Source organism: Pseudoalteromonas luteoviolacea, from assembly GCF_000814765.1.
Lineage (GTDB): Bacteria > Pseudomonadota > Gammaproteobacteria > Enterobacterales > Alteromonadaceae > Pseudoalteromonas > Pseudoalteromonas luteoviolacea_H.
This window is the reverse complement of the sequence record NZ_JWIC01000004.1, coordinates 863,982-921,652: the sequence shown is the minus strand read 5'-3', so window position 1 is coordinate 921,652 and position 57,671 is coordinate 863,982. Positions and strand designations below refer to the sequence as shown.

Below are 57,671 nucleotides of genomic sequence, written 5' to 3'. Positions count from 1 at the left end.
GCCGGACTTGAACCGGCACGCTGTTACCAGCGAGGGATTTTAAATCCCTTGTGTCTACCAATTCCACCACCCGGGCATCGGATGTCTACGTGTGTAGAAACTGTGGAAGTAAATGGAGGCGGAACCCGGAGTCGAACCGAGGTAGACGGATTTGCAATCCGCTGCATGGCCACTCTGCCATTCCGCCAAACTCTATAAGAGTTGGAGCGAGTAACGAGGTTCGAACTCGTGACCTCGACCTTGGCAAGGTCGCGCTCTACCAGCTGAGCTATACTCGCATATTCACTTATAAATAAGTGGTGCCCGGGGCCGGACTTGAACCGGCACGCTGTTACCAGCGAGGGATTTTAAATCCCTTGTGTCTACCAATTCCACCACCCGGGCATCGGGTTTTGCAAAAGCCAACCTTTAAGTAAAGTTGGAGCGAGTAACGAGGTTCGAACTCGTGACCTCGACCTTGGCAAGGTCGCGCTCTACCAGCTGAGCTATACTCGCACAATAAATGGTGCCCGGGGCCGGACTTGAACCGGCACGCTGTTACCAGCGAGGGATTTTAAATCCCTTGTGTCTACCAATTCCACCACCCGGGCATCGGGTTGCTTTCGCATGTGGATTATATTGAGAAAATGGAGGCGGAACCCGGAGTCGAACCGAGGTAGACGGATTTGCAATCCGCTGCATGGCCACTCTGCCATTCCGCCGTCAATTCAGCATCAAAATTTGGAGCGAGTAACGAGGTTCGAACTCGTGACCTCGACCTTGGCAAGGTCGCGCTCTACCAGCTGAGCTATACTCGCAACATAAACTTGGGCAACTTGCATTGCTTTATTTACATTTCGTTTTGATGACTGTTGTCTCTCAACACGGACGCATTCTACAGAACTTCTTGATTGCGTCAATATAAAAAATGAATGTTTTTAACTGTTTGCTTATTTTTTATCTAAACCGTACTGTAATTGCTCAATATCAATCAAGATTTGAGCAATTCACCTTTTGCCGCAATCAAATACTGCAACATAGAAACGATCGTTAACACCGTCGCAGTCGCCAATAAGATATAACTCAACATCAACATCCAAGGGGAAAACTGCCAAATAAGACCAATGATCGCCAGCATCTGAGCCGCAGTTTTGAATTTACCCAAAGAGGAGACTGCTACACTGGCTCTTTTACCGATACCTGCCATCCACTCCCTGAGCGCCGAAATAACAATTTCACGACTAATAATTACAACCGCTGCAAATGTGATCCACACATTTTGATAATGAGCAGCAATCATAACCAATGCAACACTCACCATCACTTTATCAGCAACAGGATCGAGAAATGCGCCAAAAGGCGTAGATTGGTTTAATTTACGAGCCAGATAACCATCCAGAATATCGGTTACAGATGCTAACCAAAAAATAAATGCCGCAGCAAAAAACGCCCATGAATAAGGCAAATAAAATACCACCGCAAAGACAGGGATAAGGAACAACCTAAATGTTGTTAACGTGTTTGGAATATTCCACATAACTACTTAAAGAATTCTTTTTCTATATGTTCGCATGAAGTATCAAGCTTTGTCATGCAAATGGTTAAATATCTTTTCAGCCAACTGCGGACTGATCCCAGGCACTTGCCCCAATTGTTGTATATTTGCGGATTTAACGCCTTGTAACCCTCCTAAATACTTTAATAGAGCCTGGCGCCGCTTATTCCCTACACCGCCTATTTCCTCTAACACTGACTGAGTTCGCTGTTTCTGCCGCTTATTTCTGTGTCCAGCAATGGCAAAACGATGCGACTCATCTCGAATATGCTGTATCAAATGCAATGCCGGTGAATCACTTTCCAGATTAATGGTTTTGCGACCACCATCGAATAATAGCGTTTCCAGCCCTGGTTTGCGGCTGGTGCCCTTAGCAACACCAATGAGCATGGGCATCTTATCTAATTTCCAATTTTCAAAAAATGCTTCAGCTCGTGCTAACTGCCCTTTACCACCATCAATAAAAATAATATCCGGCACTTTGGACTCATCGGCCACCTTCGAATAGCGCTTATGAAGTGCAAAATCCATGGCCGCATAGTCGTCACCAGGTGTGATCCCAGTTACATTGTAGCGACGATATTCTTTAGTATTGGGGCCTTGGGCGTCAAAAACAACACATGATGCCACCGTATTTTCACCCATAGTATGACTGATATCGAAGCATTCCATGCGCTGTATATCAACGAGTCCAACCGCCTCTTTCAATAGCGCATATCGTTTACTGACTGCATCTTGTGCACTCTGTTTAACCATGATGCTGTTCAGTGCATTTTTCGTTGCCAGCGCTAAATAATTGGCTCGTTCCGCTCTTACATTTGAACGAACATAAACTTTGCGTTGTGCCAATTGAGTCAGTGCCTCTGTGAGCTCCTTTTGTTCAGCAAGTTCAAATGGTAAAACAATGTCATTCGCTATACGCGCATTTGAGCCATTAGACACATAGTATTGACCGACAAATGAGGTCAAAATCTCATCTTCGGTGGAATCTTTTGGCACTTTTGGAAAATACGTTTTACTTCCCAAAATTTTATGATCGCGGATCATCAGCATATGTATTGCACACAAGCCATTACGCTGAGCAAAGCCAATCACATCCATCTCGGCGAAGTTTCCCGCCACAGATTGTTGCTCCTGCATTTGCCTTAAAAGCGCTATTTGATCTCGGAATTTTGCAGCAGCCTCAAAGTTTAATGCCATACTGGCACTTTCCATTTTTGCCACCAGCGCTTCTATTACAAGGTGAGACTTACCACTTAAAAATTGCCTTACCAGTTCAACTTGCTCGGCATATTCACTCTGAGTAACCTTGTCAACACAGGGGGCTGAGCACCGCTTCAACTGATACTGTAAACATGGACGGCTACGAGCACGATAATATGCATCTTCACATTGACGAACTGGGAAGATTTTTTGCATTAAACGTAAGCTTTCTGAGACCGCAGCACTACTTGGGAAAGGCCCATAATACTCCCCTTTTTGCTTGCGGGCACCGCGATGGAAAGCAATTCTAGGGTGCTTGTGCGCTGTCAATAAAATATAGGGATAAGACTTGTCGTCACGAAGCAATATATTATAACGAGGCTGATACTTCTTGATTAGGTTATTTTCTAATAACAACGCTTCTGTTTCTGTATTAGTCAGTGTGACTTCAATATTAAAAATATTGCTTACCAGAACGCGTGTTTTACTATCAGGGATATTTGAACGGAAGTAACTACTTACTCTTTTTTTTAAGTTTTTAGCTTTACCGACATATATTACCTGGTGTTCTTTATCATACATACGATAAACACCAGGCTCTGTGGATAACGTTTTTAAAAACGATTTGTGGTCAAATTCAGCCATTAAATTGGATTTTGATTAACGAGAACTATCAATATCAATCATTTTATGACGAATCGCTAAGTGAGTCAGTTCAACATCACCGCTTACATCCAATTTTTCGAACATTCTGTATCTATAGCTATTCACCGTCTTAGAGCTTAAATTGAGTCTCTCGGCAATATCTTGTGCCTTTTCACCTTTGGTGATCATAAGCATGATTTGCAGTTCACGATCAGACAATGATTGAAAAGGGTTTTCATCAACTTTGCCACTGAACTGTGCCAAAGCGATTTGCTGCGCTATCTCTGGCGCGATATATCGCTGGCCCGAATTCACTGAACGGATGGCGTTGATCATCTCATCAGGTCCGGCACTTTTCGTTAAATAACCATGCGCCCCAATTTGCATCACTTTACTTGGAAACGGATCTTCACAGTGCACAGTCAATACAATAACTTTAACATCAGGGCAGTACCGACAGATCTTTTTAGTTGCTTCCAACCCACCGATCCCCGGCATATTCATGTCCATTAATACGATATCAGGTTCACTCTGACGGCAAAAAGTAACCGCCTCTTCCCCAGTTTTAGCCTCTCCGACCACCTTGAAACCTCGCACATCATCTAAAATGCGTTTGATCCCAGTCCTTACAAGTTCATGATCATCAACTAAAAGTACGTTAATCAATGGAACATCCTCACGCTAGCCCTTGGTAAAAAATCTATTCGATTTGCTTTGCGAGATTAACATATAATTTCACAAAGCATAATCAGTTACATCACACCAACCTAGCAATATACGACTATATTACTAGGTTTTATGACTTATTCTCCTTTTTCAGAGAATCGGTTTACCCACAATGCAATCACACCATCACCTGTGACATTACATGCTGTACCGAAACTATCTTGTGCAAGATACAGTGCAATCATCAGGGCAATTGCACTTTCATCGAAACCAAGCATCGACGTTAATAAGCCTAATGCAGACATAACCGCACCACCAGGTGCGCCTGGCGCGGCAATCATCACAATGCCTAACATAAAGATAAATGGTAACATTTCCAGCAAAGACGGTATCGCCATCGTTGGTGATAAGAACATAACCGCCATGGCACAGGTCACGATTGTTATCGTCGAACCGGATAAATGAATTGTAGCACATAAAGGAACAGAAAAGTTTGCAACTTCTTCTGAAACACCATTTGCTTTACTGGCTCTCAAAGAGACTGGAATAGTCGCAGCACTAGACATGGTACCAATTGCCGTAAAATAAGCAGGTAGCATATTTTTAACGAGTTCTAATGGGCTGCGTTTAAGCATAAGCCCTGTAACAATAAACAAGGTTGTTAACCATAACCAATGCATACCTACCGCTGCGATTAATACCACGCCAAATGTACTTAGCGTATCAACAACCGTGCCAGCAACAGCCATTTCAGCAAAAACACCCGCAATATAAAATGGCAGCGCAGGAATAATGACTTTTGCAAGCAGCGCATCGATCACGTCTCTACCCTGATCGACTACATCTTTAAGTTGAAGTAGATTAAGCTGGCTAATACCAATACCAAAAATAAATGCAGCGGCCAAAGCCGTCATCACACTCATGATTGGTGGGATCTCAAGTTGGATATACCCTTTTAACTCTGCGCCTTTTGCCGCTTCATAAGCGATACTGCCTTCAAAAAAGCCTGTCGCAAATAAAACCAATAACACAGCAAGCGTGCCAGCAATCACCGTTGAACTGTACGCAAAGCCAACCGTCTTACCTAAAAGGTGACCTGATGTTTTAGGCAAACCGGCAATACCCGATGCAATAAAGAATAAGATAATCAGAGGAATAGTAAAGCTGATCAGTTGGCCTATGATTACTTTCGCTGTGTAAAGCAGCTCAGTCAGACCTAAAGGCAAGTACAAACCTGCCAAGATACCGCCAAGGATACCGGCGACGAGTTTTATTATTAGAGACATAGTTTGCTCGATTTACATTTAAACTAACGCCCTTTTTATCATGTTTTTACCTCTTAGGTATACAAATTCGATACTTTACCTTCAGCCTATTCACCTAATTTCACCTGATATTAACGCAGTTCAACGAGAATGAATTGTTGCTTCTATACTATTATTATTAAATTAACACCCTAAAGTTCCTGCGAAAAACGACTTATCATGTTTAGAAGTACCAGTCTTATTTGTGCACTGCTTTTGTCATTAAAGGCAACAGCATCCACCCAAATAATTGAAATCCCATTCATCGCGCAAGAAGCGTCTATTGATGGCCAGCTCAATGAGTCTGTATGGCAATCAGCAAAAGAAATCACGATAGACAACGTATCATGGCCCTACGACAACACCCTAAGCCCAGTCAAGACCAAGGCATTGGTATACGAAAATGGCGATGCCTTATTTATTGCGTTTATCGCTTTAGATACCAACCCTAGTGACATTCGAGCACATTACAGAGATAGAGATAAAATCTGGAATGATGATCTCGTAGGCATAAAAATTGACTCACTCAATACCAGCCAAAACGCCTACCAATTTTTTATTAATCCGCTCGGTGTGCAAATGGACTCAATTGAGAATGAGTTAACAAAAAACGAAAACACATCTTGGAATGGAATATGGTCAAGCAAAGGAAATATCACCGATGATGGCTACCGAGTAGAAGTAAAAATTCCCTTACGCGTTCTGAACTTCAGTGATTCGACAGGTCGCAAAGAAATGGCGATGGAATTTTTACGCTTTTTACCGAGAAGTGAGCGACTGCGTATTTCGAATATGCAATTAGACCACAGCAATAGTTGTTGGATATGCCAAATGCCAGCAGTCAGTGGGTTTGAAAGTGCCAAACAAAATAGTAACCTCACTATCACGCCAGCTCTCGCCATTGCACAGACACAAACGCGTGACATTGATGGGGCTGACATACCGGATTTCGACACTGATACCAATTATGAACCTGGCTTAGATGTTAAATGGGCAATCACTCCAGATACCACATTCAACCTCACACTCAACCCAGATTTCTCTCAGGTTGAAGCGGACACAGGCCAGTTAAGCGTCAATAATAGTTTTAGTTTATTCTTCCCAGAAAAACGTGCCTTCTTTTTGGAAAACAGTGACTATTTTTCTTCTCACTTAAATCTTGTACACACCCGAAATGTTGCCGCACCAGACTATGGTGTCAAAGCCACCAGCAGCCAGGGTGGTCATACGTTTGCAGGCTTCATCGCCAATGATGATGCAACACATGTCCTCATACCTGGTAACTTGGGGTCTAGCATCGTATCGTTAGAACAAAAGAGTGAAAATGCCGCCTTTAGGTACCGCTATGACGCTGGCGATAAGTTATCAGCGGGCGTGACAAGCACATTGAGACAAAGCGAGGATTATCAAAATAAGGTAGTCAGTATCGACACCAAATATCGTCCTACCAAACATGACACCATTAAACTACAGGCTATTGCGACTAATACCGAATATGACCAACACTTTGTAGATGAATTGTGTGACGACGACCCTATTGAGACATGTGACATCGACGAAAGTGTTTTGCGTATCCAAAATCAAGATGAACAAACCGGGGTTGGTTATTACGCCAGCTACGAACACAACCGAAAACACTGGCGTGCGTTTGGTTCATATCGCAACTATGACGCAGCAATGCGTGCAGACTTGGGGTTTGTATCTCAAGTAGATTTCAATAAGTTTGTTACTGGCTTTGAATATCGTTGGTATGGGGATGAAAACAATTGGTGGAATCGAGCTAATTGGTACAGTGACTGGGACATTACCCACAATGAAAACGGTGAATTGCTAGAAAAAGAAGTGCAGTCAAATTTCAGAGTAGAAGGTCCACTGCAAAGCACCATACAATTTGGATTTGATCATAGAAAGCGGACTGGACAACGCCATGACGAGTCACGCCTTAATATAGATGGCAATACCGATATGTTCACTGAAAACTTCCAGTGGATGTATTTAGAAATGAAACCAAAAGCAGGTGTTTTCGCAGGCCTGACACTCAATACCGGTAATAAATTAGACATTGCCAATAATCGTTTAGGCCAAAGGTACATCATCAAGCCCACGCTCGATTTCAATTTAGGCCGCCACTTTGAAGTCAAGTTACGTCACACCTATGAGCGATTGGAGCATGAAGGCGATAATGTCTACACGGCCAATTTATCTGATGCCAGATTCACCTATCAGTTTGGCATTAACAGCTACATACGCTTAGCGGTGATCAACCTTGATATCGAACGTAATCAACAAAAGTATATAGACGAGATCGACAGCCAGTACAAAAAGCTCAGTACACAACTTTTATATGCCTATAAGCTCAATCCAGAAACCGTCCTATTTGTCGGCTATTCAGACAGTGGCTATCAAGATGATGACCTCAGCGACATCACCAAAGACAATAAAACCTTTTTTGCCAAATTTAGCTATGCTTGGCTACATTGATGACACAAGCTGTTAATTACTTTGAGTAATTAACAGCTTGTTTTTTATTCATTCTAGCTATAAGCTTTTTTAATATATCTTATAGCCATTCTTTACTTCTTGTTTTGTTATATGACCAGTAAAGTGTGGCTATATTAAACATTACGAAATAGTCCTAAGCTCAATTCAAGGGAACATTATGTCTAAAGTATTTTCAGATAACAGCCTAGCAATAGGCCAAACGCCAATCGTTAAACTAAACCGTGTTACCGGTGGCAACGTTTACGCCAAAGTTGAATCACGCAACCCAAGTTTTAGCGTAAAATGCCGTATCGGCGCTTCTATGATTTGGGAAGCTGAAAAGCAAGGTTTACTTGGTGAAGGTAAAGAACTAATCGAGCCAACTTCAGGTAACACAGGTATTGCATTAGCATTTGTTGCTGCATCTCGTGGTTATAAGCTGACACTGACTATGCCAAATACAATGAGCCTTGAGCGCCGTAAGCTGTTAAAAGCATTAGGCGCAAACTTAGTACTGACAGAAGGTGCTAAGGGCATGAAAGGCGCAATTGAAAAAGCGAACGAAATCTTAGCAAGCGATCCTGAGAAGTACGTACTTTTACAGCAGTTTGAAAACCCAGCTAACCCGAAAATCCACTTCGAAACAACAGGTCCTGAGATTTTCGATGCGCTAGAAGGCAATATCGACTACTTCGTAGCAGGTGTTGGTACTGGCGGTACTATTTCAGGTGTTAGCCGTTTCTTAAAAACAGAAAAGGGCTTAGATGTTAAGTCTATTGCTGTAGAGCCTAGCGATTCTCCTGTTATTTCACAGACACTTGCTGGTGAAGAAGTTAAGCCTGGTCCACACAAGATCCAAGGTATCGGTGCAGGTTTCATCCCTGGTAACTTAGATTTAGAACTGATTGATGGTGCGGAGCAAGTCTCTAACGAAGATGCGATTGCTATGGCACACCAATTAATGAAAGACGAAGGTATCCTTGTCGGTATTTCTTCTGGTGCGGCAGTTGTTGCTGCAAAACGTATTGCTGAAAGACCAGAAAATGCGGACAAAAACATCGTAGTAATTTTACCAAGTGCGACTGAACGTTACCTTTCAAGCCCCATGTTTGCTGATGAGTTCAGCGAGCAAGAGCTAGTTCAGTAAACAAAATATAAATCAAAAAAGCCTGCGATTCGCTGGCTTTTTTATCTGCCACTTTCTCTTTCACCTTTCTCAATATTCTGACTAGACTAAGTAAATAAAACAAGCAGTCACTCGGCTCATGTATCTTTTGTAGGTCAAGAGGTGATATCAGCGTGTCGAAAAGATCGTATTATCGATGTATAACAAGGCAATTTAATTCAAGCATGCCTCGATTTACTTATTTTCTGATCGCGTACCCGAGCTGAAGTAACGCAGTATGTATGGATAGGATTTAGTCACATGAAATTCGTAATAAGCCTTCTCATTGGCTACTTCATTCTGTTTTCCACACTTGCTAATGCAAGCTTACAAGTTGGCTTTTTTAAGTCTGGCCAATATCAAATGATCGTCGGCGAGCCACATAAAAATGGCTACTTATTTAGTAAAAACCCCACCAAAGACCAATTACACTTGGTCACCCTAGATTGGCCACCTTATATCGGCGACCAGTTATGTAATAAAGGGTGGGTATTTCAATTCACTATCTCACTGCTGGTCGATCAAGGTTACCCCGTTTATGTCGAGTTTTTGCCTTGGGCACGTGCTGTTAAAGCCGCCGAATCAGGCCAGGCTGATATATTGTTCCCCGAATATTTTATTGAAGATGCGTCGCCCTCTGATAACTTCCCAGGCAAAACGAGAAGGGAGTTACTGGCATTGTCAAATGCCTACCCTGGTGGTGAGATTGGTTTTCTTAAACGTCGAGGCGAGCGGGATAAATTTACAGGTAATTTAAACGACCTCAAAGGCACCACGATTGGCGTTGTAAGAGGATATCAAAATACACCAGAGTTTGATGCCATGATGGACAATGAAGAATTTGTGATTGTGAAAGCAGTCGATGACTTACAGTTAGTTAAACTTTTAGTCGGCAAACGCGTAGATTTGATCATTGGCGACCCTAAAGTGCTACGTTTTACCGTCAGTTATTCAAACCTGTCTAAGTCTGAAAAAGTGACATTACTGCGTGCACTTGAAGACGTTGAGCCTGCACTTCGATACAACAATCTGTTTTTTGCGTTGAGTAAAAAGAAAAAAACTTGGCGCAGTGTTCTTAACGATATCAACAAAGGGCTTTATATCTTCAATAACAGCGGTGAAACCGAGCGTATTATTGAAATGGGCAGCTCTGAGTGCTATTAACAAAAAAGCGGCGTGCTGCCGCTTTCATTCCATGTTCTAGCCAATTATATCCCCACTCAAAAGCCGAGACACACAAAGCCAAGCCTCTGACCTTAGCACTAATTAATACCGATATACTTGTGCACTTGAATTGATAAGCGCCAGTTTTTCTTAACGCATGTGTCTATGGCTAATTTGGTTGCCTTCGCTTTTTGACTTATCGGCTGCAAGTAAATCAATTTAGGCCTTACACCTGTTTGCTCAAACAAGGCTTCAAGTTCGTCAATGTGCTTTTGCATCGCGACAGGATGTTTAATTTCATCGGCTCTTTGCATAGCTGATGTCAATACATCATACCCGCCACGCATATTTATTTTAGGAGACACGGTTACCCACGTTTCCTTTGGTACAAGCACCTCAAATGTACCACTGGTTTCAACTTGTGTAGTATATCCAGCTTGGTGCAAGGTGTTACACAGATCATTTAGGTCATACATGCAAGGCTCGCCACCAGTGATAACGATATGTTTCGCAGTATAGTTACGCGCTTCAAAAATAGCGATTATTTCTTGTGGCGTTGCATTGGCCCACCACTCTGAGTCAGCTTTTTTCTCAACTGTTTTATCCAAGCTTACCAAATATGTGGGGTTCACATCCCATGTCTGCTTTGTATCACACCAAGCGCAGCCCACCGGGCAACCTTGTAAGCGAACAAAAATAGAGGGGGTACCCGTAAAGCTTGCTTCACCTTGGATGGTTTCAAAAACTTCATTAATCTTGTACAAAACAGCTCCAAACTACTCAATATATTTTGCGAAAATAACCTGCTAAAATTGTCATTTTTTCAGCGGCCGTGTAGTATATCGCGCCCTGAAGCAAACCTCTATTAAAATCGAGGCAAAACCTGAGGCATTTATCCGAGGTATCTCTAATGAGCGAAAAAGTCGTTGTTATCTATTCTGGTGGCATGGATTCTTACACCGTGCTAAACAAAGCCCTACAAGAGGGTCATGAAGTCTATGCGCTGTCTTTTAACTATGGACAACGACATGTTAAAGAGTTAGAAGTCGCTAAAAATGTCTGTGACAGTTTAAACGTAGCACATAAAATTGTTGATATATCTGCAATCAACCAGCTTCTTGCAGGCTCATCGCTAACCGATGACATCGAAGTGCCTGAAGGCCACTACGAAGAAGAAAGCATGAAAAGCACCATAGTGCCTAATCGCAACATGATTTTGCTTTCACTGGCAGTTGGCTATGCGGTCTCTTTAAAAGCCAACAAAGTGTTTTATGGTGCGCATTCAGGCGACCACGCTATCTACCCTGATTGCAGACCTGAGTTTGTGAAAAAAATGGACGACGTATGCCGCATTGCTAATTATGATGAAGTTGCAATTGTATGCCCTTATTTAAATAACACTAAGATAGATATATTAACTGACGGTCTAAAAATGGGCTTAGACTATAGCCATACATGGACCTGCTATAATGGCCGTGAAAAAGCGTGTGGTAAATGTGGTGCATGCCAAGAGCGCTTAGAAGCATTTGAGCTTAATAATGCAACAGACCCACTAGTTTACGAGTAACCCCCTCTAAAATTGCTATACCCTAGTTCACCATGGGTATAGCAAAGCACGCTCTGTCGTTTTCTCTTGTTCATTTTCTCTTACATTTAATCTGACACTTGTCACTATACTCAACACAAATATCAACTATGATTAAAGCAAATCAAGTTAAGGAGATTGGTCTTATGTCGGGTACTACTATGGTGTTTTTAATCGTACTAGTGAGCGTTGGGTTTGGTGTAATAAGCGATTTATACAGTAAGTATTTGCATGCCAAGAAACAAAGCGGCATCAACAAACAGGAAAGTGACCAACTAAAAACTGAAATTGCCCATTTAAAAGACCGTGTTGCCGTGCTTGAAAAGATCGTAACGGACGAAGGCTATCAGGTCGATAAAAAAATCAAAAGTCTGTGAATGTGATGTACGCCAGCCATGTCGCTGGCGCCATGTAAACCTATTTAAATAGACAAGGTAATCCAAAAAGTATTTTAACTGGACCAGAGCGCTTTATAATCTCATACCCCATATAGCACCCCATCACAGTCAATAACACAATCAATATTCCCTCGTAAAGGATCGGTATGCCATAGGGCTTTAGCCAAACAGCAGCAATCATAATGAGCGTTTGGTGTAATATATACCAAGGTAAAATAGCCCCAGTTGCGTACGCAAGCCTATCACTAGATTTATCCCAATGCTTTGCACCATAACCGAGCAACATCAGTATCCATGCCCAATGATTGATGCTGAGTATCACGCCATAGAAGGTTTTAACCCATATGCTCGTATCGAAATACTGCGTGAGCCAGTACAAATAACCGTGCTTATCCAAAATGATAAAGCCATACCCTATCAAGGCGAGTATCAATAACATATGGCGCTTCGCAATCACACTGGCTTTAAGCTGAGGCGATAGCGCATAGCAATACCCAGCAAAAAAAACGAAAAAGTACTTCCCATGATTATACCAATCATCAGTCAATGCATGTGTTGAAGGATAGTGGGCTCGCAGACTGATCCACACACCAAAAATAACACTGACCACAAGCACAAATGCAAACGCTGGCGATAATCGCGTTAGGCATGACTGAAAGAAATGGTGAACGGGAAGCAGTTTAAAGATAAGCAATAAGCACACGCAATACGTCCACAAATATGCTAAAAACCAAAGGTGATTCCATGTTAATAACCCAATGATAGATTGATATTCAGGTAATAGCATCGTGTTGGGGTTGATATAAACAAACCAAAACTCAATGAATGTCATATCTATCAACCCCTTGTTAGACACCTCTAGATACAATTGCGGCGCTACCACGATATACATGGAAAATACCAACGGTATAAACAAACGGATAAACTTCGCCTTCAACAGACCCCACGTCGACATCTTTCGTTCGCAGTAAGCAAAGACAATGCCCGAAATAAAAAACAATAAAGACATTCGCCAAGGGTTAGTTAACAACATCAAATCTTGTAATAACACAGAAGTACTCGCGCTTTTAATATGAAACGCCCACCCTTCTACATAGTACATCCCGACATGGTATAAAATGAGTACTGCAAACGCCCACACTCTTACCCAGTCTAAATACCACTGCCGAGAGAAGTTCAACTCAGTCACACATCCTCCGATTACATTAAAGTGTTTATATGTTTAAATAATGCTCCAAGTAAATCACCCAGCTTATTGAAATGCATGGATATAGTGATAAGCGGTGGGAATTAGGGATAAGTTGAGATGTGGATAACAAAAATCATAAAGCAACATACAACGTACTGTGGCTACGCAGCCATTGTGCTCTACGTTTTGATTAACAATACCATCAATGCACTTTCACATTGGACAGATCACAATAGAAATGGCACACCAACAATCCAACTTTGGGAGCCCTTCGTTTGGCAATACTCAAGTGCCCTATCATTATGCTTATTGCTGCCAGTACTATTTATTGTTTTCAAGCGATTTCCGCCTCGTGCGAGTGGACTTTTGAAGCAGCTCACTATTCACATCTGTATCTCTTTTTTATTTTCTATGAGTCATGTGCTGCTTATGGTCTTATGCCGACACAGCGTATACACCTTACTTGGAGGAGACTATGACTTTGGAAATTACTTCACTGAATTTATTTATGAATACCGTAAGGATGTGCTCACTTACTTTAGTATTCTAGTCTGCTACCATAGCGCTAAGTGGATAATGAACACACAGCTCAATACGCCTGAACAGCAAGAAACCACTGGGCCAGTCACGCAATTTGTCGTTAAAAAACAAGGCAACGAATACCAAGTCAAAATAGCAGATATCGAGTGGTATGAAGCATGTGGCAATTACGTAAATTTACATAGCCAAGGCCGAGTTTACCCTATTAGAAAAACACTAAACCGTCTATGCTCTGAATTACAGAATAGTCATGTAACACGCGTTCATCGTAGTTTCGCCATCAATAACCAAGCCGTAGAGTCTGTACGCTATGTATCTAGTGGCGATGGCGTGATCACCTTAAGTTCAGGAGATGAAATTAACTTATCAAGGCGATATAAAGAAAGCTTTAAGAAAATATACAAAGCATCGTTGTAGTTAAAAAATAATAATCTATTCCAAATATATTAAGATTATAAATGTTAAAATTAACTACAAAACACACCAAACCATTTAATTTCATTAATTATTTGAAACCAAGTGGTAGCATTATTTTTCTAATTAAATAGCTAAAAGTTAGAAGTTATAAACTATAACAAAAATGAATTTAACGACGCATAAATTACTCTTTAGTATCCCCTCCTCTATAAAAAATTAGCCTCATTCATTGAGCTTCTAAGAATACCGAAATCAACTCGCTAGGATATACAATGTTAAAACCAAGCTTCTTGGCAGCGTCAGTCAGCCTGATATTAGCTTCTGCACCTGCTTTCACAATCAAAGCACAGGCATCTTCAAGTCAGTCTCCTGAATTAAAGCCAGAAGTTATCGAAGTCACAGGCACTAGACGAAGCTTACGCAGTATTGCTGAAAGTACTGTGCCTGTAGACATTATCAGCTTAGAAGAGATCAATAGCTCTGGTCAGCTTGAATTAAGCCAAGTGCTTACGACGCTCATTCCAAGCTTTAACTTTCCTAATTCGCAACTTGCAGATGGTACAGATCACGCTCGCCCAGCCGTATTAAGGGGCCTGGCACCTGATCACACGCTTGTATTGATCAATGGCAAACGACGCCACTCAAGCGCGCTGTTAAACCTCAATGGCACTGTAGGCCGAGGTTCGTCCGCTGTTGACTTAAATATGATCCCCACTGCTGCCATTAAAAGAATTGAAGTACTGAGAGATGGTGCAGCGGCGCAGTACGGTTCAGATGCCATTGCAGGCGTGATCAATATCGTACTAAAAGATGCCGATGAAGGTGGCTCACTCAGCTTGACCTATGGTAAATACGACACACAAATGGCTGGGGCAAAACAATTAGAACGTGTATATCAAGACGATAATGGCGAGCTTGCCTTTGAACTGGGTGAAGATCGCCGTATGAGCGATGGTAATACAAGCACGTTAAGTGGCAATATTGGCCTGCCAATTGGCGACAACGGGTTTGTAAATTTAAGTGCTGAAATGCGTAACAAAGCGCCGTCTAACCGATCTGGATTTGACCCAAGAGCACAGTATGCCAAAGACGATACAGGTAACTTTGACCCAAGAGAGTTTGATGCCGAGCGGTATAACCACAGGTTTGGTAAAGCGGATATCGAAGATATCGCTTTCTTTTACAACGCAGGATATGACCTCAGCGATACAGTATCGCTCTACTCTTTTGGTAGCTACTCAGAACGTGAAGGTAACTCAGGTGGCTTTTTCCGTCGCCCACAAGATGGCAGAAACGTCGTTGAGATCTACGCAAACGGATTTCTACCTCAAATCACCACACAAGTAGACGACTTTGCCATCGCAATGGGGGTGACCTCACAACTTGCTGATTGGGATGTAGACAGCAGCGTTAATTATGGCCGAAACCAATTCAACTTTGGTGTCACCAATAGCTTAAATACTTCTATGGGCGCAAACAGCCCTACTGAGTTCGACAATGGTGCCTTAGTTTACGATCAACTGGTATTAAACTTGGACGCTAAAAGCAGCTTCGACTTTGGTTTGTACGAAGACGTATTCATCACCTTCGGGGCTGAATATCGCAATGAATCTTACCAAATTAAAGCTGGCGAAGAAGCCTCTTACCTGACAGTCCTAGACGCCCAAGGCATTCCTGTTGCAGCCGGTGGCGCACAAGTCATGGCCGGTTTTTCACCAGCGAGTGCCGTTGATGCATCTCGCCACAATATTGCACTATTTACAGAGCTTGATACCTATTTGACAGAAAAGTGGAACCTTGTCGTCGCAGCTCGATTCGAGGACTACAGTGACTTCGGTTCCACATTAACAGGCAAAATTGCCTCACGTTATGAGTTCAATGAAGCATTATCGTTTAGAGGTGCACTGAGTACTGGATTTAGGGCCCCTTCATTGGCGCAATCTACGTATAAATCTGTAAGTACAGTATTTGAAAATGGCGTGCCGAACGAAGTAGGACTGTTCCCAGTTGATACTCCGGCTGCGCAAGCGCTTGGTGCAAAAGCGCTAGATGCAGAAGAGTCAATCAATATGACAGCGGGTTTTATTTATACATATGACGCGTTCAGCTTTACTGTAGACGCTTATCGTATCGATATTAATGACCGTATTGTGCTATCAGAGAACCTCAGTGGCGATGCTGTTGAAGATATTTTGAAAGGTGCTGGAGAACACAACGTACAACGTGTTAGATACTTTACCAATGCAATTGACTCTCGTACACAAGGTGTAGATATTGTAGCAACCTACAATTTCGACTTAGCGGGCTTTGGTACACTGAATGTCAGTGCTGCACTTAACTTAAATGATACTGAAGTCACGCACGTTAAAGATAATCCAGCTGAACTTGAAGCTTTGGGCGACCAATACCAATACTTCGCACGCAGAGAAATCGCTCGATTTGAAGATGGTACACCTAAAGACAAATTCAATCTTGTAGCAACTTGGCAATACCAAGATTGGACCGCAATGTTGAAAGCAACGCGTTATGGCGAAACAACAGACTCATCAAGTACAATCGAGAAAGACGAAGTACTGGATGCAAAATGGATTACAGACGTAGAAGTGGCATATCAGATGACTGAGCAGTGGCGTGTTGCTGTTGGTGCAAACAATTTGTTTGACCAATACCCACAAGATACCGTCGGTAATATTGGGTTTAGTAACTTTAACCAGATATTCCCATATTCTGCGTTCTCTGCTTATAACACTGACGGTCGATTTGTATACGCAAAAGCATCATTTAATTTTTAATATACTTTTTGTCGCCAGTACTACCTGCTGGCGACAGCACCCACCACTGAGCACCAGAACCTATGTAGTGCTCCAAATTCTCACATGCACATATTGTCTAAAAATCATACTTGATTTCTTTGTAATAAATATGTTATCAACATATTTGGGTAATAATTTACCAATGGAAGTTTGCTTTATACCCTGCACTAATCCCTGAAATAATGTAAATTAATAGAAGGAAGCTAGTATGAACTTAAAATTAAATAAAAAAAGTATTAAAAAACTCACTCCAAATATCAATACATTGCCAAAAGCAGCAACACCTCAAATAGGCGGAGGCACTATCCAACCGACTGACATATGTAATTCTAACGATGTTTGCTGGACGCAAAGAGGTCCTGGCAGACCATGTGAAATCTTTCCTGAATAAAAGCGTACTTTTAGCTGCCTACTTAATCAGTAGGCAGCTAAAAGTTATAAAAAAACCGCGATTATCGCGGTTTTTTAAATTACCAATAATGGATCATTTGATGTCTATAGTTCATAAATTTATTTCGATATTTACATGAACCAATGGCTTTATATTCAACACCATAAAATCCCGGAGCGCTGTGCGTTCTAGTTACTTGCCAGCTACAGTTATCATTAAAACTTGGGTCATTTGAAGTCCAAGCCAGCGCTTGGCCTGAAGCGACCAATAAAGCCGCTAATGCGGTGCTTTTTAAAACCTTATACATATTTTCCTCCTTAAGATGAATGATGGCCATAAGTCCTATATTTATACCTATGGTTTATAAATTTACTTGAATACAGATACCAGCTCATAACCTCTTATTTTTCTTATGCTATTATCATTAATTAGAACCAGATAAATTAAACCCCTTCATAGTTCTTGCTATATAAACAGTAAAATGATCTGAATTTGGGTCTCGTTCAATCATCACAGGCAACGCGCCGTGTCCTTGAGACTGCATATCCAATACTGAATTTAAATCTTCAGATAATGCATGTACCTCATCATCGCTTTGCAAAAACACTTTAGTTGCACATTGGTTACTGCGACATTGGGTATTCTCAAATGGATAAAGACTTAACGCATCTTCATTAAACAACTCTCCATATTTTTGCTCTTGTAATTGAGCCCACTGATGATCTATCGGTTCATCAGAGAAGCGCTCAGCTGCACTGACTCGCTTGCCATCTTGGTTTTGTATGGCTTGTATATATAGCTCAAAATCTTTTATCGCAAGCTCAGCCTCCAACTGCATAATTGTGAGCTGCTCTGGAGCATCCGCGCTTGGGACCAAATCTTGATAAGGATGTTGATTTACTGCATCTACTAAATTAGTTGGCGTGAAAATGTCTGTAATTTCCGCAATGGTTTTGAACTCTGTCACGACTTCTGTACCAGTCTCTGAAGCATGCTTATCTAGAGGATTATTAACGACATGTTCTTGAGAAACTTTCTTCTGAGGTGGGTTACTAACGCTGTCGCTTTTAATCGAAAAGTCTGCAAGGTATAAACCTAATAATAGAGCTAACACATATTTGATAGAGATTTTTGCCTCTAATAAAGCTGCGACTGTCTTCATTGTTTTGGAATTAAATGTATTATCTAGTTCACTTTTACCGTCTACAAGTTCAAAAAACAACCAATCAGTTTGTGTTTGTTAGAATAATATTGAAATTAGCTTGATATCGCATTGTTCAACTATGCTGGAGCTGTCTTTTTCAGCTTAATTATTGCATTTCGCTTTAATTTTAATCACACAAGTATTTAAATTGAACTCAATGAAATAGCTTTCTAGACCGAGGAATTATTTGAAGCGTGTTTTACCTCAGTAAGCTCAGAAGTAAAAGGCCTGATTTCTGAAGTTAAACTTGATATAGATAGGCTAATCTAGACCCTATAAACTTAACCATTTTGTATTTAAAATGAAGCTATAAGATTAGGATTCCAACTCTTTAATAAAAGTGCTCGGTTCACTAGGAGACATGATATAGGCTTGGCGTTTTGCACGGGTTAATGCCACATAAAACAAGCGACGCTCTTCAGCATCTGGATAGGTCTCTAGCGGAGGAAGAAATGCCTCAATAATTCGGTCATTTTGGCGAGTTGCTGGTACAGAGTTTTTATCTAACCCTGTTAGAATTGTAAAATCAGCTTCTTTACCCTTTGCCGCATGAAATGTCATGGCAGTAATATTCAGTTGTGTATATTGATCATTTAATAGCATTAACTCCTCTTTAGAAGGAAGCTGCTTATGGTAACGTGCAAGGATCATTACTGATGTATATCCTGAATGACGCATGGCTATTTGCTTGATCACTAAGGTGTATGCATTCGTCGACATTTCTGGCGTGATCATAATAGAAGGAGCATCAGGTACGCTCTGCGCACGAACTTGTTTGACAATTTGCTGTGGGTTTTGGCATACAAAATGACTGGCCAAATCGAGTAAGTCTTGGCCATATCGAAACGTTTTATCCAGTTGCATGACTGTAGAGACGCCAAAATGATGCGTAAACTTTGTCGTAAGCCCAAGATCGGCACCATTGAAACGATAAATCGACTGCCAATCGTCTCCAACGGCAAATAAGTGACTTCGTGTATACTGTGCTAATAGCGCCTTGACCAACTCAGCCCTAACTAAAGATATATCCTGAAATTCATCGACCAAAATATGCACCCAAGGACTCTTAAAGCGTCCCTCTTTAACATATTTAGTTGCAAGACTAATCATGTCATCATAATCAATCGCCTGTTCATTATTAAGATACAGTTGATATTCCGTAATGACAGGACGAAATACACTGAGCAAATCTTCAAATTCTATTTCTAAGTTTTGTAAGCTGCCAAGGCTAGAAGCCTGTTTATACAAACTTATAAGATCACTAAACTGCTTAACCAATCGCGCTACAGAGCTTGCAGAAAAATCCACCTCCTTTTCATCTGGCTTATATCCAAAATGCACCATCAATAACTGCTGTAATCGTTGCTCATAAGCGCGGTCTTGGCAAAGAGACACCAATGCATCGTGGATAAATTGCTGCTTCTTTTTTTCGTTATGACATAACTGAGAAAGAGTCGGCGGCTTTCCTTCCACTTGACCTAAAATATACGTCCCTAGACTATGAAAAGTACGGCAAGTGGCTTCAAAATTTGCGTTTTTAAGCCTTTGTTGCATTTCATCTGCAGCATCTTTGCCATAAGCAAGCATTAAAATTTGCTCGCTGTTTGCCAGTTTAGCGTTCAGTAAATAACCCACTTTTGCGATCATCACACTGGTTTTTCCCGTACCAGCACCCGCGAGCAACAATTGTCTTTCATCAACAACCACACACGCTCTGCGCTGAGCGATGGTCAATGGCTTGGACGCAACTGAATCAAAGTAGGCTTCATAATCATGCAGCTGCTTTTTAATATAGGCTTCTCTAAACTCATCAATATCTTGCTGCTGCCATGTGTGTACTTCTTCTAAAGTGAAGCGAGTTTGAGCGAGATGCCTTTCAAAACGTTTGTCTAGCGACCAATTTAACCAATAGCCCGCCAACTCTGAGGTCATTTTTTGCGCTGTAAGCAATAAACTGTGAGACAGATACCTTTTTTCCAATAACGACTCAAGTTTAGCGATACTTTGCGTCAACTTATTAACATGAGAGCTTAACCAAAGCTTTTGCAATTCAAATTGTGCTGCCTCTAAATCACATCCTTGGATCCGTACTTTAAAACTAGACTCTGGCGTAAAAATTTGAATTTTAGGGGTAATTTTACCGTTTAAAATAACTGGAGGCTGAGATTGAATTTGCCAAGTGTACAGTTTTTTTACCGATTTAGTCTCAATCACGATGCCTTTAGTCGAAATTGACATGGCACTGATCCCATCCATGAGCCGCGATAATGTATGAACTGTAAACTGCATTAAATCGTCTAGATAAACTGAATATAAAGGAGAGTTTAGGGTAATCGAGCAAGCCTGTCATTGATTATTCAGTGCCTACGGAAAAATAGTGAACGTAGCCTTGCGGCAAAAAAAAGAAAAAGCAGGCCAACATAAGTTGGCCTGCCTTATTTACTTAATCTAACCAAAAGTCCTTTCTAAACTTTAAGCCAAATTCACTGCGGTCATTGCTGCGCATGATGCCAACAAAACCAGCTTGTTGTAAACGACCGACATCATATACTTCGTTGAAAACATTCTCGCCGTATAAGGTAACTTCTGTATCACCTTCACTGTTTGTATAAGAAATATTAAAACCAAACAACTCGCGAGACTCAATAAATTCATTCGGGTTATTCACTGATTGACCTTGCATATCTGAACGGTAAGAGTAACTAGCGTTCACAGCAACGGTCGCTCCTGAGTCTAGGTCCATAAAGTATGAAGGGGCAACCATCACGGTCCAGCGGGGTGTCAATGCAGGTGCATTACCTACCGTGATACCTTGAACGCCATCGTCAACGTGCGTGATTTCTGAATCCAGATAACCCACTGAACTGCGGATACTAAAATCATCTGTCACGGCAACTGTCGTTTCTAGCTCAATACCTTGCGCACGTGACTCACCAGCATTCTCAATATATGTATTGAATCCATTTGATGGATCGTTGAATGGTAATGCCAAATCTGTGTAATCAGTCACAAACACAGCAACCATCATAGACACACGGTCATGCACCTGACCTTTGAAACCAACTTCGTAGTTAAGTGCTTTAGTCTCATCGAACGAAACAAATGCATCAGCACCACCAAATGGACGTGGTGGGAAGCCGCCGCTTTGGTAACCTTTTTGTATTTGTGCATACACGTTCATATCAGAATTTAATTGATATGCCGCATTCACGTCCCAAGTCACTTCATCAAATTCAGCGTTTGCATTTTTTGCAAAGTATGTAAAGTCAGCTTTTGCCTCTTTCGAGTCTTCTGAATACCTTAAGCCACCACCTAAGCTTAATTGCTCGGTAATATCGAAGCTCGCATTAAAGTAAGCAGCGTAAGAATCAGTTTCTTGCTCAATGCGGAATGAACCTGGTGCTGCTGGAGTATTAAATGGGCTATATACATAAGGTGCCGATGCTGTGAAGCCATCTTCATTAAAATAATAAAGACCTGAAACAAAGTCCCAAGAATCGAATGTACCATTTAACTGAAACTCAACTGAGAACTGGTCCGCACCACCTTCTTCAGGGAATTCAGACAAGTGAAGCGGTGTACCGTCGTCATCAAGGCCACCTGTATAATCTGAGCTGCGCTTACTGGTAATAAACTTCACTGCATATTCATCATTGACTTGCCAATCAGCAATCACAGATGCTCCCCAACCAGAGTAATCTGTACTTTCTATGCCCGCAACTGTTGAACCTAAATCGTCTGGGTTGTCAGGTAACATGCTTTCCTTCAGCAAAGGAAAATCGCCGTTATTAGGGTCATTTGGATCGAGACCGCCGGTGACTTCAATCGTGTAAGGTGATTGACCTGATTCATTGTCTACTGCGTCAATGGCAACATTCAAGCTGAAGTCACTGCTTGGCTGCCATTTCACAGCTACGCGGCCGCTCATTTCTTGCTCTTCGCCAATTTCTTTTTCAGGATTTGTTAGATTCACAGCATGGCCAACGCCTTCACGTTCTTTGTAAGACGCGTTGGCTGCAAAGCTCCATTGATCATTGATGGTTTGATTGGTGTATATATCACCACCCAACCTACCACGAGAGCCCACTTTTGACTCAACGCGCACAATGTCTTCACTACCAGGCTTTTTGGTAATGATATTAACCGCGCCACCCAAAGTATTACGACCATACAACGTACCTTGCGGTCCACGTAGTACCTCAACGCGCTCAATATTTGGTAAAGATAAGTTAGATCCCATCTGGCGACCTAAGTACACACCATCGACATATACACCAACACCTGGATCTGTGGTAATAACATGATCTTGTAATCCGATACCTCGAATGAATACTGATGCATGTGCGGCATTTCCCACGCCATAGCGAGTGATATTTAGGTTTGGAACAAATTTACCAATATCATCTAAATTGCTCATATTGCCTTTTTCAATAGCATCCGAGCCAATCGATGTAATCGCTGTTGGTGTTTCAAATAGACTTTCTGTACGTTTACGAGCCGTTACCTCAATTTTTTCAAAGGTATTATTCTTAGCCTGTATATCTTCAGCTGCAAAGGTAGGTAAACTGACTGCGGATAATATCGCAGCGCTTAGCGCAGATAGACCAACGCGTGGTAAAACTGTTGTCATAAAATCTCCAAAGGAATCGCCGTGTGTGATCAGCCTGAGGCAGGCTGGGAGCTCATATCTGCATAAAAAGCAGACATAAAAAAAGATGCGTAATACGCACCTCTTTCCTCTGGAAGGTTATTATACCCATTTACTGTAAAAAACGAAATAAAAACTTCATAAATATATTAATTTGTAAAATTTTTACTCAATTAAAACGATAGCATTACACATGATACAAAATAAAAAATCAGGTTTACAGTTTTAGCAAGAATGAAAAACCCAATGGATAGACGAATTCAGGGATCAGTGTCGTTTTAAAAAAAGGTAGGAAATAAAAAACCCGTAGCCATAAGCTACGGGTTTATGATTTGGTGCGAATGGGGGGACTTGAACCCCCACGAGCATAGCTCACCACCCCCTCAAGATGGCGTGTCTACCAATTCCACCACATTCGCAAATCTTTCTTAGTTTGGTACGTCCGACTCTTCGTTAGAAGCTGGTACGTCCGTCGCTGCTGGAGCAGTTACTGCTGCAGGCGCTTCTAGGTTTTCCCACTGGTCAGTTTGTTTAATCTGGCCTGCAGTAAGGTTACCTAATGCAATACTTAACACGAAAAACACGGTTGCAAGTACTGTCGTTGTTTTGGTCATAAAGTTGCCTGCACCTGACGAACCGAATACGGTTGCTGATGCACCTGCTCCAAATGAAGAGCCCATGTCGGCACCTTTACCTTGTTGAATCAAAATCATTCCAACCAACGCTAAAGCAACGACTAAGTAGACAACCAAAAGAATTTCGTACATTTACTTATCCCTTTGCACTCTCACAGATAGAGGTAAATGAATCTGGTTTAAGGCTTGCGCCACCAATTAAACCACCATCGATATCTGCTTGTGCGAACAATAATTCACTATTACTTTCGTTAACGCTACCACCATACAGTATTTGTAGCGTTTCAGAAACTTCAGTGTCATATTTAGACACTAAATCTCTTATAAACTTGTGTACCGCTTGAGCTTGCTCTGGGGTAGCCGTTTTACCAGTCCCGATAGCCCAAACAGGCTCGTATGCTATCACAGAGTTAGCCAGTGATGCTATACCTAATTTGTCAATTACAGCGTTTATTTGCCCTGCAACGACTTCTTCAGTCTGCCCTTGCTCTCTTTGACCTTCAGTTTCACCAACACATAAAATTGGTGTCAACTCATTAGCCTGAGCTTGAGCAAACTTATTGGCTACATCTTCATTAGATTCACCAAAAATACTGCGTCTTTCAGAGTGACCAACAAGCGTAAATTTCGCACCAAGGGACTTTACTAAAGAAGCTTGGGCTTCACCAGTATAAGCACCTTTTTCGTACTCTGAAATTGTCTGCACTCCAGCGACTACGCCTGACGCAACCACGTTACTTAACAGTGCAGCTGGTGGGATCACAACAATCTCAACATCTTGGTTATTGACGTTTTTAACTGCGCTTGTAATTGTCTGAACTAATTCTACAGAACCGTTCATTTTCCAATTACCTGCCACCATAGGCTTTCTTTTCAACATTCGATACTCCGCGTCAGAAAGCGGGTGAGATACTAACGCTACTCACCCTAAGTTACAAGAAAAATTTTAGCTTTATGGTTTAATTGCTCACAGATTCAACAACTTCTGCAATTTGCTGAGAGAAATCGATAACTTGCTTCTCTTGTTCAGCTTCAACCATGACACGTACTACTGGCTCTGTGCCTGACTTACGAAGTAGTACTCTTCCTTTACCATCGAGTTTTGTTTCAACGTCTTTCACAGCAGCCTGTACGGCTTCATTGCTAACAGGGTCAGTGCCCTTTGCATAGCGAACGTTGATCATATTCATTGGATATTTGGTAAAGCCAGTACCAAGATCTTTAAGTGTTTTATTTTGTGCTACCATGGCAGCCAATACTTGAAGGCTAGAAATGATACCATCACCCGTTGCAATGAGGTCAAGATTCAGAACATGGCCCGAACTTTCGCCACCAATGTTCCACCCCTCTTGAGTCAGCAACTCCAATACATAGCGGTCACCCACTTTACTGCGTAAAAACGGGATATCTTGCGCTTTTAACGCATTTTCTAAACCCATATTAGACATCACAGTGCCGACGACGCCGCCTTTGAGCGTGCCATTAAACTTAGCCTGCAATGCTGCTATGTAAACAATGTCATCACCGTCAAAAACGCGACCATTGTGATCGACCATCATAACGCGGTCGCCATCACCATCATATGCAATGCCAACATCGGCTTTATGCTCTAATACCTGACGCTTAAGCGCATCCACGTGTGTTGCACCACACTGCGCATTAATATTCATTCCATCAGGTTCACATGCTGTCGCTATCACTTCAGCACCGAGTTCTTGCATGACAGATGGTGCAATATGGTAAGTCGCACCGTTTGCACAATCTAGTACGATTTTCAATCCTTCTAGAGAATATTCTTTAGGGAACTGGCTCTTACAAAACTCAATATAGCGACCACTTGCACTGTCTAAGCGTCGTGCCTTACCTAACTGCTCAGACGGCACACACGTCATTGGTTCATCAAGCATCGCTTCTATTTCCAGCTCTACAGAATCGTCTAACTTCTTACCATTACCACCAAAGAACTTGATCCCATTATCATGGTAAGGATTATGAGAAGCACTGATAACAATCCCCGCTTCAGCTCTGAATGTTTGCGTCAAATACGCGACAGCTGGTGTTGGCATTGGGCCAAGCAATACCACATCAATACCAGCAGCAATCAAGCCTGCTTCAAGTGAAGTTTCAAGTAAATAGCCAGAAATTCTGGTGTCTTTACCTATGATCACTTTCTTAGTACCTGATTTAGATAAGACTTTACCCGCTGCCCAGCCTAACTTTAAGGCAAATTCAGGGGTAATTGGGAACTCACCTACAAGCCCTCGAACACCATCTGTGCCAAAATACTTTCTTGTTGTCATTTAGTTACTCCATGGTTTGCTGCAGACCATACCCGCAGCACATCATTGGTCTCTTTTACATCGTGAACGCGTATGATACTTGCACCATGCTGTGCACATAGTAACGCACCAGCTAAGCTTGCAGGTAAACGTTCACTCGTATCCCTATTTAATAAATTTCCAAACATTGACTTACGTGACAAGCCTGCCAAGACTGGTAAATTAAAATCAGCAAACTGCTGAAACTTACCAAGTAACTCAAAGTTATGTTCAAGTGATTTACCAAAGCCAAAGCCTGGGTCTAATATTAATCTTGAACGTGCAATCCCTTCTTTTTCACACGCAGCAATACGCGCTTCAAAAAAGCTCTTTATGTCATTGATTAAATGCGTATATTGAGGGGCCTGCTGCATTGTTCTTGGTTGGCCTTGCATGTGCATGAGGCAAATCGGTGCATCTGGGAATTGTGCTGCGACAGATATACAACCCGGCTCTCGCAATGCCCTTACATCATTAATTATGTCTGCCCCCGCGAGCAGTGCTTGGCGCATGACTTCTGCTTTACTCGTATCTATTGATATCACACAATCTGACTTCGCTCTGATCCCTTCAATAACTGGGATGACGCGTTCAAGTTCTTCATCTAGCGCAACATCTGCAGCACCAGGCCTTGTTGACTCACCTCCGATATCTAGAATCGTTGCCCCCTCATCGAGTAGCAAAAGTGAGTTTATGACAGCGCTATCATTTTTATAGTTCTTGCCGCCATCAGAAAATGAATCTGGAGTAGTGTTAACGATACCCATTATTTGTGGGCTAGAAAGGTCTAAAGTGCGACCTCGGGGTAATGAAAGTTGAAACATGTGTTACCTTCCTGCTGATTGTATCTAAGCATACTTTACCTGCCCCTTCCAGATTATTGATTAGATTCACTAAAAATAAAGTCAGCCAGAGAAAAAACAGGTGTAAAGATTGTTTTTAGATACAAAAAGGCCTCGAGAAAGCTCGAGGCCTGAATTCCTACAGTCTTATTTTACCTTTTATTAAGGCTTGTCATCAAGTTCTGTATTTGATTGAGGCGGAATTTCTGGACTTGTCTCTTCAGCTTTAGGTGCTGGAGTGTCGTCGTTTACCCCATTATCTTTATCAGATTTACGATCATGTGCATCTCTTGGTGGACGAACTTCTTTACGCTCCATCAAATCGTCGATCTGTCCTGCATCAATGGTTTCATACTTCATTAGCGCATCTTTCATCGCATGAAGAATATCCATATTATCCTTTAAGATCTGCTCTGCTCTGTCGTAGTTGTTTGTCACGAATTTTTTGATTTCAGCATCAATCAACTTAGCAGTTTCATCTGAAACTCCAGCCATTCTTGAACTGCTGCCACCCATGTACATTTCGCCTTGTTCTTCCATGTACATTTGTGGACCTAACACAGGGCTTAAACCCCATTGCGTTACCATCTTTCGCGCTATATCTGTGGCACGCTCAATGTCGTTACTTGCGCCAGTCGTTACTTTGTCATCGCCATAAATGATGGCTTCTGCAATACGACCGCCGTACAAACTAGATAACATTGACTCTAGATGCTCTTTCGAATGACTTACACGATCTTGTTCAGGTAGATACATGGTCACACCCAAAGCTCTACCACGTGGAATGATAGACACTTTATAAACCGGATCATGTTCAGGTACCAATCGGCCCACAATCGCGTGACCAGCTTCATGGTATGCGGTCATCTCTTTTTCTTTCTCAGACATTACCATTGACTTGCGCTCAGCACCCATCATGATCTTGTCTTTCGCAGCATCAAACTCAGCCATACTCACTTTTCGCTTGTTGCCACGCGCAGCGAATAACGCAGCTTCATTAACCAAGTTAGCTAAATCTGCACCTGAGAAACCAGGAGTACCTCGAGCAATCAATGATGCTTCAACATTTGAATCAAGCGGCACTTTACGCATGTGGACATTTAGGATCTGCTCACGGCCACGTACATCAGGAAGACCTACAACAACTTGGCGGTCGAAGCGGCCAGGTCTTAATAATGCAGGGTCTAGAACGTCAGGTCTGTTTGTCGCGGCAATCACGATAATGCCTTCGTTACCTTCAAAACCGTCCATTTCTACAAGCATTTGGTTTAGGGTTTGTTCACGTTCATCATGACCGCCTCCCATACCTGCACCACGCTTACGACCTACAGCATCAATCTCATCAATAAAGATGATACAAGGCGCAGCTTTTTTCGCTTGTTCAAACATGTCTCTTACGCGAGACGCACCAACACCAACAAACATCTCTACAAAGTCTGAACCAGAAATTGTGAAGAAAGGTACTTTTGCCTCTCCCGCAACCGCCTTAGCAAGTAATGTTTTACCTGTACCCGGAGGGCCTACCATTAATACCCCTTTAGGGATATTACCGCCAAGCTTTTGGAATTTTGATGGGTCACGTAAGAAGTCAACAAGCTCTGTTACATCTTCCTTCGCTTCATCACAACCGGCTACGTCCGCAAATGTCGTTTTGACTTGGTCTTCACTCATCAAGCGAGCTTTACTCTTACCAAAGGACATAGCGCCTTTACCGCCACCGCCTTGCATTTGACGCATGAAGAATATCCACACACCAATTAACAGCAACATTGGGAACCAAGAAATGAAAACGTTCGCCAAGAAAGACTGCTCTTCTGGTGCAACGCCTTTGACGTTTACATCATTTTTTAACAGATCATTAATTAGGTCTTCATCATATAATGGCATGATTGTTTGAAAACGTTCACCATTACTTTTTATCCCTGAAATAGTACCTGCCGTACGATCAATATTTGCTTCTCTGATCGCTCCGCTACGTACTTCTTTTACAAACTGAGTGTAACTTGTTTGACGATCAATTTGCTCGCCACCATTGAAGCTCTGAAACACTGTCATAAGCACAACTGCAATGACAAGCCAGAGAATTAAGTTCTTCGCCATATCGCTCAAGGGGTTAACCTCTTGTATCCAATTTATTTAAAATCATCTTTAATGCACCTCAACTGTACTACAGTTTGTATCCTGTCGCCACTATATATACTTCACGTGACCTAGGTCGAGACGCTTTTGGTTTACGGATCTTTACAACTTTAAATGCATTACGCACTTCCTGTACAAATTGATCAAATCCTTCACCTTGGAAAACTTTGACCGCAAAAGCACCATTTGATTTCAGTACCTGATGGCACATATCCAACGCAAGTTCTACCAAATACATGCTACCAGCTTGGTCTATTACGTTATTTCCACTCATATTTGGTGCCATATCAGAGAATACAACATCAATATTTTTTCCACCTATTCGGTCTAATAACGCATTTAGAACGCTCTCTTCACGAAAGTCACCTTGCAAAAAAGCAACACCCGGTAATGAATCCATAGGAAGGATATCACACGCAATGACTTCGCCTTTATCACCCACTTGCTCCGCTAGGTATTGTGACCAGCTTCCCGGAGCAGCACCCAAATCAACAACATGCATACCTGGGCGTATTAATTTATCTCGTTGTTGTATCTCTTCAAGCTTAAATACAGCCCGTGAGCGATAACCTCGTTTTTGTGCTTCATGAACAAAAGGATCGTCTACATGCTCTTTTAACCAGCGTTTTGAACTCGCTGAGTGTTTTTTATTTGCCATATTCACTGCAACTCATTAGTAATCTTCTTTAGATGGCGTTAGAATAACGAGAATTCAAGCCTTAATTTAGTAAATTGTACCAATATGACTTTATCAAATAAACAAAAGCAGCACCTTAAAGGGCTAGCTCACGCTCTAAAACCTGTCGTTTTACTTGGCGGTAACGGCCTAACAGAGGGCGTATTGTTAGAAATTGAACAGTGTTTAGAAATTCACGAATTGATCAAAGTTAAAGTCCCAACCAATGACCGAGAAACCAAACAGCTTATATTTGATGCAATTGTCCGCGAGACTGGTGCTCATAAAGTTCAATCAATCGGACATATCTTAGTACTTTATCGTCAAAGCGAAGAGAAAAAAATAATTCTTCCTCGCAACTAGTGAAAAAGAGCCGCTATTGCGGCTCTATCTTTCGCGCCACTTTAATCGCATCACGAATGAAATTGGTGGTAAGCTGATTAATTACACCACTCTCTGCATTGAGCAACAAACTAAAGCCGATCCCTAAGTAAGGCAGCACAACCACATCCGTTCTGTAACCTTGTACCCAGCCACTATGATAGTAAAGGGTTTCCCCTTCGAAGTCGTAAATCCTCCAACCCAACCCATAATGAGCATGATCTACATATTTACGCCATACCCTGCGCTTAAGTTCTCGTTTAGTGCGCGTGAATGGACGAGATTGGATCGTTAACGCATCGAGTGATAATACACTTGGATAGACACCTAACTGTGCTTTCAACCAAGCGACCATGTCTTCTGCACTGGCATTTACCCCCGCAGCTGGCGCCACTTTATAATAATGCTTCTTTAATCTCGCTGTGTGCCAATATTTACGGCCTTTCACATGAGGTAACGCGTAATTCTCATTATGTGTCATGTGCGCATAGCCAACGCCGGCATCTTTCATCCCTAACGGTTTGAACATGAATTCATTAAGCCAAGTCTCGTAACTAAGTCCTGTTGCCTGTTCGATGACATTTCCCACCAAGCTAAACATCACGTTTTGATACCCATAACAAATGCCAGGCCGACATAGCCGATCTACTTTTAATAGTCGAGGATAGATGTCTTCATACGACATCCTAGACTCAATTAAATTGTCATACGCATTGGGTACCAAACCACTCGAATGAGTCAATAAATGATATACACGCAATGTGGAATATTGGCTGTCTAGAAATATTGGTAGATAATCTGCAACGTATTTATCTAAATCAATCCGCTCTTCAGCAGCTAACTTCGCAGCCAAAGACCCAGCGAACGTTTTCGATACAGACGCCAATCGAAAACGCGTTTTACCATCGACTTTACGCCCTTTTTTAACTTTAGTCCGTCCATAGCCCTTAGCTAAATCGCCAAATTCTAAATGGGTAATACTCAAAGCTGCACCAGGCACCGATTTTTCTTTTAGTTTTTGTCTGACTTGCTTAGAATAGCCGTTTACAAAATGCTCCCACGCTTTTGCTCTGTCAATCTCATTACTTTTAACAGGCTGAGATAACACCATCAAAATTAAGCATTTTGAAAATATAAATAGTGACTTCATAATGACTCAGTTCATTAACACGCGATGTTATGGTATCACGTAAGTTGCTGTCTCACGACATACAATAATTTAAAACCGCTAATCTTTTTTGTAGAAAAAAGTTACAGAATATAACTAGTTACAATCTTGAACATTTTTAGACTGTAAGTGACTAATGAATACAAGGTAGAATTTAGCACATTGGCTGTAGATGATAATGAAGAAAAGTAATTTGAGGTGTTTAATAATGCGAGTAATTATAGGCAGTATTGCATTAACAGGGCTAGCTGGTTGTATGCTAACACAGCCCCTTGCACCAAAGCTAAGCCTTCCACCTAAGCCCCTGCTACAAAAATCAATCTTTCAGATAAGCTACAGTAGTGAGCTCGACTCCGCACGCATCAAGTCTGTTCAATTACCTGCACATGCTGTCAAAAAACGTGATTCCGTTTTTATTGACACCAGTAAAGTGACGATCACCGATCAATTACACAACAAATTGATAAATATACTGAGCAAGAAAGGGTTAATCGTTGATAATAGCGAAAATACAGATTATCGCTTGGTCATTCAGCAGGCTGACTTAACGTATGGAAAAGATAAAGTTTATGTATTAAACAAGCCTAGTAGTGAACACGCCTATATCGCCAAAATATCTCAAACTATGCCCACTAAACAATGCAGTAACATTACCGCATCTTTGAGCATGCGTTTAACACACAACCAATCCAGCGATGTAGTCTGGTTTGCAAAGTCTTCTGTTGATAGCGCAGGTTTTCAGGGCATACCCATGCAATACACTTTCACAGAAACGCAACGAATTACTAATGAGCAAGCGGTGCTGAACTTCATCACAGAGCAGAATACAGATGAAGCAAGACAAGCGCGCTATCATACATCTGTGGACATGCCAGCTTATAGCATAAAATCAGTACAAACCCCGCTAGTAAAAGTTGCTGGCGCATGCACACAAGAAGAAGTCAGCGCACTCACACCCAAAATGATGTTTAAGTTAACTGAGGGCTTAATTGACAAACTTAATGTTCAATAGCCAACAAAATCATACATTTCATTACAATTTTTACCTGCACAATAATTATAATTGGCGCGATTAAAATAAAGCGTTAGTATGGTTTTACTACAGAATAAGTGTCACCTTTTGTGCGCACTTGTCAGATTAAAGGAGCTTGTTCATGGAGCAATACGGGACCATCTTACTGGTCGAAGACGATGAATCACTCGCACAGTGGGTTGCTGATTATTTAAACAACCAAGGCTACACCACACATTGTTGTCACCGTGGCGATGAAGTCATTTCAATGGTAAAGCAAATCAACCCAGACCTAGTACTACTAGATATCATGCTGCCAGGCCAAGACGGGATCAGCGTTTGTAGAGAGCTTAGACAGTTTTACAACAAACCTATCATCATGTTAACTGCAAAAGATGAAGAAATGGATGAAGTCATCGGCCTTGAAGTCGGTGCCAGCGACTATGTCATTAAGCCGGTAAGGCCAAGAGCTTTGCTTGCAAGAATCAAAGCGAACGCGCGAGCGGCCCAAGACTCGGGCAGCAATGAGCAATCCAACAGCGCGATATTAGCTGTGGGCAACTTAAAAATAGATACACAGTCTCGTAAAGTCCTCGTTTCAGAGCAAGAAGTGGTTATTTCCAGTGCTGAATATTTACTGCTGCACTTTTTAGCTTCAAACGCCGGTGAGGTCGTATCAAGAGATGCCGTATTTAAAGCCACAAAAGGTCGTGAATATGATGGTCTTGATCGCAGCGTAGATGTGCTCATTTCAGCGCTTCGTAAAAAGTTTGATGATGACCCCCAAAATCCAGAAAAAATTAAAACAATTTGGGGTAAAGGTTATTTACTCGTGCCATCTGCATGGTAACGTGGCTGTAGCTTCAAACTTACTGAGGCTACAGTACAAATTATACCTCCGTTCTTTATGGCTCTGCGTTACTCTCATTGGAGCTAAATAATGAGAAAACTGTATTTATCTTTGTTAACTGGTGTGATCATCTCAATTGTCTTATTGGGATGGCTGATTGATACCTTTAGCGAACAAACCGCACCAGATGAAGACAATTTTTTTTGGCAGGCGAAGTTGCTCGTCGGTCTAGCGAACCAAGCTGGTGACAAAGCACTAGACAAACGCACTGCATTTATAGAGCAAGCAGGCAAAGATTTTGACTTAAAAATCGCCTACCATTTGGGCACCTCTCTGGCCCTTCCGGCTGAATTAACTGAACAGATGCATCGCCCACAAGGCCTGCTTATCGACTCTGATGAAGGTTACTTTTATTTATTAAAATCAACCCCAGCCATCAAACCGGACTACATAGAACTACAATTAGAAAAGCCCCCAGAGAGAAACAGTTACGATGTATTCCTTACCCTAGCCTTTTACTCAGGTGTCTGCGCATTCATGTGGTTTGTATTAGCGCCTTTAGCAAAAAGGCTATCAGTGCTGACGCACGCAGCGAAGCAATTTGCAAGCGGCAACCTCGACACCCGCATTGAAGTTAACCACTTTACTTATATCAAAGATGTAGAACTCACATTCAACCGAATGGCAAACCAAATAGAAAAGTTACTCGCTGAGAATAAACTCATGGCATCCAGTTTATCTCACGACATAAGAACACCCGTCGCTTGTCTGCGGTTTGGTTTTGATGCAGCCTTAGAAGAAAACGACATTGACGAAATACATCACCTGCTTGAGCGCATGGAAAAGGACCTCGACCAGATGGAAGACATGCTGTCAAGTTACCTCTCCTTTGCCACGCTAGAGCAAAAATCGCATCTATTAAAATTTGAGCCAATTAAACTCAAAGGGTATATATCTGACGTTGTGGCGCAAATGCACCCTAAAATGTCGAAAAACGGTCTAACAGCTAACCTTTCGATAAAACCTGATCTCATGATGGAAGCCGATTTACACTGGTTAGCACGTGCCATATCTAACCTACTCAGTAACGCCTGTGACTTTGCTCAAATGCAGCTATTTATCAGTGCCAAATTACATGATCACGAAATTGAAATCACCGTGGAAGATGACGGCCCCGGTATTGAACCAGAAAACTGGAACAAGGTATTTAATCCCTTTTTCCAAGAGCAAGGTCATAGGAATCGAGCAGGTAAAAGCTATGGTTTGGGCTTGGCGATTGTGTCGAAAGTGGTCGACTGGCATCACGGAAAAGCCTCTGTAGGTCGTTCTGAGTTATTAGGCGGCGCTAAATTTACGTTAATTCTGCCCTGTAAAGCGGTCTCACAGGCTGTACAGAGTGACTGACACCCCGGCTAGCTATCCACATAAAGTTAATTAAAAACAGGACCTTAACTTTAAACTTAAGAAAAAATTATGGATACTCAAATCCACGCTGTTTTTTCCATCAAAAACTTGTGCTAGATCAGTGCAGATAAACCTTTTTATTTCGCTTCAATTACAGTAGATTGTTGCGGCCGTCTTCAAAAAAAGAGAAATATAAAAACATGAGCAGTATTCGAGGAGAGTTTAGTTCTCGGTTTGGGTTTATTATGGCCGCTGCAGGCTCTGCAGTGGGTCTAGGCAATATTTGGGGATTTCCCACACAAACGGCAAGCAATGGTGGCGCTGCGTTTGTACTTGTATATTTGGTATTGGCCTTTTGCCTTGCATACCCAGCATTAATGGCTGAATTAATAATAGGACGTCATGGTCAAGCAAATGCGGTGGCCTCATTGCAAAAGCTCGCAAATAACGCAACTCAAAAGCGCTTTGCTTTTATCGTCGGCTTTGGCGGTATTATTTGTTCAGGCTTAATTTTAAGTTTTTATGCAATCGTCGCTGGTTGGATGTTCAGTGCAACCTTGGAACCAATTGCTGTAATAAGTGGTAGCGAGCAAGCTACTAGCTGGCTAAGTGAGCAGTCACTATCTAGAAACCTGATACTTACTGCTGCGTTTATTCTTCTGACCGTTGCAATTATCAGTAAAGGGGTTGAAAACGGGATTGAAAAATGGTCTAAACGTTTGATGCCAGCGCTACTGTTTATTTTGTTTGCCCTAATAGGCTATGTACTCACGCAAGAAGGCGCAATGACTGGATTAAAAGCATATTTGGTCCCTGATTTTGGCTCTATATTAGACCCTAACTTGCTAGTGAGTGCACTTGGGCAAGCATTTTTCTCGCTCTCTTTAGGAACCAGCGTGATGATCATTTACGGCTCATACATCAGTAAGCAAGAAAACCTTGTGTCGCTGGGCGCTTATGTCACGCTAATTGATGTATTCATTGCGTTTGTCGCAGGTATGCTCATCATTCCAGCAATGTATGTTGCTCAAGCCCAAGGCGTAGAAATTTTCTCTCAAACAGGGGAGTTATTATCTGAAGACACTCTGGTCTTCCAAGTGCTACCCGCTTTGTTTGATAGCATGGGCAGTGTTGGCATTTTCATCGGTTTTGCCTTCTTTGCCCTCATGAGCATCGCAGCTTTAACGAGTTCGATTTCAATGTTAGAAGCGCCTGTTTCCTATGTGGTAGAAAAATTTGCATTAGCACGTGTACACGCAACGAGATTGATTGGTGTCATTGTCAGCATTGTAAGTGTAACTATCATACTTAACTTCAACAGCTTATTCGGGTTCGTCGTCCAGCTCACTACTCAGTTTGCACAGCCTTTAATTGGTATGCTTTGCTGCATCTTTGCCGGTTGGATCTGGCATAGAGGCAAGTTATTAGATGCGATTAAAGAAGGGAATGATGACGTAGAACATAGCTTCTTTTGGAAGATTTGGCCTTGGTATATTAAATTTGTTTGCCCTTTGGCCATTGCCCTGGTTTTCATCAACTCTTTATAAAAAAGGCGCATAAGCGCCTTTTTTACTCTTGATATTAAGTCAATTTAAGCAGCCTTTTAACGGCTGTATTTCATGTCAATATGTTCAATACCATCTTCTAAATAAGCCTCACCTACGCTGTTAAACCCCACCTTTTGATAGAAAGGTTGCAAGTACGTCTGTGCAGCAATTTCAATAAACATGTTAGGATAATGGTCTTTACAACACTGAATCGCTGCCGCCATCAGTTCATAAGCAATACCACTTCCCCTCGCATCTGACGCGATTAACACACGGCCAATAGCGGCAGTTGCTTTACCCTTTTGATAACAGCGCGCATACGCTTTTACCTGCTTGCCGTCACTAAATAGAATATGGCGAGTTGATGAGATACGATCTATCTCATCTATTTCTGGGTAAGGACATTGTTGTTCAACAACGAAGATATCAACACGTAATTTAAAGACTTCAAAGAGCTCATCGTTACTGAGCTCATAAAATGACTTTACTTTAAACTCAGTCATTGTGTTTAGTAGGCCTTATTTGTCCGTTATGCAAATAGTCGCTCAAGCTGGTCGCAGATGCGTGACAGATTCACCTGATCATGTTCAATGGTTAAATCTACGTATCCATCGCTACGAAACGCACGATCGAGTTCAATTAAGACATGCGTTTTATGTGCTTCAGGCACAAAAGACAGCTCTACCTCTTGTAATCCAAACACCGAACGACTGCTTGGGCGGTATTCGATTTCTTGGTAGCAACCTGAAATTGACTGAAAACTAGAAGCACGCAAATACCCCTTTTCTACATCCGCTTTCACTAATTGGAAGCCAAGTTTATCCATCGCGCTGAGCACTGCCTTCACCGCCTCATTTGGATAAATATGCAATGCATCCTTATCTGATGGGTCAAGCGCTAGATCGATGTCTAAGCCCGTTTCAAGCCATACATGGCAATGATTGTATGGTGCATTAATTTGCGTGATCGGCGTTTCAGAGTGCAAACGCGCCTCAAATGGGATGACCCTTTGTTCGCCTGGTGCAATGGTGAACTCTTCTGGAATACGCCACTTCTCAATCACATGATTAGTAAAATACTCACTCTCATCAGACTCAACTTTTACCTTAGTCATTAAGGCCAGTTCTAACCCTGAAATTTCTTGTTCTACATCACCACCCATCACAATGATCTGCGCTTGGAATTTCTGGCCTGGGTGTAAATGTTCCGTTTCTAGTATTGTGTCTACTTTTGCTGCACCTACTCCGACAGATGCTAAGAGTTTTTTAAACATCATTACTCCTCTCGAGGATGTTCCGTTAAGGCATCTTAAACACATTTATTACAGCTTGTCAGTGAAAATCTGCCTATTTTTGATAAATATAGGCTTGGTTGAATAGAACTAATACGAACAGTGCCATACTTTCGTCCAGAATAGATTTATAAACTAGCTTGATTTGATAGAATCAATTTACCTAACACTACCAGCGTTACTTATGGAACTACTTTATTTTGCAATTGCCTTCGCGTGTGGTTTTTCAATTTATCAATTAAAGCTACCACCTCTGATTGGATTCTTGATGGCAGGGTTTATTCTCAACCTGATGGGACAACAAACCACCCCTTTACTCTCTCAATTAGCTGATTTAGGGGTCACCATCCTGCTATTCAGCATCGGCTTAAAATTGCGAGTAAAGAACTTGGTGAAGCCCCAAGTTTGGGCCCCAGCGACCTTGCATATTATATTAAGTAGTGCCTTTTTCGCGTCTCTACTATTACTGTTGTGTGTATTTAATTTACCCCTCTTCAATGAGCTAGACCTACAAAGCGCTTTACTCGTCGGCTTTGCGTTTAGCTTCTCCAGCACTGTATTTGCCGTCAAAGTACTTGAAGAACGCGGAGAGATGGCTAGCCTGCACGGTAAAATAGCCATCGGTATCTTGGTTATGCAAGACATCTTTGCCGTGGTTTTTCTTGCCATCAGTACAGGTAAAATGCCAAATGTATGGGCGCTGGGTTTGATCGTCGGTTTATTTGTATTTAGAAAATTAATGTTTTGGGTACTTAGTCGCTCAAAACATGGGGAGCTATTGCCCCTATTTGGTTTCTTTTTTGCACTGGTTGTTGGCTATCATGCGTTTGAGTTTGCTGGCTTAAAAGGAGACTTAGGTGCGCTGATCATCGGTATGATTTTCGCGCCACATAAGAAAGCAAGCGAGCTTGCAAAGTCCTTACTTAATCTCAAAAATGTGTTGCTGGTCGGGTTCTTCTTAAATATCGGTTTAAACGCCAGTATTTCTTTGAATGCTTTCCTTATCGGCTTACTTTTGGTGTTAGTCTTACCTGTGAAAGTTACGTTGTATTACGTCTTAACCAACATGTTTAGACTGCGCGCACGTACCTCCTTACTCAGCGCTTTTACGCTTTCAAACTACAGTGAGTTTGGTCTTATTGTTTGTGCCGTTGCGGCAAGTTCGGGCCTAATTGCCCCAGACTGGTTAGCGGTCGTGGCCATTGCTGTGTCCATTACTTTTATTCTGGCATCGCCTTTAAACAAACGTTCTAACGAAATCTATGTCAAATTTGAACACATTCTTCAAAAATTTGAGAACCCAAAACGTCTTGAGGAAGAGCTACCAGTCAACCTCACTGACACCCGAATCGTTATTTTTGGTATGGGTCGGATCGGAACCGGTGCCTACGAGACAATCCATTGCACCCACCCAGGCTCTGTAGCCGGTATCGACATCAAACCTGAAGTGGTGGATAAGCACATCGCGAGAGGGCGGCGCGTACTGCTGGCCGATGCAACTGACCCTGACTTCTGGCAGCGCGTAAACCACTCTGACGTTGAAATGGTCATGTTAGCAATGCCCAAGCACATGCAAAATATATATGCACTGGAACAACTGCAAGCCTCCGGCTATACAGGTCAGGTTACGGCTATTGCAAATTATCCGGACCAGCAAAAAGAACTAGAAGATATGGGAGTTCACTCAACTTATAACTTCTATTTAGAAGCTGGTAGTGGTTTCGCAGAGCACGTAAAAGAAAAATTATTCTAAATTAGACAAATAGTTCTCAGACCCCCTAAAAGGTACTGAGAACTATTTTTATTTTCCTGTCATATAGTTACATCTAGACGTCTAAAAAAGCCCCCTCTTATTAGCACTTTTTTGTATTAGTGCGATTTACAAAACTTTACAACGAAGTTAGTAATTCGACACCGAAACAGAGTACACTGGCTGTGTCAGTTAGAGAGAGACTCTCTAATTTTTTGTACTTAAATCTTATACTTAGTATCCTTTTTTGGGGACACCAAAGAATACTAACAAGATATTTTATGAGGGTTTGCATGAGCAAAAATAAGTTAAATTCGTACTTTCCAGCAGCTGTTGACGATGTCAATGCAGGCCCGTTTGCCGACATCCAAAAACGTCTAGATGATATTCAAGACTCTGGTATGACAGCGTTGGCAATTCGTAATATTTTATTTCATAAAATGCTGGATTTACACGCTGTTCCTGAGGACCATTTTCTGCGTAATGAATCAACGCCAGAAAGACTCGATGATCCGAGCCTCATTGCTAAACTCAATGACTTAGGTTTTTATCGTGCTTCTTCACGAGTAATGCACTAAGCAATCGATTTTCTGAGGGCCTACTCCCTCTAAAATAGGCTGGCCATGCCCGTCGCCAGCCTACCTTCTTCTCTCAACTATCTTGTTTTTTCTTTATCACAGCCTTGGGTAACACAGTTTTAACTGCCTCTATGACTGGTTTATAGTAAATAGCCCACAATGAATCATGACCTGCATCATACTTACCTACCCCAATCGAAATATTTTGAGCCTCTGACGCCCGAATCAAGCTGCCAGCTAGACGGTCCCAGATAGCTAAAGCAGAACCTATATTGGTGTCAAAGTGTTTAGGATTATCACTATGATGAATTTGATGCTGAGCTGGGCTGATGAACCACCCTTCAAGCTTATCCCCCCAACTAAACCAAATATGAGAATGACGTAGGTTTGAGCCACATATATTAAAAATAAATACAAATACATTGGCACCCAGAATATCAAACATACTGAGTGCTGAGCCAAAAAAGAAGTAACCCAATCCAACCACTATCCCCTGTGTCAACGCCATGCGACACGCGTAAAAATAACTTTCAATGGGGTGAGAGCGATAGATAGTGAATGGCGTAAGGACCTTAGCTGAGTGATGTACTTTGTGAATTTCCCACAAACAAGGCACCTTATGTAACGCTAAGTGGAGTAAGTAACGTGTCAAATCATCCACTAAAAATAACATGAGGGTAAACAGAGCAACCACGACATATGACGGCCACTGCAAGTGAAGAGAGGGACCAAATACTGTTTCCAGTAAGTCAGAAATCCCTATGGCAACAGGTACCATGGTCAGGACGATAGGCGTAAAAGTCAGCGCTTTGATGATACGATTAATAATAAATAACCCATAATCTTGTTTGGCACTTTCGTGCAACCAAACTCTTTTGGGAAATAAAAAATGCCAGAACCCCCTTACAGATCGTGACTGACTGGTGGCGCAGTAGACAAAAAATGCCATTGCAACTGCCGAAGCCAAATACAACCAAAAGATACGTTTATTTGCATCGACTAAATACCCTGGCAAGGTTGAGATACTTTGCCAAATAGTCTCTATCATTAAATTCAATGTCTCCTGATAAATTTAAAAAAGGCCACATTAAGTGGCCTTATATCAAAACAACGTGCTCGGATATGCCACTTTAGAATGCGTATTTATATCCAACAGTTACTTGTCTTGGTTTGCCAGGGCGTGCGCCATATGGCCTACGGCTAACAATTTTATCTTCATCCAATAAGTTGTCTACTTTTAAGTAGACTTGACCATAGTCAGCAAAGTCATAGCTGGCAGATAAGTCGACTGTTGTTGAAGAAGGCACTTCTTGTCCTTCTAAATACAGTGTGAATTCCTGTGTCCCATCGACCCAACTGCGTCCAGCGGCTTCTGGCATAGAACCAATATACTTAATAGCCAGTGAAGTACGCCACTTTTCAGCACTCAAGCCAATGTTAAAGCTAACTTGATGCTCAGGTAGATATGGCAATGGATCGCCGCTTCTCACTTCACCCCATTGCGCGAACGTAGTGCGGCGGTCATTCTTAAACTCACCTTTGGTATACGTATAAACTAGGCTATACGGTATATCTAATTGTAAATTTAAAGGATAACGCTGTGAGAACTGTGCTTCTAGGCCATAAACATGCGCTGCACCACCGTTAAACTCCGCATCCTGCTGTGTGCTATCGCCACAATTAGACTGGCCACAACTTTCTTTTAAGTTACTGTAGTCATTGAAAAAGCTGACAACTTCAAACTCAGTGACGCCATCGTTGAAACGACCACCAAACTCATAGTTTGTGCTTTTTTCAATTTCAATCTCTGAAGATTGTGCCGGAGAGGCTGGTGAAAAGCCGCGATGTACACCAAACAACAACCCAGAATCTTCACTTAACTGATAAAAGCCACTTAGACCTGGTAACCAGATCCGCGTCGTTTTATCTAGCCAATCATTTGGGTTGCTGTTGTTTTGGTAGTGCATATCCATAATCTCGCCACGAACACCCACACCTAACGTTAATGCATCAAATTTAATTTTGTCTTCAACATAAACAGACCATGCTTCTGTATGCTCTGTATTCAACGAAGTGAATCGCTTGCTGTTTTCTACTAAAGACGATACTCCTGACTTCATTTCATAGCTTTCTTCAAAGTGCTTACGTTCGATTTCATCTTCGTGAAATCTCACGCCAAATGATAAGTCATGATTTAAATCGAATAGCTTAAATGCAAAGTCACCATCAACTTGTAAACCCTGTGAGTAATACTCTCGGTCATTCGTACCCATAGTTAAGAAGTTGGCTGCACCTGGCACAACAGAGTCTTGCTCGCCTTTTAGTATTTCATACAAACGTTGGTTGTCTTCTGCTTCAGGATTGAGCAAGATTTCCTGAGGGGATTTGCCTTCAACACTGTTTAATTTCAGCCAAGCACGCTCATAATCATTACGATATAAACGTGTTGTTAAGCTCAAATTGTCTGTATTCATACTGTGAGTGAACATCACTTGCTGATGCTGGGTATCCATTTTTGCCGGCGCTGTCGCAGCGTATCGACGATATGGGTTTTCAGCAAAGTCAGCTTCGGTCAAACCAAGATAAGTCTCATCTGAAATCTCATCAGCGTAGCTTAACTTTAAGCCGAAGTTATGCTCGATGTCACCTTGCTGTAAACGATAGTTAAACTTAGCTAAAATATCATTTTTATCGAAGCCAGTGTCACCGCCGCCGTCAAGTTCTTTAAATCCATCCGCTTGAACGTTTACAGCTTCCACTAAAAAGCCAATGTTATTGACCACTGAGCCAAAATAACCATGTGCTTTAGTATAACCATCGCCACCAGCTGCAATATCAATTGCGCCTTCAGTAAATTCGGGAACCGAGCGCGTTACGAGGTTCAACGCACCTGCAATAGTCTGTGGACCATGTTTAATCGCCGCAGGCCCTTTAAATACTTCCACCGCCGTCATGCGTGTTGTTTGTGGAAAGTAGTAAGCTGCTGGCGCTGAGTAAGGTGCAGGGCCAATTAACACCCCATCTTCCATGATGGTAATTTTTTTACTACGTTCTGGGGTCACACCGCGAAAGCCGATGTTTGGGCGCAAACCATATCCATCTTCTTCACGGATATTCACGCCAGGTACAGACGAAAGTACACGATGTATATCGTCATACTCGTACTCACCGAGTTGCTCTTCCGTCAGCAACGTCGCAGAACCAGCTTCAGTCCTTAACTTGTCATAGTGACTGATAATTTGTATATGTTCGATATCATCTTTCGCTGTTTCATCAGCGTAAGCACTTGGTAACGCAACAGCAACCGCCATTGCCAGTAATGATTTGTTCATACGTGTGTACTTAGTCATTATCACCTGCCGATGTTTGAGGAAGTTCTAGAGCCAGCTTATTGATAAAGTCATTCTTAAGCTCGTCGGTGACATTTTTCACCTTGTCATGTACTTCAGTTACAGCGGCAGTATTGTTTTCAACTGTGTCTTTTAAAGAGCCATCAATAGCCAACAAAGCAGCTTCTGCTTCATTAAGCCCTGTTAACATACGCTGTTTTACATCTGAGCCTTGCTCCGCATCAAGGAAGTCATCAAAGCCTAGCGTATTGTCTGCATTACTGCCTTCACCCGTAAAGATTTGTTTGAATGCGCGGATATTGGCAAGTAAGTTTTCTTTTGAATGCTCGGAGATATCAGATTCAACGTCCTGAGGGCAGATATTAGAACCACAACTGTTGGTAAATAAACCTAAAGGCTCACCCAACTTTTGGTCCTTCAGTTCTTTGGTCATGTAAAACAGTGCTTTTGAAATTTCATTCAACGCGGTGTGTGCTGAATCAAATTGCGAACCTGAACTGCCTGCATTAATCAATTGATTAGCAAAGCCATTGTCGCCTTGCCAGCGAGATAAAATCTCGGCACTATTATCAACAATATCGTCCGCTACCGTGCTTGCGAACTCACAACGAGCTACTTTTCTCTCATTGATCGATTTTCCATTCCATGGCGCCAGTGCATCATTAACCGTAGTACAGTTGTGATCGTAATTGGTATTGAATAACGCATGTTCAATTGCAATAAGTCCCTTGCGATCAGTCGTACGGTTTTTAATATTATATGGGTTGTTTGCGTTACCATTAATGACACCCTCATCATGGTAAACAATATCCAAATCGATGTTACACAGAGCACCGCCAGCTGGCCAAGAGTAAATATTGCCTTTCAACTCTTTACTGTTGGTAATAATTGGACCAACTTGCATCATTTCAACATATTGCCAACTTGCCATCGCCGCACGCCAGCTATCTTTCGCTTGTTCATGCAAGTCTGCCGATTCCGCACTTTGCGCTTTCTCTGCCACGCAGTATTCACCAATTTGTGTTTTCTGCGCTTTCGCATACGCGTCAAACTGAACAAGTGCAGGTGTCAGTACATTAGTAACCAAGTTAGAAACAAGCGCGGCTTCATCAAACGTTGTTGGCGTTGTCGGTGTTGTCGGTGTTGTTGGCGTTGTCGGTGTCGTTGGGGTCGTCGGCCCATTTGAACCATTGCCACCAGCAAACTCTGAGCCCGCAGTGCTGGAACTACTTTCACCACAACCACTCAAAAGTAATGTGACAGCGACAGCCACTGCACTTAAAGGGGATAAGACTCTCATTGTATCTCTCTTATTTGATACCTATAAATACAACAAAAGGTTAGCTACATCCGCAACTAACCTTTCCATTACTAATGACCTAAATGATTACCACTCAGTAACATTCTGTGCATCAAAACCATAAGCCTGTGCGATAATATCACGTGCTTTTTCTAGATCGGTGATGTAGCCAGGGACGTCAGCTGCAGCAAGTTTAGGTGCGTCGCCCATTAGTGTATGAATTTCAGCAAACTGCTCGGCAGTGACTGGTGAATGCGGGTTGAATTGGAAGTTCAAGGCGAAACCTTTCATCTCACCCCAATATTTTGCAAGCTTCTCGAAGTGACTCGCTTCGAAATCACCTGAAGCGATTAACGATAGGTTGCCATCTTCTTTAGCAATTGTGTAATTGATATAGTGGATCACAGTTGCTGCAATTGATTTTTCCCAATTTAGTAACGCTTGATCACGGTACATCTCAATCTTTTGCTGGTCTTCTTCAGACCAGTCAGCAACGTCCTTACCAAAGTTGTCTGTGATTAACTTACGGCCTTGGATGAATGCTAGTTGAGCAGCACCTGAGAAATCAGTTGGGTTAGCGTTACCAGCAGAGCCTTTGTCACGCTTAGATGCGTTGGTTGAGTTACCAAAGTTGTACTCTGTTAATAAATCAATTTTACCTTCGCCTGATGTGTCATGAAACGCACTGCTAGAAATTTGCTCATCGCTATACTCTAAATAGTGTGTCGCTGCACCGAAATAACCGTAGCCTTCGTCAAACTTATGCTCTAATTCTGTATATGTCTTACCTTCAGCCAGTACAGTGTTGTCTGCTGACTTGTCACCAATTAGCAGTTCGTCAAGGTAGTCATCTGCACCTTGAGAAAGTGCAACAGCGCCATTCAAATGCTTTTGAACTAGCTGTACAAGGTCTAGACCTTCTGGTGTGATATACAGGCTATTTAGATTAACTGTTGTACCATTGTGTGTTGCAGATAACTGGTTACCACTCTCAAAACTTGCAATCTGTGCATCAATCAGATCTAGGTAGTGTAGTACCAAACCTTCTGGCGTTGAATCTTGTGTACCAAAGTCAGTCCAACCCACTAATGAACCCGTTTCTTCCCACTTTTTATTCATATAAGTGGTGTCACGACCAGCAATCTTACCGCCTTCACCAAGTACTTTCTTCACAGAAGAAATTTGACCTAGAGTCGTTTGCTCTGCTGTATCAGGTAGGAAAGTTAATTGCTCATCTAAAAATGCAACATCACCATCTTGTGGGTTTAGTAAAACACGAATTTCAGCAACGATGTCTTTTAATTGTTGCGCATCGCTGATACCGTCAGTGCCTGTTTTAAGCGTGCCTAACAGCTTTTTAACTTCTAAGATAGTCGCTTGACGTGATACTTGTCCTGAATATGCAACTGAAGAATCGCCAGCCGTATTTTTGAACTCATACACGTTAACACCTGGCGTTGCTTCAACGTCAGAAATAGCGATTGTGATCTCTTGCTCTACTTTTTCATCGCCAGAATCTGTCGCAGTCACAGTTAATGTCACTTTTTGCTCAGCTTCTTGCTCGAAGTTAAGCGTATTAGCTGCTTTAAGTTTCAGCTTACCATCAACAATTTCAAAACGGCCATCGCTCACAGTATACGTTAATGCACTCGCTTCATCGCTGTCATCTTCAAATACAACGCCAGTCACTTCAGCGCCTAACGTATCTTCAACAACTGATGCGCTATCAGCAGTAATCGTTGGTGCTTTATTTGAAGGAGTTGTTGGTGCAGGTGTTTCTGGAGTAGTGACCGTGTTGTTATCGCTACTAGAGCCACCACAACCTGTTAAACCAACTGTTGCTGCTAAAACTGCAGTTGCAAGCAGAGACTTTCTTAATGCCATTAGACGTCTTCCTATGAAAATTATTTGTATTTGCATTTATTTAACGGGACAAAGTATACACTTACCTAAATAGCAATCAATATTATTTGCGTTGTCAAAAGTATACAAATTGACAGGTAGAGTTAAGACTAAATATAGAAGAGAAAATGAGAGTCAATAGCATTAAATCTAAAATAATTTGTAACAACCTGTTTTGAAAGGATTTTGGTTATTTAAATACAAATTATAGATTATTTTGTTATATATTTTTCACAGGGTTTGGTTGATTTATAGTTCGAAAAATTCGAACTATAAATATTTACCACGCTTCTTTTACAAAGAGATACCCTTGACGCCAAACAGTTTTTATCTTTTGTGGGCTGGTTGCATTATCTCCAAGCTTCTTGCGAAGACAAGATACACGTACGTCTATCGTTCGGCTGTTTATTTGATACCCCTGACCGATGATCTTTTCATAAATTTCTTCTCTGCTGACCACTTGAGGCGCTTGAGAGGCCAATAACCAAATTAGATCAAATTCGTGCGTTGTCAAACTCACTAATGTATTTTCTAACATCACAGTGCGCTCATCGCCTTTAATGGTCAGCGCACCAAAAGTGAGTACTTTATCTTCGTTATTGCTATTTTGCTCTGCAACGGCTTGGCACTTTCGCAACATGGCGTCTAAACGTGCTCGCCATAATCTTGGTTTGGCGTGGGTCGCTATCACATCATCTGCGCCAAGTTCGAGCAATAGACTTTGAATATCATCATTGTTGTCATCTACCGAGACAAAAACAGGTGCCTGGTAATAGCTTTTTAACGTGTTGATCGTGTCGAACTTTGCACTGGTTGCAATAGTCTGATCAATGACAATACTACTCACAACTCCTTTGCTACTTTTTTGATTTACGTGATCTAAATTTTCTAAGACCATGGTTTGCACATCAAATCCCTGATTTTGAAGTGCAGCTTGAGGCACTGCCAAACTATTACTTTTACTCTCTGCGATCAGTACGGTATGCACTACTTACCCCTGTTCTAAACACCTAATTTTTTGCGAGTCTACTCCTCTTACCTGAACATCAGCTTTACGAATTAAATATTCCATTAGATACCGAAAACAATTTATTAATTACCGGATCTTGAAGTCTTTTTTTCTTCGCAACTAACCCAATATCAATCTCTTCGGATTGTAAATTCAGTTGTTGAACTTGATTTTTAAACGGGCTTTGTGACAGCACTATTTCTGGGATATACGCCACTCCAAACCCCAAACTTGCCAATGCCACCATGGCTTCGTGACCAGAAACATGTGCGTACACTTGAGGCTGTATGGACATGCGTTTAAAAAAGTTGTCAATTCTCTCTTTAAGTACACCCTGCTCGGGCACAATAAAAGGTAATTGCCCCCACGGAGGAGTACCGTTGCGATGTTCATCTAATAGTTCAGTCAAAGGACACGTCATTGTCGGAGCGATAAATACCAACCTTGAACGGCCGATTGACTGGTACTCAATGCCCTGAGGTAACGAAGCCGGTTTCACTGCAACCGCAACATCCGCCAAATCGCCCTGCACTTGAGAAATAGAATAAGCAGGATCACCTGTCATTAAATTGAGCTCAACATGGGGATACTCCTTACGATAACGCGCAAACAAATCATAAATAAAACTGTAGGAAGCAGTGACGGAGCAATACAAACTTAATTCACCAGTCAAAGGCTTTGAGTCGTCTTGACATTCACTTTTAAATTGTCGCCAACTCGCCAATGTGGCCTGAGCATAATGTACAAATGCTTTGCCTTGTGGCGTTAAAGATACGCTGCGGTTATCTCTAATGAACAAGGGTGTACCAACCTCAGTTTCTAACTGCTTGATCTGGCGACTCAGTGTTGGCGGACTAATGTAGCATTTTTCACTTGCGCGGGAGAAATGCAGTGTATCAGCCAAAGCCAAAAAGTAGTTGAGCTGTTTATGGTCCATCAAAATGCCTCAATATTTCAAAATATGAAATACAATAATTTAAATATATCATTTTACGCAAGTACTACTTGCCTCTATCTTAGGTGTAACACATAAAAGTAACTATAAAACGACAAAGCAGGACCTAACATGGCGAATTATTTCAACTCCTTACCGCTGCGCGAACAACTTGCGCAATTGGCTCAATGTAAGTTTATGGACCCATCTGAGTTTAATGATGGTGTCGACGTTCTCAAAGGTAAAAAGTTGGTGATTGTAGGGTGTGGCGCACAAGGCTTAAACCAAGGTCTAAACCTCAGAGACTCTGGTTTGGATGTGGCTTATGCACTGAGACAATCTGCCATCGATGAAAAAAGACAATCATACTTAAACGCCAGCGATAACGGCTTTGTCGTAGGCACTTATCAAGAGTTAATTCCCAGTGCTGATTTAGTACTGAATTTAACACCAGACAAACAACATTCAGCGGTTGTAGAAGCCATCATGCCAATGATGAAGCAAGGCGCTACATTGGCCTATTCTCATGGCTTCAATATCGTTGAAGAAGGCATGCAAGTCAGAGATGACATTACAGTTATCATGGTTGCGCCTAAATGTCCTGGCAGTGAGGTAAGAGAAGAATATAAACGAGGCTTTGGCGTACCGACGCTGATTGCTGTGCACCCAGAGAATGATCCAGAAGGAAAAGGTCTCGATCAAGCAAAAGCATATGCCGCAGGTACTGGCGGCCACAAAGCCGGAGTCCTGAATTCTTCCTTTATTGCTGAGGTAAAGTCTGACTTGATGGGTGAACAAACTATTTTATGCGGTATGCTGCAAACTGGCTCTCTACTGTGCTTTGACAAAATGGTCGAGCAAGGTATCGCACCCGATTATGCATCTAAGCTGATCCAATATGGCTGGGAAGTGATCACAGAAGCGCTGAAACATGGCGGTATTACCAACATGATGGATAGGCTATCTAACCCAGCAAAAATCAAAGCTTTTGAATTGAGTGAAGAACTTAAAAACATCATGTCACCGCTATATAACAAGCATATGGACGATATCATCAGCGGTGAGTTTTCTAGCGGCATGATGGCAGATTGGGCAGAAGGTGATGCAAAATTATTGGCATGGCGAGCAGAGACAGCAGAAACCCCATTTGAAAAACAGGCCAATACAGAGCAACATATCTCAGAACAAACCTTTTTCGACAAAGGCATCTTGATGGTTGCCATGGTCAAAGCGGGTGTGGAATTGGCTTTTGAAACGATGACCGCAGCGGGCATCATTGAAGAGTCGGCTTATTATGAGTCATTACACGAAACGCCACTTATTGCTAACACGATTGCACGTAAAAAGCTCTTTGAGATGAACAGAACTATCTCGGATACGGCTGAATATGGGTGTTATTTGTATAACCATGCATGTCTGCCGCTTCTGAAGCCATTTATGGAAAAAATCACCAGTGACGTCATCGGTGCTGGACTAAATCAACAAGATAACTATGTTGATAATCAGAAACTTATCTCGGTTAATAGTGCAATTAGAAACCACCCTGTAGAGATTGTTGGTACAGAATTGCGCGGCTACATGTCAGCCATGAAACGAATCGTATAAACCAGTTCGCTTGTTAGAACCAAGGCCCAACAGTGAAAACTTTGGGCTTTTTTTCATACATTTAAGCGATAAAGAATACAAATAACTAGGAAATACATACGACATAACAAATAAATCTATATGTGTTAATTATTGACCATGGTAGAATTATCGCCACGCGGTAATCAGTTTCTGTAGGTTAAATGAGTAACACAAGCTTTACAATCACTCAAAAAATCACCATCCTAGGTAGTGCCACGGCAATATTAGTTGCCAGCTTAATTGGCTTTATTTCAATTTATCAGTCTAAGTCTATGGTTGAATCCAGAATGCTTGGATCAGAGCTTCCTAGTAAAGTTGAAAGTATCACCAAATCACTTGAGCAAGAGATTGCGGTATTGAAAAATGCGGCAGAGCAACTCTCGAGTAATCAGTTTATTGTCGACGCTGCGCAGAATGGTCAGCTCAATGAGACCTTATTACTGGGTGAACTCAAAAGATTACAGCAACAGTATGGCTTAGCAACAGCATCTTGGGCAAACAGACAAAACAACAAGTACTGGAACCAAGATGGTTTTTTAAGAGTACTCAACACGCAGCAAGACGGCTGGTTCTTTGCATTTACACAAAGTAGAAAAGCCTATTCTATTAGTATATTCCAAGAATCTCCTGGCGATGTGAAAATGTTTGTCAACCATCAACAGACAAACGGCATCGGCCTTGCGGGATTAGCTAAAAGCATCGACGACATGCAACAAAAACTCGCCAATATGCGCATAGAGCAAAGCGGATTTGTGTTTGTTGTTAATCAGGAAGGACAAACTCAGCTTCATCCAGATGCCAGCCTTGTCGCAAAATCAAATTTGTCTGACTTTTATGGCGTACGTTCAGCAACAGAGCTGCTCAATAATTCACGGTTGAACATTCTAGAGTTAACAACGCAAGAGCAGGCTGTTTTGGTTGCAGCCAACCCTATTCCAGGCACCGACTTATTTGTCATAGCCCAAGTACCTCAGCAGGAAGTCTTTTCTCAGGTCACTGAGTTACAATGGCAAATCGTGACTTTTGCACTGATCATCGCATTGGTTGCGAGCATTTTCAGTGTGTTACTTGCCCGCACATTAAGTGCCCCTCTATTAAAGATGGCCGACGTATTCAAGCAACTTGGCAGTGGTGATGCCAACCTTAATTATCGGGTACCGCGCTCTGAGCAACCGGAATTAGCAGCGCTCGGAGATGGGTTCAATCAATTTATTGATAAAATTGACAGTGCGATAAGCAAAGTTGCGACTGAAAGCCGAGACATTCGCGCGGCCAGTGAATTAGTCTTTGAACAATCACAGCGCAATTCACAATCGTTAGATGAGCAAAAAAATCAAACGATATCCGTTGCCGCAGCCATCAATGAAATGGCTGCAACCGTACAAGAAATTGCGGGGAGCGCTAACAACACGGCGAAGCTTACGCTAGCAAGTAAAGAAAGCTCTCAAGAAAGCCATGGCTGCGTTCAAACCAGCCAAGAAACCTTAATGGAATTGGCAACGGATATACAAAATATGGCGACTCAGGTAGAAACACTTGCCAGTAAGACCAAGTCAATTGCAAACATTTTGGACGTTATCAGGGCCATCTCTGAGCAAACGAATCTACTTGCTTTAAATGCGGCAATTGAGTCAGCTCGTGCAGGTGAGCATGGTAGAGGATTTGCAGTTGTTGCTGACGAAGTCAGAGCACTCGCCAGTCGCACATCTCAATCAACCGATGAGATCCAAGCGACTATCACCGAGCTGACCGCAGCGTCTGATTCTATAGTAGAGCAAATTGCCCTGTCATCTGGGCAGGCTGAGCAGAGTGTGTCACAGATGCAGACATCTGTTGAACTCATGGATAAAATTACTGAAACAGCAAATCAGATCAATGATATGACTACACTTATCGCGACGGCAACGGAGCAACAAAGCAACGTGGTCGTTGATGTAGGTCGAAGCATTGAACAAATCAGCGTCATTAGTGATGAAGTGATGAATGACCAACTCAGTACTGAACAAGCTATCCAGCAATTGGCCGACTCTGCCAAAGCGCTAGATAAGTTAGTTGCTAGCTTTTAGAGTAGTTAGACCAATATTACGCAACGCTTTGTAACAATTTTTTCTTTATTTACTCCCAAGTTTCGCTAGTCTAGTAAGAAAGGCTGTTGGGAGTAAATATGATGAAAATGAGTTTTCAGAGCGTTTTATTGGCTGTATCTGTCATAACTACAACTGGGCTAATGAGCGGGTGTCAATCTACTCAACCTGTCGATCAACACAATCTTACCCTACTTGAACACGCCCCCTTCAAAGTCCTAGAAGTGGAGTCCCAAGAAGAAATCTTTGTCCTAGACGAGCAAATCATTACCTCGCTAAAACAACACTTTCGACAAGATGCACAACCTGAAATTAAACATGCACAGTTGATAATGCAATTTTTACTTGAAAATGGCGATGCCTCATTATCGTATATGAGCGACGCTAACCTGACAGCTTCACAAACATATCAAAATCTAAATGCCAATTGCTTATCTTTGTCTATCTTGGCTTATAGCCTATCTGACTTCTTAAACCTAGAAGCTGAGTTTCAGAAAGTACACGTACCTGAATACTGGGCCTCGAGCCGCGGATACAACTTCCTAAGCGGACACATCAATTTGAAAATCCATGAAGATCGAACAAAGTATTATACAAAAAAGGTACTCCATACGGCCCCAAGAACATTAACCATTGACTTTGATCCCAATAGTAGACAGCAAGCTTTCAAGACCACCCCCATTAGCAAAGATAGGGTCACCGCTATGTTCTACAATAATAAAGGCGCAATTCATATGGTTGAAAACAAGTATGACTTAGCTTTCAGCTATTTTAACGCGGCCATAAAAATTGATGAAAATTACTCGAGTGCATGGGCTAATTTAGCCATTCTTTATCGACTCTCTGACCAATTAGAGACAGCTGAGCGCCTTTATAATCAAGCCATTGCTCTAAACCCCAATAATAATACCGCGAAAGGCAATTTGGCTGTGCTTTACGATTTAACGAATAGAGAAGAGCAAGCAAAAAATATCAGAGGACAGCTGCATAAATTTAGAAAAAGCAATCCTTATTATATTTTGACGTTAGGCAATCAAGCAATGGAAGACGGGCACATTACCAAGGCAATTAGGCATTATAGAAATGTACTCAAACTAAATAATCGCCTGCATGAAGGTCACTTTGCCTTGGCTAAGGCATATTACGCCAAAGGGGACCTCAAACTCACCAAAACGCACATGAAACGGGCACTAGAGTTAGCCGAGTTTGAACACAATCAAATTCAATACAGGGGCAAACTGGAATGGTTAGATGCAGTGGCTAAAAACTAGCTTTTTCGCTTGCGCATTTTTTAGCATTAACGCATATTCACTGGAGCGGGATATGCGAATTTTAACAAGCCCCGAATTTGAAGGCAGACCTTCAGGCGGGGCGAAGCCACATCGCAGTGCCTATTATATTACTCGTCAATTCGAAAAATATGAGTTAGATGTTCAATTCCAAAAATTTGAATTTGAATATGGTTTTTTTGACTCTGCTACTGGCCATAATGTCGTTGCAACGCAACACTGCAAACGCACCCAATGTAAACCACCACTTGTGATCACCGCACACTATGATCATCTTGGTCAGCGAGGTAGCCGATACTATCCAGGAGCAAATGACAATGCATCTGGCGTGGTGGTCATGATAGACATAGCAAAACAATTACATAATCTAGATGTCGCACGTGACATCATCTATGTCGCAACTGATGCAGAGGAAAAAGGACTTCACGGTGCCAAGGCTTTCGTAAAGCAGTGGGGAGATCGCGCTATCTATATGAACGTCAATCTAGATATGCTCGATTTACAGAAAAAGAATACATTATATGGGCTGGCATCGAGATCTTTACAGCCGATAAAAAGTGACATCACTGCCACATTTAACGCCACACCAATAAAGTTTCGGCTTTTCTTTTCGGCTAAAATCATGGCTCGACGATTAAATGCACCTCAAATCGACTGGCTCAGAGCCAGTGATCATTACCCATTTCACAGAGCTGATATCCCATTTATCTATTTTGGCACAGGCATGGACAAACACCATCACTCCGTCAAAGATTCATTCGATGAAATCAATTTTGACAAGCTGACACAAGTGTCAAACGCAATCACCAAATTTGTGCGCTCACAAGTGCTAGATAATACCTCAGCGACTAACTGACGCTTTTTATGTTTACTCAGCTGCTTCACTTGCCACTCCAGTTTAGCAGCCTTGACTTTAGACAAGTGTGATACAGCCACAACCAATACAACAGGCCCTTTACCACGTAAACTCTTCGCGCCCGTGCCATCATTGTGTTGTCGTAACCGACGCTCTAAATCAATAGTAATCCCCGTATACCATTGCCCTAGCCTATTTTCGACAATATATAAATACCAGTCTGACTTCGTTTGATTACTTTTGCTCACATTTAAATTTCTCTATCTTAGAAACTTTTTCCAAATTGCACAGTCGAAATGCACAATCTACTTTACCTTCTTAATGCAATCTGTATCATTCGTACTAACCTAAAATAAGGATACACATACATGCAGTACAATAAACCCCTTTTGACTTGGCTAGTAGCCGCCATCATGACTATATTTTTGTCCGGTTGTTCAAGCTGGGTTTATAGGATAAATGTACCTCAAGGTAACTTTTTAGAGCAATCCGACGTCGATAAGCTCAGAATCGATATGACTAAAGAACAGGTCATGTTTGTACTAGGTACGCCAGTTGCAAAAGATGCCTTTAATTCTTCAAAATGGCACTATAGTTACGTATTTAACATTGATAGAGACTCAGAAATACGCAAAAGCTTAGTGGTACACTTTGAAAACGATAAATTAGTTAGTTTGACAGGGGATTTTGACACCCCCGCTGAGTTTAATACACCACTAAACAACTAGTTTATCTGCTGACTTATAGCGTGGCAGGTTTTATACCTGCCTTTTTTATGCTCATTTCATCCATTCTCTAAGCTTTTAAATACTCACTACTGCTAAGCACATAACCAGTGTGAAGATAGCTTGAATCGATAAACTCACCCAGCTCAATGCCCCTAAGCACCTTAGGCTCAGTGGTAACTTAGTAGCAGGAAAAAGTCGTCTATTTTTTAATAACCTAGCAAGTGCAAAAATAAATAAGGTTGCGCTCGAAATAAGTAATATCATAGATAACTTATTGTCTCGTGTGGCATCTAAAAACAGCACAATCTGTAATGGTAAGAGTAATATTGTCAATGCCTTAAGTGCGTAAACTCGCAGTATGCGTTGATATTTCGCCTGGTCACTTAACTCGATAATTCCGCGCTTTTCCAAATATTTTTTGGCGTTAACTGACTGGTTTTCTGTCGCCAATCGGTACGGAGTGCAACCAGATGCGTCTGCAAGCCTTGGATCGACGCCCATATCTTCTACGAGCTCCAGCATAGGACGAGAATTAGATAACACAGCATAATGCATCAAGTTTCGACCTAGATCGTCTAAAGAGACCCCACAGTGAAACTCTCTGAGCGCTTTTGCAGCACTGACAAAGCCCTTTTCAACAATCCACATCATTGCTGATTTGCCCGCGCTATCAGCACCATGGCCTCTTGCTCCTTTTTCTATTAAAGAGAGCATATTTGACTGTTTAGCGGCCCCTGACATCACCTGCTCTAACAAGGCATTATCCAAGATCTGTAAACGCTCTTCCTCATTGCACAAAAGTGTCAGTAACCCTTCACAGTCATGACCTTCGTTAAGATATTTAACCGCTTCGGCTTGCGTCAATGTCATATTTTCTAGCACATCTTTATGATGCTCGGTGAGACATGCTTGGCTTTGTTCTCCCCCTAGTAACCAAAGCTCACAGGTTTGTGACGGTGTGAGCTTGAATCCATTGGGCAATAACCAACACAAAGACTTAAATTGCTTATTTTTAAGTAATAAGTCGACAAATGATATTTTGCTTTGAATTTTTGCCTGAGAAGCAATGCTTGAATACTGTGACAAACAGCTCAGTAGCTTCATGGTTAAATCATCACGGTCGATCCCTGCTTGTTCAATGTGCTTAAGTAATTCCGCCACATAGTTATGCTGTTCAGCATCGTATTCATCTATATGTTGAAAAAAACACGACTCAAAAGGATCTAGGGGCTTTAACCATGCAACATAAAATATCGGTGGTAAAACCTGAGAAATAACGCCCTGCTCATCTTTGAGCACGTCGCACTCAGGCCATGCTTCAAGTGCATCAAGGATGAATGCACCATTATCTTCCACAAGGCCTTTTAGCAATAGGGGAAACTGAGAAGGCCAAATTAAAACTTGCTCCATGGATGCACAAACCATTTAAATAAAATTATCAAAGTTACTTTTGCTGAGTACCAAGTACTCACCCGCAAGATGATACCAAGTGTAAACATAAAAAGCTGCGAATATCTCACACAATTTACATATATACCAAACGATAACAGGACTAAGTTATAAGCTCGTACAATGACAATGATTTTAGTAGACTGTATTACACTGAATAATACCAATTAGTATTAGCCTATAGAAATTAGATTTATCTAGGCTGAACACAAAAGTGAGTGGCATTTTGGAAAAGTTAGAAACGTGGAAAGTAATATTGATCATCGTGGCCGTTTTCGGTTATGTGATTGGCAATATTATGCTCCTAAAATATGCAAATAAGTTTAATGTGAAAGAGAAGCTAGATAAGCAACTAAAACCTGAAAAAACAGAAGACTACGATAAAGAAACAGAACAAGAAGAGCGTAAATAAGCAGTGAGTACGTTACTGTACTCACTGCCAGACAACCACTAGCCGACTAACCAATGCGCCATCAAGGCAATCACAGGCAAAGTGACCAACGTTCTTAAGATAAATACTGCAAATAGCTCAAAGATATTCACTGGGATTTTACTCCCCAATAATAACGCACCCACTTCTGACATATAAATGAGCTGTGTCACACTTAATGCCGCAATAATAAAGCGCGTCACATCACTTTCAATATTACTCGCCGCTAAAATAGATGGTATAAACATATCAGCAAAGCCGACCACGATGGTCTCCGCCGCTTTTGCCGCTTCAGGTACCTGAAGTAACTCTAGATATGGAATGAAAGGCTGACCTAAAAACTGAAAGATTGGCGTTTCTTCGGCAATGATCAATGCAAATGTACCCACAGCCATCACGACAGGCAATACAGCAAATAACATATCTAGCGCGTTAGACACGCCTTCTTTCACCGTGCCTTTTACACCTGGTGCATTGTGTGCTTTTTGCAAAGCGACATCTAACGCATGTCCAAACAAGGTCTTACCTTCTGGGACCGCTTCAGAATCTTGATTGTGCGTCGTGCCATCAACATAGACATCTTTTTTGAAGCTCAAAGGAGGAAGTCTAGGCACAATGATTGCGGCTACTACACCAGCGGCACATACCGTCAGGTAAAAAGGTGCAAATAGGTGCTCTAACTTCACTTGTCCTATTACCACTAAACAGAAAGTGATAGAAACAGCAGAGAACGTCGTACCAATAATAGCCGCTTCACGTTGTGTATAATGCTTGTC

At 41.8% G+C, this 57,671-nt stretch carries 49 protein-coding genes and 9 tRNA genes (2 of these 58 cut by a window edge); 21 read left to right on the top strand and 37 right to left on the bottom strand.

Translation table 11 applies throughout. The features are described 5' to 3' along the window. From JF50_RS07405 to JF50_RS07350, 12 genes are all read right to left on the bottom strand, one after another. A tRNA-Leu gene (locus JF50_RS07405) sits at positions 1-76 on the bottom strand (it extends 11 nt beyond the left edge of the window). A 37-nt stretch (positions 77-113) separates the two neighbouring features. Beyond that, positions 114-187 (bottom strand) — tRNA-Cys (locus JF50_RS07400). A gap of 15 nt (positions 188-202) precedes the next feature. Next, a tRNA-Gly gene (locus JF50_RS07395) sits at positions 203-278 on the bottom strand. Positions 279-297: 19 nt separating this feature from the next. Beyond that, positions 298-384 (bottom strand) — tRNA-Leu (locus JF50_RS07390). A 35-nt stretch (positions 385-419) separates the two neighbouring features. After that, positions 420-495 (bottom strand) — tRNA-Gly (locus tag JF50_RS07385). Positions 496-503: 8 nt separating this feature from the next. After that, positions 504-590: transfer RNA gene (locus JF50_RS07380), tRNA-Leu, on the bottom strand. Between the two features lie 37 nt (positions 591-627). Further along, positions 628-701: transfer RNA gene (locus JF50_RS07375), tRNA-Cys, on the bottom strand. Between the two features lie 20 nt (positions 702-721). Next, positions 722-797 (bottom strand) — tRNA-Gly (locus JF50_RS07370). Positions 798-970: 173 nt separating this feature from the next. Next, positions 971-1,516, bottom strand: a complete 546-nt coding sequence (pgsA, locus tag JF50_RS07365) for a CDP-diacylglycerol--glycerol-3-phosphate 3-phosphatidyltransferase (protein ID WP_039608763.1) — start codon at positions 1,514-1,516, stop codon at positions 971-973. A 42-nt stretch (positions 1,517-1,558) separates the two neighbouring features. After that, positions 1,559-3,382 (bottom strand): excinuclease ABC subunit UvrC, encoded by a 1,824-nt coding sequence (gene uvrC / locus JF50_RS07360; protein ID WP_039608762.1) that lies wholly within the window; start codon positions 3,380-3,382, stop codon positions 1,559-1,561. Between the two features lie 15 nt (positions 3,383-3,397). After that, a complete protein-coding gene (uvrY, locus tag JF50_RS07355) occupies positions 3,398-4,048 on the bottom strand; it encodes a UvrY/SirA/GacA family response regulator transcription factor (protein ID WP_039608761.1) in 651 nt (216 codons plus the stop codon). 137 nt (positions 4,049-4,185) lie between these two features. After that, entirely contained in the window at positions 4,186-5,334 is a 1,149-nt protein-coding gene (locus JF50_RS07350; RefSeq protein WP_039608760.1) for a dicarboxylate/amino acid:cation symporter, read from the bottom strand. Between the two features lie 198 nt (positions 5,335-5,532). Here JF50_RS07350 and JF50_RS07345 point away from each other — a divergent pair, with 198 nt between their 5' ends. The 3 genes from JF50_RS07345 to JF50_RS07335 all read left to right on the top strand — a co-directional run bounded on the left by JF50_RS07345 (position 5,533) and on the right by JF50_RS07335 (position 10,162). Further along, positions 5,533-7,833 carry a carbohydrate binding family 9 domain-containing protein gene (locus JF50_RS07345; protein ID WP_039608759.1) on the top strand — a complete coding sequence of 767 codons (2,301 nt, stop codon included), beginning with the start codon at positions 5,533-5,535 and terminating at the stop codon, positions 7,831-7,833. Positions 7,834-8,011: 178 nt separating this feature from the next. After that, positions 8,012-8,980 carry a cysteine synthase A gene (gene cysK, locus JF50_RS07340; RefSeq protein WP_039608758.1) on the top strand — a complete coding sequence of 323 codons (969 nt, stop codon included), beginning with the start codon at positions 8,012-8,014 and terminating at the stop codon, positions 8,978-8,980. A gap of 279 nt (positions 8,981-9,259) precedes the next feature. After that, the gene (locus JF50_RS07335; protein WP_152614472.1) at positions 9,260-10,162 is read left to right on the top strand and encodes a substrate-binding periplasmic protein; all 903 of its coding nucleotides are present in this window, start codon (positions 9,260-9,262) and stop codon (positions 10,160-10,162) included. A 98-nt stretch (positions 10,163-10,260) separates the two neighbouring features. Here JF50_RS07335 and queE read toward each other — a convergent pair whose 3' ends face one another. Beyond that, positions 10,261-10,926, bottom strand: coding sequence for a 7-carboxy-7-deazaguanine synthase QueE (queE, locus tag JF50_RS07330; RefSeq protein ID WP_039608757.1), 666 nt, complete (start codon positions 10,924-10,926; stop codon positions 10,261-10,263). Between the two features lie 146 nt (positions 10,927-11,072). Between queE and queC the strand changes: the two genes are divergently transcribed. Then, on the top strand, positions 11,073-11,729 hold the full coding sequence (gene queC / locus JF50_RS07325) for a 7-cyano-7-deazaguanine synthase QueC (protein ID WP_039608756.1): 657 nt from the start codon (positions 11,073-11,075) through the stop codon (positions 11,727-11,729). A 164-nt stretch (positions 11,730-11,893) separates the two neighbouring features. Next, entirely contained in the window at positions 11,894-12,124 is a 231-nt protein-coding gene (locus tag JF50_RS07320) for a hypothetical protein (RefSeq protein WP_039608755.1), read from the top strand. Positions 12,125-12,164: 40 nt separating this feature from the next. Here JF50_RS07320 and JF50_RS07315 read toward each other — a convergent pair whose 3' ends face one another. Further along, positions 12,165-13,334, bottom strand: coding sequence for an acyltransferase family protein (locus tag JF50_RS07315; protein ID WP_052262163.1), 1,170 nt, complete (start codon positions 13,332-13,334; stop codon positions 12,165-12,167). A gap of 117 nt (positions 13,335-13,451) precedes the next feature. On the opposite strand from JF50_RS07315, the gene JF50_RS07310 reads away from it, so the two are divergent. From JF50_RS07310 to JF50_RS07300, 3 genes are all read left to right on the top strand, one after another. Then, complete coding sequence (locus JF50_RS07310; protein ID WP_052262162.1) at positions 13,452-14,291, top strand: LytR/AlgR family response regulator transcription factor; 840 nt, start codon at positions 13,452-13,454, stop codon at positions 14,289-14,291. Between the two features lie 272 nt (positions 14,292-14,563). Next, complete coding sequence (locus JF50_RS07305) at positions 14,564-17,083, top strand: TonB-dependent receptor plug domain-containing protein (protein WP_039608753.1); 2,520 nt, start codon at positions 14,564-14,566, stop codon at positions 17,081-17,083. Between the two features lie 229 nt (positions 17,084-17,312). Next, complete coding sequence (locus tag JF50_RS07300) at positions 17,313-17,495, top strand: hypothetical protein (RefSeq protein ID WP_039608752.1); 183 nt, start codon at positions 17,313-17,315, stop codon at positions 17,493-17,495. Positions 17,496-17,574: 79 nt separating this feature from the next. Here JF50_RS07300 and JF50_RS07295 read toward each other — a convergent pair whose 3' ends face one another. The 11 genes from JF50_RS07295 to rlmE all read right to left on the bottom strand — a co-directional run bounded on the left by JF50_RS07295 (position 17,575) and on the right by rlmE (position 29,939). Next, positions 17,575-17,802 (bottom strand): hypothetical protein, encoded by a 228-nt coding sequence (locus tag JF50_RS07295; protein ID WP_039608751.1) that lies wholly within the window; start codon positions 17,800-17,802, stop codon positions 17,575-17,577. 117 nt (positions 17,803-17,919) lie between these two features. Next, positions 17,920-18,717: a hypothetical protein gene (locus JF50_RS07290; RefSeq protein WP_152614471.1), complete on the bottom strand. Its 798-nt coding sequence runs from the start codon at positions 18,715-18,717 to the stop codon at positions 17,920-17,922. A 297-nt stretch (positions 18,718-19,014) separates the two neighbouring features. Then, the gene (locus JF50_RS07285) at positions 19,015-20,988 is read right to left on the bottom strand and encodes a UvrD-helicase domain-containing protein (RefSeq protein WP_039608749.1); all 1,974 of its coding nucleotides are present in this window, start codon (positions 20,986-20,988) and stop codon (positions 19,015-19,017) included. A 154-nt stretch (positions 20,989-21,142) separates the two neighbouring features. Beyond that, a complete protein-coding gene (locus tag JF50_RS07280; RefSeq protein WP_039608748.1) occupies positions 21,143-23,329 on the bottom strand; it encodes a TonB-dependent receptor in 2,187 nt (728 codons plus the stop codon). Positions 23,330-23,680: 351 nt separating this feature from the next. Continuing rightward, positions 23,681-23,766 (bottom strand) — tRNA-Leu (locus tag JF50_RS07275). 9 nt (positions 23,767-23,775) lie between these two features. Then, positions 23,776-24,114: a preprotein translocase subunit SecG gene (gene secG, locus JF50_RS07270; protein WP_039608747.1), complete on the bottom strand. Its 339-nt coding sequence runs from the start codon at positions 24,112-24,114 to the stop codon at positions 23,776-23,778. 4 nt (positions 24,115-24,118) lie between these two features. Continuing rightward, on the bottom strand, positions 24,119-24,862 hold the full coding sequence (gene tpiA / locus JF50_RS07265) for a triose-phosphate isomerase (RefSeq protein WP_039608746.1): 744 nt from the start codon (positions 24,860-24,862) through the stop codon (positions 24,119-24,121). Positions 24,863-24,941: 79 nt separating this feature from the next. After that, complete coding sequence (glmM, locus tag JF50_RS07260; RefSeq protein ID WP_039608745.1) at positions 24,942-26,282, bottom strand: phosphoglucosamine mutase; 1,341 nt, start codon at positions 26,280-26,282, stop codon at positions 24,942-24,944. Continuing rightward, positions 26,279-27,124 (bottom strand): dihydropteroate synthase, encoded by an 846-nt coding sequence (gene folP, locus JF50_RS07255; protein WP_039608744.1) that lies wholly within the window; start codon positions 27,122-27,124, stop codon positions 26,279-26,281. The genes glmM and folP overlap by 4 nt, the downstream gene beginning before the upstream one ends. 180 nt (positions 27,125-27,304) lie before the next feature. Further along, a complete protein-coding gene (ftsH, locus tag JF50_RS07250; RefSeq protein ID WP_039608743.1) occupies positions 27,305-29,242 on the bottom strand; it encodes an ATP-dependent zinc metalloprotease FtsH in 1,938 nt (645 codons plus the stop codon). Positions 29,243-29,309: 67 nt separating this feature from the next. Beyond that, on the bottom strand, positions 29,310-29,939 hold the full coding sequence (rlmE, locus tag JF50_RS07245; RefSeq protein WP_039608742.1) for a 23S rRNA (uridine(2552)-2'-O)-methyltransferase RlmE: 630 nt from the start codon (positions 29,937-29,939) through the stop codon (positions 29,310-29,312). Positions 29,940-30,023: 84 nt separating this feature from the next. Between rlmE and yhbY the strand changes: the two genes are divergently transcribed. After that, positions 30,024-30,320, top strand: coding sequence for a ribosome assembly RNA-binding protein YhbY (yhbY, locus tag JF50_RS07240; RefSeq protein ID WP_039608741.1), 297 nt, complete (start codon positions 30,024-30,026; stop codon positions 30,318-30,320). Positions 30,321-30,333: 13 nt separating this feature from the next. On the opposite strand, the gene JF50_RS07235 is transcribed toward yhbY, so the two are convergent. After that, on the bottom strand, positions 30,334-31,488 hold the full coding sequence (locus JF50_RS07235) for a serine hydrolase domain-containing protein (protein WP_039608740.1): 1,155 nt from the start codon (positions 31,486-31,488) through the stop codon (positions 30,334-30,336). A gap of 226 nt (positions 31,489-31,714) precedes the next feature. On the opposite strand from JF50_RS07235, the gene JF50_RS07230 reads away from it, so the two are divergent. The 4 genes from JF50_RS07230 (at position 31,715) to JF50_RS07215 (ending at position 36,319) form a co-directional block, all read left to right on the top strand. Next, the gene (locus JF50_RS07230; RefSeq protein ID WP_039608739.1) at positions 31,715-32,518 is read left to right on the top strand and encodes a hypothetical protein; all 804 of its coding nucleotides are present in this window, start codon (positions 31,715-31,717) and stop codon (positions 32,516-32,518) included. Between the two features lie 142 nt (positions 32,519-32,660). Beyond that, positions 32,661-33,368 (top strand): response regulator transcription factor, encoded by a 708-nt coding sequence (locus JF50_RS07225; protein WP_039608738.1) that lies wholly within the window; start codon positions 32,661-32,663, stop codon positions 33,366-33,368. A 90-nt stretch (positions 33,369-33,458) separates the two neighbouring features. Beyond that, positions 33,459-34,772 (top strand): sensor histidine kinase, encoded by a 1,314-nt coding sequence (locus JF50_RS07220; RefSeq protein WP_039608737.1) that lies wholly within the window; start codon positions 33,459-33,461, stop codon positions 34,770-34,772. Positions 34,773-34,972: 200 nt separating this feature from the next. Further along, positions 34,973-36,319: a sodium-dependent transporter gene (locus JF50_RS07215; RefSeq protein WP_039608736.1), complete on the top strand. Its 1,347-nt coding sequence runs from the start codon at positions 34,973-34,975 to the stop codon at positions 36,317-36,319. Positions 36,320-36,375: 56 nt separating this feature from the next. Here JF50_RS07215 and JF50_RS07210 read toward each other — a convergent pair whose 3' ends face one another. After that, a complete protein-coding gene (locus tag JF50_RS07210; RefSeq protein ID WP_039608735.1) occupies positions 36,376-36,822 on the bottom strand; it encodes a GNAT family N-acetyltransferase in 447 nt (148 codons plus the stop codon). Positions 36,823-36,848: 26 nt separating this feature from the next. After that, a complete protein-coding gene (locus JF50_RS07205; RefSeq protein WP_039608734.1) occupies positions 36,849-37,592 on the bottom strand; it encodes a sporulation protein in 744 nt (247 codons plus the stop codon). Between the two features lie 202 nt (positions 37,593-37,794). Here JF50_RS07205 and JF50_RS07200 point away from each other — a divergent pair, with 202 nt between their 5' ends. Next, positions 37,795-39,363 carry a cation:proton antiporter family protein gene (locus JF50_RS07200; RefSeq protein WP_039608733.1) on the top strand — a complete coding sequence of 523 codons (1,569 nt, stop codon included), beginning with the start codon at positions 37,795-37,797 and terminating at the stop codon, positions 39,361-39,363. 290 nt (positions 39,364-39,653) lie between these two features. Continuing rightward, positions 39,654-39,938, top strand: a complete 285-nt coding sequence (locus tag JF50_RS07195; protein ID WP_039608732.1) for a hypothetical protein — start codon at positions 39,654-39,656, stop codon at positions 39,936-39,938. A 73-nt stretch (positions 39,939-40,011) separates the two neighbouring features. Here the strand turns inward: JF50_RS07195 and JF50_RS07190 are convergent, their stop codons facing one another. From JF50_RS07190 to ilvY, 6 genes are all read right to left on the bottom strand, one after another. Beyond that, a complete protein-coding gene (locus tag JF50_RS07190; protein WP_039608731.1) occupies positions 40,012-40,986 on the bottom strand; it encodes a sterol desaturase family protein in 975 nt (324 codons plus the stop codon). 82 nt (positions 40,987-41,068) lie between these two features. Then, positions 41,069-43,288, bottom strand: a complete 2,220-nt coding sequence (locus JF50_RS07185) for a TonB-dependent receptor family protein (RefSeq protein ID WP_039608730.1) — start codon at positions 43,286-43,288, stop codon at positions 41,069-41,071. Next, the gene (locus tag JF50_RS07180) at positions 43,281-44,588 is read right to left on the bottom strand and encodes an imelysin family protein (protein ID WP_039608729.1); all 1,308 of its coding nucleotides are present in this window, start codon (positions 44,586-44,588) and stop codon (positions 43,281-43,283) included. Before JF50_RS07180 ends, JF50_RS07185 begins: the two co-directional genes overlap by 8 nt. 87 nt (positions 44,589-44,675) lie before the next feature. Continuing rightward, positions 44,676-46,472, bottom strand: a complete 1,797-nt coding sequence (locus JF50_RS07175; RefSeq protein WP_039608728.1) for a DUF4856 domain-containing protein — start codon at positions 46,470-46,472, stop codon at positions 44,676-44,678. A gap of 298 nt (positions 46,473-46,770) precedes the next feature. Next, entirely contained in the window at positions 46,771-47,478 is a 708-nt protein-coding gene (locus tag JF50_RS07170; RefSeq protein WP_039608727.1) for a winged helix-turn-helix domain-containing protein, read from the bottom strand. A 64-nt stretch (positions 47,479-47,542) separates the two neighbouring features. Then, entirely contained in the window at positions 47,543-48,436 is an 894-nt protein-coding gene (gene ilvY / locus JF50_RS07165) for an HTH-type transcriptional activator IlvY (protein ID WP_039608726.1), read from the bottom strand. A 129-nt stretch (positions 48,437-48,565) separates the two neighbouring features. Between ilvY and ilvC the strand changes: the two genes are divergently transcribed. The 4 genes from ilvC (at position 48,566) to JF50_RS07145 (ending at position 54,288) form a co-directional block, all read left to right on the top strand. Then, positions 48,566-50,038 (top strand): ketol-acid reductoisomerase, encoded by a 1,473-nt coding sequence (gene ilvC / locus JF50_RS07160; RefSeq protein ID WP_039608725.1) that lies wholly within the window; start codon positions 48,566-48,568, stop codon positions 50,036-50,038. A gap of 182 nt (positions 50,039-50,220) precedes the next feature. Next, entirely contained in the window at positions 50,221-52,125 is a 1,905-nt protein-coding gene (locus tag JF50_RS07155) for a methyl-accepting chemotaxis protein (RefSeq protein ID WP_039608724.1), read from the top strand. Between the two features lie 98 nt (positions 52,126-52,223). Next, positions 52,224-53,414, top strand: coding sequence for a tetratricopeptide repeat protein (locus tag JF50_RS07150; RefSeq protein WP_039608723.1), 1,191 nt, complete (start codon positions 52,224-52,226; stop codon positions 53,412-53,414). Positions 53,415-53,466: 52 nt separating this feature from the next. Further along, a complete protein-coding gene (locus JF50_RS07145; RefSeq protein ID WP_160290453.1) occupies positions 53,467-54,288 on the top strand; it encodes a M28 family peptidase in 822 nt (273 codons plus the stop codon). Here JF50_RS07145 and JF50_RS26680 read toward each other — a convergent pair. Further along, positions 54,171-54,536: a GIY-YIG nuclease family protein gene (locus JF50_RS26680; RefSeq protein WP_080760138.1), complete on the bottom strand. Its 366-nt coding sequence runs from the start codon at positions 54,534-54,536 to the stop codon at positions 54,171-54,173. The two genes, JF50_RS07145 and JF50_RS26680, sit on opposite strands and share 118 nt — an antisense overlap. Before the next feature lie 120 nt (positions 54,537-54,656). Here JF50_RS26680 and JF50_RS07140 point away from each other — a divergent pair, with 120 nt between their 5' ends. Next, positions 54,657-55,016, top strand: a complete 360-nt coding sequence (locus tag JF50_RS07140; RefSeq protein ID WP_039608722.1) for an outer membrane protein assembly factor BamE — start codon at positions 54,657-54,659, stop codon at positions 55,014-55,016. A 75-nt stretch (positions 55,017-55,091) separates the two neighbouring features. Here JF50_RS07140 and JF50_RS07135 read toward each other — a convergent pair whose 3' ends face one another. Continuing rightward, the gene (locus tag JF50_RS07135; protein WP_039608721.1) at positions 55,092-56,426 is read right to left on the bottom strand and encodes an ankyrin repeat domain-containing protein; all 1,335 of its coding nucleotides are present in this window, start codon (positions 56,424-56,426) and stop codon (positions 55,092-55,094) included. 265 nt (positions 56,427-56,691) lie between these two features. On the opposite strand from JF50_RS07135, the gene JF50_RS07130 reads away from it, so the two are divergent. Further along, the gene (locus tag JF50_RS07130) at positions 56,692-56,877 is read left to right on the top strand and encodes a DUF2897 family protein (protein ID WP_039608877.1); all 186 of its coding nucleotides are present in this window, start codon (positions 56,692-56,694) and stop codon (positions 56,875-56,877) included. Positions 56,878-56,915: 38 nt separating this feature from the next. Here the strand turns inward: JF50_RS07130 and JF50_RS07125 are convergent, their stop codons facing one another. Continuing rightward, positions 56,916-57,671: the 3' portion of a YjiH family protein gene (locus JF50_RS07125; protein ID WP_039608876.1), read on the bottom strand. It continues 615 nt past the right edge of the window; only the last 756 of its 1,371 coding nucleotides appear in the window; the start codon falls outside the window, past its right edge; the stop codon is at positions 56,916-56,918.

Bases quoted from the DNA above. Each gene is read 5' to 3' on its own strand.
- JF50_RS07185 (WP_039608730.1), bottom strand. From the start codon at position 43,288: ATGACTAAGTACACACGTATGAACAAATCATTACTGGCAATGGCGGTT.
- JF50_RS07205 (WP_039608734.1), bottom strand. From the start codon at position 37,592: ATGTTTAAAAAACTCTTAGCATCTGTCGGAGTAGGTGCAGCAAAAGTA.
- JF50_RS07175 (WP_039608728.1), bottom strand. From the start codon at position 46,472: ATGGCATTAAGAAAGTCTCTGCTTGCAACTGCAGTTTTAGCAGCAACA.
- pgsA (WP_039608763.1), bottom strand. From the start codon at position 1,516: ATGTGGAATATTCCAAACACGTTAACAACATTTAGGTTGTTCCTTATC.
- JF50_RS07305 (WP_039608753.1), top strand. From the start codon at position 14,564: ATGTTAAAACCAAGCTTCTTGGCAGCGTCAGTCAGCCTGATATTAGCT.
- folP (WP_039608744.1), bottom strand. From the start codon at position 27,124: ATGTTTCAACTTTCATTACCCCGAGGTCGCACTTTAGACCTTTCTAGC.
- JF50_RS07225 (WP_039608738.1), top strand. From the start codon at position 32,661: ATGGAGCAATACGGGACCATCTTACTGGTCGAAGACGATGAATCACTC.
- JF50_RS07295 (WP_039608751.1), bottom strand. From the start codon at position 17,802: ATGTATAAGGTTTTAAAAAGCACCGCATTAGCGGCTTTATTGGTCGCT.
- ftsH (WP_039608743.1), bottom strand. From the start codon at position 29,242: ATGGCGAAGAACTTAATTCTCTGGCTTGTCATTGCAGTTGTGCTTATG.
- yhbY (WP_039608741.1), top strand. From the start codon at position 30,024: ATGACTTTATCAAATAAACAAAAGCAGCACCTTAAAGGGCTAGCTCAC.
- ilvC (WP_039608725.1), top strand. From the start codon at position 48,566: ATGGCGAATTATTTCAACTCCTTACCGCTGCGCGAACAACTTGCGCAA.
- glmM (WP_039608745.1), bottom strand. From the start codon at position 26,282: ATGACAACAAGAAAGTATTTTGGCACAGATGGTGTTCGAGGGCTTGTA.
- JF50_RS07285 (WP_039608749.1), bottom strand. From the start codon at position 20,988: ATGCAGTTTACAGTTCATACATTATCGCGGCTCATGGATGGGATCAGT.
- JF50_RS07350 (WP_039608760.1), bottom strand. From the start codon at position 5,334: ATGTCTCTAATAATAAAACTCGTCGCCGGTATCCTTGGCGGTATCTTG.
- queC (WP_039608756.1), top strand. From the start codon at position 11,073: ATGAGCGAAAAAGTCGTTGTTATCTATTCTGGTGGCATGGATTCTTAC.
- JF50_RS07200 (WP_039608733.1), top strand. From the start codon at position 37,795: ATGGAACTACTTTATTTTGCAATTGCCTTCGCGTGTGGTTTTTCAATT.
- JF50_RS07335 (WP_152614472.1), top strand. From the start codon at position 9,260: ATGAAATTCGTAATAAGCCTTCTCATTGGCTACTTCATTCTGTTTTCC.
- JF50_RS07220 (WP_039608737.1), top strand. From the start codon at position 33,459: ATGAGAAAACTGTATTTATCTTTGTTAACTGGTGTGATCATCTCAATT.
- JF50_RS07190 (WP_039608731.1), bottom strand. From the start codon at position 40,986: ATGATAGAGACTATTTGGCAAAGTATCTCAACCTTGCCAGGGTATTTA.
- JF50_RS07150 (WP_039608723.1), top strand. From the start codon at position 52,224: ATGATGAAAATGAGTTTTCAGAGCGTTTTATTGGCTGTATCTGTCATA.
- JF50_RS07235 (WP_039608740.1), bottom strand. From the start codon at position 31,488: ATGAAGTCACTATTTATATTTTCAAAATGCTTAATTTTGATGGTGTTA.
- JF50_RS07210 (WP_039608735.1), bottom strand. From the start codon at position 36,822: ATGACTGAGTTTAAAGTAAAGTCATTTTATGAGCTCAGTAACGATGAG.
- rlmE (WP_039608742.1), bottom strand. From the start codon at position 29,939: ATGGCAAATAAAAAACACTCAGCGAGTTCAAAACGCTGGTTAAAAGAG.
- JF50_RS07230 (WP_039608739.1), top strand. From the start codon at position 31,715: ATGCGAGTAATTATAGGCAGTATTGCATTAACAGGGCTAGCTGGTTGT.
- ilvY (WP_039608726.1), bottom strand. From the start codon at position 48,436: ATGGACCATAAACAGCTCAACTACTTTTTGGCTTTGGCTGATACACTG.
- JF50_RS07280 (WP_039608748.1), bottom strand. From the start codon at position 23,329: ATGACAACAGTTTTACCACGCGTTGGTCTATCTGCGCTAAGCGCTGCG.
- JF50_RS07145 (WP_160290453.1), top strand. From the start codon at position 53,467: ATGCGAATTTTAACAAGCCCCGAATTTGAAGGCAGACCTTCAGGCGGG.
- JF50_RS07155 (WP_039608724.1), top strand. From the start codon at position 50,221: ATGAGTAACACAAGCTTTACAATCACTCAAAAAATCACCATCCTAGGT.
- JF50_RS07140 (WP_039608722.1), top strand. From the start codon at position 54,657: ATGCAGTACAATAAACCCCTTTTGACTTGGCTAGTAGCCGCCATCATG.
- uvrC (WP_039608762.1), bottom strand. From the start codon at position 3,382: ATGGCTGAATTTGACCACAAATCGTTTTTAAAAACGTTATCCACAGAG.
- JF50_RS07135 (WP_039608721.1), bottom strand. From the start codon at position 56,426: ATGGAGCAAGTTTTAATTTGGCCTTCTCAGTTTCCCCTATTGCTAAAA.
- cysK (WP_039608758.1), top strand. From the start codon at position 8,012: ATGTCTAAAGTATTTTCAGATAACAGCCTAGCAATAGGCCAAACGCCA.
- JF50_RS07320 (WP_039608755.1), top strand. From the start codon at position 11,894: ATGTCGGGTACTACTATGGTGTTTTTAATCGTACTAGTGAGCGTTGGG.
- JF50_RS07180 (WP_039608729.1), bottom strand. From the start codon at position 44,588: ATGAGAGTCTTATCCCCTTTAAGTGCAGTGGCTGTCGCTGTCACATTA.
- tpiA (WP_039608746.1), bottom strand. From the start codon at position 24,862: ATGTTGAAAAGAAAGCCTATGGTGGCAGGTAATTGGAAAATGAACGGT.
- JF50_RS07345 (WP_039608759.1), top strand. From the start codon at position 5,533: ATGTTTAGAAGTACCAGTCTTATTTGTGCACTGCTTTTGTCATTAAAG.
- JF50_RS07310 (WP_052262162.1), top strand. From the start codon at position 13,452: ATGTGGATAACAAAAATCATAAAGCAACATACAACGTACTGTGGCTAC.
- JF50_RS07300 (WP_039608752.1), top strand. From the start codon at position 17,313: ATGAACTTAAAATTAAATAAAAAAAGTATTAAAAAACTCACTCCAAAT.
- JF50_RS07195 (WP_039608732.1), top strand. From the start codon at position 39,654: ATGAGCAAAAATAAGTTAAATTCGTACTTTCCAGCAGCTGTTGACGAT.
- JF50_RS07215 (WP_039608736.1), top strand. From the start codon at position 34,973: ATGAGCAGTATTCGAGGAGAGTTTAGTTCTCGGTTTGGGTTTATTATG.
- secG (WP_039608747.1), bottom strand. From the start codon at position 24,114: ATGTACGAAATTCTTTTGGTTGTCTACTTAGTCGTTGCTTTAGCGTTG.